Genomic DNA, 57,671 nt, shown 5'->3' on the forward strand with positions numbered 1-57,671 from the left:
ACCTTATTATTCGTGAGATTGTGAAATCGAATCATTATTGATGATTAGGTTATACTTAGAATCTTGATATTCTAAATCATTCCGATGAGGACATGCCCATGAAGATTCACGAGTACCAAGCCAAAGAAATTTTACGCAAATATAATGTGATCACACCAAAGGGTGTTGCTTGTTTCAGTGTTAACGAGGCGGTGCAAGCTGCGCAGCAATTAGGTGGTGATGTGTGGGCAGTGAAGGCACAGATTTATGCCGGTGGGCGGGGTAAGGGTGGTGGAGTAAAAGTAGCCAAGTCATTGGATGAGGTACGTCAGCGCGCGAGTGAAATTCTGAACATGCGCTTGATAACTCATCAGACTAGCCCGGAAGGACAGATAGTCCATCGACTTTTTATTGAGCAGGGGATACAGATAGAAAAAGAATTCTATGTCGGTATGGTGGTGGATCGCGGCCGACAACGCGTTTGTTTGATGGCAAGTTCGGAAGGTGGCATGGAAATTGAAAAAGTCGCAGCTGAAACACCCGAGAAAATTCATAAAGTGTTTATTGATCCCATCGCGGGTTTAAGTCAACAGCAGGCTGAAGAAGTTGCGCAAAAAATTGGCATCCCTAAGCAAAGTTTGTCAGGTGCTGTTACCTTATTGCAAGGCTTATATCAAGCATTTGATGAGACTGATGCATCACTGTTGGAAATCAACCCATTGGCAGTAACTGTAGAGCAGCAGGTAATGGCACTCGATGCCAAAATGAATTTTGATGAAAACGCACTGTTTCGTCATCCCGAGATCGTCGCATTGCGTGATTTGGATGAAGAAGATCCAGTGGAGATTGAAGCATCGAAACACGAATTATCCTATATCCCTTTGGACGGTAATATTGGCTGTCTGGTAAATGGTGCAGGCTTGGCAATGGCGACGATGGATATCATCAAACTGTATGGTGGCAATCCCGCCAACTTTCTCGATGTTGGCGGTGGAGCAACGGCGGAAAAGGTGACTGAAGCATTTAAACTGATGCTGCGCAATTCTAAGCTAAAAGGGATTCTGGTTAATATTTTCGGTGGCATAATGAAATGTGATGTAATTGCGCAAGGCATAGTAGCAGCTGCTCGTGATGTGCAACTTACAGTGCCATTGGTTGTTCGGTTGGAAGGCACCAATGTAGATCTTGGGAAGAAAATTCTGGCGGATTCCGGGTTAAAAATCATTTCTGCAGATAACATGGCTGATGCGGCGCAAAAAGCGGTTAATGCAGCCGGGTAAGCCAACTTATCAATGTCAATGCTAGTCATCATATAAGGAATCCTTTTGCTATGTCCATCCTGATTAATCACAACAGTCGTGTAATGACACAAGGCATTACCGGTAAAACCGGCCAATTTCATACGCGTATGTGCCGCGACTATGCCAACGGCAAAGCATGCTTCGTCGCAGGTGTGAACCCGCGAAAACCTGGCGAGAATTTCGAAGGTATACCGGTTTATGCAACGGTCAAAGAAGCCAAGCAACAAACCGGCGCCAATGTTTCAGTGATTTATGTGCCCCCTCCTTTCGCTGCCGCAGCGATAGATGAAGCAGTTGAAGCTGAACTGGATCTCGTGATTTGCATTACCGAAGGCATTCCGGTGCGCGATATGATCCGTACTCGCTACAAAATGCAAGGCAAGAAAACTCGCTTGATTGGTCCGAATTGTCCGGGAATTATTACACCAGATGAGATAAAAATAGGGATTATGCCGGGATATATTCATAAAAAAGGTCGGATTGGGGTGGTTTCACGCTCGGGTACACTGACATATGAGGCAGTGGCGCAACTGATGTCGCTAGGACTTGGACAATCTACCTGCATCGGCATTGGTGGTGATCCGGTGAATGGTTTAAAACATCTGGATGTAATGCAATTGTTCAATGACGATGACGAAACTGATGCCGTAATGATGGTAGGTGAGATCGGCGGCACGGATGAAGAGGACTGCGCACGTTGGATAAAAGATCATATGCATAAACCCGTAGTCGGATTTATTGCTGGTGTGACAGCACCGCCAGGCAAACGCATGGGACACGCTGGCGCTATCATTTCCGGTGGCAAGGGAACAGCTCAAGAGAAGCTTGAAGTAATGGAATCGTGCGGAGTCAGAGTCACACGCAATCCAGCCGAGATGGGAAAACTATTAAAATCGGTTTTGTAACTTGTTACTTAGAAAATATTGAAGGCAATTTACCATGCGCTATCGTTTACCATTTTTTATCATTTTAACTGTGCTCATTATTTCCGCCTGCAGCGGAATTTCCACCAAACAACCATTTCCAGCCAAAAAACCTGAGCGACCGACAGGTCCTTTACCCGATAGTGCTAAGCCAAAATACAACCTGACGGGTTATCCGATCAGCACTCAGCAAGGTTATATTGATGGTTGCGAAACCGCTAAAAGAACAAGCTGGGCCTTTAAAGACTTGAATCGATATGACACGGATGAACAATATCGCATGGGATGGGATGATGGATTTTCCCTGTGCAAAAACGCAAAATAATCTTTCTGAAAGTGAAGTATTAAAATGACCAAGATTTGTTTATATCTTGGTTTTTTAATTGGACTGACTGCTACATTAGCCGCTCCAATATTTGCCAATGAGTTACCTTTAGTAGTGAAACAAAAACTACAACAGCTAGCCATCCCGGAAGCGATGATTGGTGTATATATCCATGAAATTGGCGCCAGCCAGCCAGTGCTCACAATCAATGCGGATTCAAGCATGAACCCGGCTTCGGTAATGAAGTTGTTGACTACCTATGCTGGGCTGGAATTGTTGGGTCCTGCGCATACCTGGCAAACCAAGCTTTATGCCAATGGAAAAATTACCGATGGCATTTTATATGGCGACTTAATCATAAAAGGTTATGGTGATCCCAAACTGAACCTAGAAAATTTCTGGCTGCTGATCTATCGCTTGCGTCAAACCGGATTACTTGAAATTAAAGGTAACCTGATTCTGGATCATTCATATTATGAGATTCCCCGCGAAGATCCAGGTGAGTTTGACGGACAACCCTATCGCACCTACAACGTGCTACCAGAGGCATTTCTGATCAATTACCGTGCATCCACGTTCTACTTGTTTCCACAACCTGAAAAGAATGTTGTACGTGTCGTGATTGATCCTGTCCCAGAATCTTTGCAAATACAAAATAATTTAAAGCTTACTCAAGAAAAATGCGGAATTTGGCAAAATTCTCTTACTATTGAAGCAATTGTGGATGAAAAAAATAAGAATAATTTTACGGTTGCTATGAATGGTAGTTTTTCCCAGCATTGTGGAAAACAATCGTATATGTTGAGTCTGCATGACAGTACTATTTATACCCGTGATTTGTTCAGACACTTGTGGACGCAGCAAGGTGGCATATTTGATGGTAATGCCATCCTGGGTAAAACACCGCAATACTTGTTACCGCTCAAAATTTATCAATCACCACCGTTGTCAGATATTGTCCGTGGCATCAATAAATTCAGCAATAACATTGCAGCACGTCAATTGTATTTAGCGTTGGGCACAGGTAATTCGGTAATTGATAACTCACCAGCCACTTTGGCTAAATCGGATGCAGCAGTCAGACGATGGTTAGCCAGCAAGCAATTGAGTTTTCCGGAATTAATGATTGAGAATGGCTCTGGATTATCGCGCATAGAACGAATCAGCGCTCGGCATATGGGGCAACTATTGCTTGCCGCTTTCAATAGTCCGGTAATGCCGGAATTCATCGCATCATTGCCGATTGCTGCGGTAGATGGAACACTGAGAAATCGTTTTACTGATACTCCGATTAAGGGATTAGCACATATGAAAACCGGCACATTGAATAACGTGCGTGCGTTGGCAGGGTATTTGATCGACGAGATGGGGCGACGCGTTGTGGTTGTTTTTTTTATTAATCACGATCAAGCTGAACAATCCCGTGCCATCATGGATACGTTGGTGCAATGGGTTTATCGCCGAAAATAGGCATGTCCCAGATAGAATTATTACTATTGATTGAAAATTAATTTCGGCGTAAAGTGCGTGTTCAAGATCGATGATCTATTTTGAAATCAGGTGATTCCCTTCCATTCCAAGAGTGAGGAGTACACAAAGTGATGAATGAATATAAGTCTCTCGCGGTAAAGTATCTAACAGGCACAGTACAAGTTTCCCAACCCATATCCCCTAATCAAGTAACGTTTAAATCTCCCGCAATTGAAGTGATGACTGATTTGCGCACAATACAAGCAGCCGTCATATCTCCTTATATTACAATGCAAATAGCCAACACTTACATGATGCAACGTGGTGTGCGCACGCTTCTGGTCATAAATGACAGCAATTCTCTGGCAGGAATTATCACGGCAACCGATATTCTGGGTGAAAAGCCTATGCGTTTTATTCAAGAAAGAGGTGTAAAACACAGCGAAATTCTGGTGATGGATATGATGACGCCATTGAATAAGTTGGAAGCCATTCCATTGGAAGAAGTAATGCACGCCAGAGTTGGCAATATAGTCGCAAGTTTGCGCGAGAGCGATCGCTTGCATGCGCTAGTAATCGACGATCCTACCATCGGGCTACCCAGGATATGCGGGATTTTCTCCTGGACGCAAATTGAGAAACAGCTTGGTACAGTTATTCCACAGAATAATGTAGCGAAGAGTTTTGCGGAAATTGAATCATCATTAATTGCACATTAGAAAAAAACAAGCCAGCCAGTAAGTTTCGATTCTGCTGGTTTGTTTTACTAGGTGGATCAAATATTCCAAGGTATATTTTTTGTTCTAATAAGCGTCTGTAGTGCCACAATACTCGGCAAGTAATATTGTTTTAAACGATCACGACTTTCATCGGAAATTTCGTTATATCCTTCTCTTGCTTGGTTAATTTTCTTATATAAGCTCACTATAAACTGCTTTAATTCAGGTCGTTGCCGCAGGAATCGTTCAGACTTCGCATTAAAGTAGACCGCGATCTTATGCAACCATTTTAACTTGCTTTCATAAGTAACATTAATTCGTCTAAAATCATATCCATTGAAATAGTCTGGAGAAATCTCTAAGAACTGACACAGTTCCCGCATGAAACCGTCAATATCCTGAGTCATATCTTCAAAAAACATAATCTTGATCTGATTTTCCGGAAATAGCTGGTAATAGTATTTCAAGTAGTCAACATACCGACCAAAACTGATGATCTTTAAATACCATTCTTTAATGCTCAATTCAGCGGGTGTTTCTTGACCAGAGTCATACGCAATACACTTATCAATATACTCCTCAAAGCTTAAATCAGGATCAAGATTCAGTTTTCCAACATGAAAATTGAATGAGGAGTATATCCGATCAATGGGATTTCGCAATATGAACAGAAGCTTGGTTTCCGGCACTAGTGCATGGATACGAGCTGCTACTTCTGCACCACTACCCAGATATCCCGGTGAAGCTTCCATCAGAATCGGAATTTCAGGAGAGCAACGCTCAAAATAACTGGCATAATTAGTAGTATCTTTTTTGGGATCACCTGTATATAAATTACGAAAAAAATCTGTTTCCTTGACAGCTGAACCGCAAACTGATGGATGCGTACTTAGATACGTAAATATCGACGTTGTACCAGCCTTCTCTGTACCCGCGATAATAAAGTTAGCCAAATTAATACTAGAAATCGCTTTCATAAATTTAAAATCAACATTATTTTCTCAAGAATATTCTTAATCAGATCGAATTCCATTCCTCTTACTTCATACCATCAAGCAGAACAGCTTCTTGTAGATTTTTCTGACCCTTTAAACGCCGCCATAATGTTCGAATGATAAATACCGGATTGCCTACAATATATCGCATAAACATCCTTCTTGGTTCCATCATATACCGGAATAACCATTCCAGACCAAGACGACGCATCCACTGCGGCGCACGTGGCATCGTACCTGAATAAAAATCAAACAAAGCGCCCACACCAAGGACTACAGCCACATTAAGTTTGTTTACATGGCGTGCGATCCATAACTCCTGAATAGGCACCCCCATCGCCACAAACAAAATTTCCGCTCCGCTACGATTGATAGCATCGATAATATCGTCTTCACTTTCTTGCTTAAAGTAGCCATCATGAATCCAAGCAACATCTAATTTAGGAGATTGAATTTTCATATTTTCTGCGCAACGTTCTGCGATTCCTGGACGAGCGCCCAATAAAGCCAGTTTGACACCAGCTGCCGCAGCATCATGACAGATCACCGGAAACAAGTCGGTGCCATTGACATTGTCTTTTAGGGAGAAGCCGGCTAATCCGGCAGCGAAACGCATACCACTGCCATCCGCAAATAGCGTTGCCCCATCTTGCAATACAGAGAGGTAGTCAATATCTACCGCAGCAATATTTATGCAGTGTGCATTGACGAAATATATTATTCTACGCTGCACACCTGAACTAGCATCATTAACTATGTTTGCGCTGGCGTCAGCTAATGTCGTATCTTCTATTTTCAGTCCGAACAGAGGAATTTGATTCATGTGTTATCTTATTCCTTATGAATTGCAGTGTTTTGTACCCCATGCTTTAATGGTGTGCCGGATCCAAGATCAAATCATAAACACGCGCTACACCTTTAGCCATGCTGTAATCAGAAAAGCTGGCTGTCTGTAACTGATAAGCATCTTCTCGCATGGCACGCCAGTCATATTTATTATCTATTAACTCAGCTATAACAGCGGCCAGTTGCTTTACATCACCAGCGGGCACTACCAAGCCGGATTTACCATGTTCTAATACTTCAGGAATACCTTCCACATCGGATGCTACTACCGGCACCCCTGTTGCCATTGCTTCTAGAATTACCATAGGCATACCTTCCCCAAAAAGACTCGGCAAAACAAGAATATCCATTTTAGTAAATTCGGCATTGACATTCTGAGCGAATCCAATCCAATCAATCATATCCCCTACTCCGAGTCTATCAGCCATCTCTTTAATAGTTTTCTCATATTCCACAGTCTCAAATGGACCTACTGCCCGCAATCTTATAGGACGACCTGCCTGACGCAAGCTTGCTAACGCCTGTATTAGAACTTCCGTACCTTTGCGCGGCCGAAACAATGCCACGCTACCAATTACCCATTCTGGTCCAGGCGCGTCTCGCACAGGCAGCGCATCAGGTGTGACTACTCCATTAGCGACCATCGCAATCCGTTTCTCTGGCCAACCTTGTTTTTTCAAATAAAATTCCAGGCTTTTCGATACGGGAATTAATCGCGAGACCCCCACCAGACTCAGTTGTTCTATCAATGAATTCATGCGATTACGCCATACACTTTCGGTATCTCGTGTCGTGGGGCTATGTACATGATGGACCAATGGCACGCCAGATAGCCACGCTGCTACGCGGCCAATCAGTGCAGCACGAGGAGTGTGTGTATGCAACAAGGAATAATTACCTTGCTTTACGATCTTTGCAACCTCCCACGCCGGCGCCAAGTCAAATTTCGATTTCATAAATGTTTCAAAGATTGGTACAGTGGAATTCCGGCAAGCAGAAAATTTTCCCGGCTTTATGCACGCAAAGCCCATCTCATAACCATAATCCGGTAGACACATTGCCAAGATATCCTGCACTCGTTCAGCACCAGAGAAAAACTCGCCGTTGATGACATGCATAATCTTTGTATTCTCGTAGTTTTTAGACATATCCGAAGCAATTAAAAGGATTAGAGAAAATGATCAATTGTTATATGTTTTCGAAGTAAAATGCAAAAATAACCGAGCACGGCGACGTAATCCTCGGCTAAGTAACGCCATATCTAATTGGTTTAATGGTTTTACCAACATTAAGCCAGGTACATAAGCCACTAAAACAAATGTAAGCGCCCACCACACTCCCAATTTATCTTCAATAACCCAACCGATAGCAGCCAGAAATATAGCAATGCTAAGACCGCGTATAGTACCAAACCAGTCAAATTGGATGCGACCAGCTTGATAATTTAACCAAAGTAAAGTCAGACTATTCATTAGCCACGCACCTAGCACGATTCCGCATACCACGCCCATCAATCCCCAACTTGAGCCAATTATTACCGCCACTGGTGTTACTGCAGACAATATGCTGAGATTTTTTAATTGGCGCGTATACGGAAAAATCTGCATAATCATAACAACCAATTGACCTTGACTTGTTGCTCCCAAACCAAGCAACATAATCACCATAATCATGCCAGCATCCATGAAACGTCCACTACTTGCCAAAGCGATTAGTTCATTGCCAGCAACACTTAATGCTGCCATGCAAATAGCAATTATTAAAAAATTACTCTTCCACAATAAGGCCATTCCTTGCTTAACCACGTCAACCTCTCCCGCTACATAGCGAGATATCAGCATAGGTCGAATAATGTTTGCCAATAACTTGGCAGGAAGATAGCGCCCGGCAATTAGCAACAATTGCTGCAAAAAAGCAAACATCCCAGCGATCTCAAGCCCTAAGGTTCTGGCTACAAGAATACGTAGCGCACCAGGGTTAGCAACAGCCCGAAGAAGATTAACACCTGCCATGTGCCATGCAAAATCAAATATCTCACGCGCACTTACATGGAAATCCCCAGTACTTTGTATGTTGCGTAGTTTTCGTACTAAGAGAAATTCGGCTAATATCAAACAAACCAGTGAAACGATTAAATCCATCCACAGCAACTGTTCGAGCGACAAATTCTCATTAAATACTAGGATTGCAACACCGGCCAAACGTCCAATTGACATTAATGAATGAATCAATTGAGCCCATCTTTGCTCTAAAAGGGATTCCAACATTTCAGTGGCATAGCGAAAACCAATGACGGTAATGATCAACCCCACCGCCACCAAAGTTGCATCTTGCTGAGGCACACTAAAACCTAGCCATGCAGAAATATCTGGCCAGAAAGCAGTTATTAGCGCGGCCCAAATTACCATGATGGCAAAACGAATTAAAGTCATCCAACGCACAAACCATTTTAATGCACTGGGTGCTCCTCGTAATGCTAATTCTGGCAAAAATCGTCGCACTGCCTCAAGCATGCCTAAAGAGCTTAGCGGCGCCATCATTTCCACCATGCCCCACAAAACCATGTACGCCCCGTAATCAACAGGGGATAATAAGCGAACCAACCAGATTATAAAAATGAAAGAGGCAATGGCTTGCGCAGTTCGCCCTAGTAGATAATGCAGTATAGCTTGACGAAAACGGTTACCGGAATAAAGACCGGAACTATTCATGCTGTCGATCCAAGCAATTTCTTGTATTGTGACTCTACTAAATCGGCAATAACATTATATGTACGATACTCTCGCACCCAATCTGGTCCTTTTGATGCCAGCATCCGCGCACGTTCAGGGTCATCCAGCAACTTACAAACCTCATCGACAAAGGACTGCTCACCCCACTGTACACAACTACCAATTCCACTTGACTCCATCACTTGACATTGCTCAGGATGCTCATTAGCAACTATGCATTTAGCCATGGCCATATATTCGATAAGCTTTGTGGGCGAAGTGGAAAGTAACACAGGAACAGGATAGAAAGGCGAAAAGCAGATATCAGCTTGTGCAACCAGTTCCCAGGCTTTCTCCATAGGCATAAAACCAGTCACTGTTACAGCTTCTGACAATTTCAGTCGAGATACCTCCCTCTCTACTGCTTGACGATCGCTTGGCAACTGACCGTCGCCCACATATAGCAAACGGGCGTCAGGATAACGCAAACGTACTCGCTGCAGCACACGCACTAGCATCTCTGATTGACGCAGCTGCATAATGATTCCGAGGTGCAATAACAAGGGTGAATGCACATTTGGGGCTTTAGCATCTTCCGCTTTACCTACTTGATCGGCGCGAATACCCATAGGAACGGCAGTCATCTTGGCAGGAGAAACACCCTCTTGTGCAACATCATCTTTCATTCTATCGCTTTGCACAAAAATATGATCTGCCGATGGCAGGATTACCTTATAAAGTAAATTACGGATAATCTGCCCTTTGAGCCAAACAAGTCGATGATGTGGCACAAGCTTGTTATGGGCTTGATACAATTTAGATTCGGCGAACGGATAAGACATCCAGTAAATAAAGTGAGCACCCGTCAAACGGGCCGCCAACCAAGCAATCAAGCTAGCAAAAAACTTATCGCGCACTTGAATTACATCATACCGATTCTTGAAGGCGAGGAACAAAATCATTAAATCACCCTGCATACCCAGCAAGTTGTTCAGTATCCGGCCGAACAATCCCTGCCGTTTGCTCCGCGGAGTGAGATAGACAGTATTTCCCAACCAATCTGTAGGTGATGACAGATTGAGTGCATCTGCCCCTCTTTGCATCAGCCAATCAATTTGATGCCCGCGGCTTGGCATCTGTTTAGCGAACAATTCCACCACATCTGCACGGAATGGAGGAAAGCGATCCTCTACAATGTAAAGCATCTTCATAACATCTTTTCGATTAACAGATTACAAGAATTCAGCATACTAATTTCCAATCCTTAATTCTTCATTTTTATTCTATAAGCAAAGAATTACCATGCTTTTCCGATTAATCAATTTACCGAGTACGCAAGTTTTCTGACTTAATTTATTGCTCAAAATCCACTCTTCACTAGACTTATTAAAACATTAGAGCATTCGGCCAAATATATTTGAATTTAAATAAATTCTATACGCCAGATTAAGTTGATACACACAATGCCAATGGTATAAAATATTCAATCATATCAATACAGTAACTTCAGATTACCATATTACACCAACCTACTATTCTTCTAAATGAAAGTCTGAGGCAGAAAAGTCAGGTATTTGTTAGCTTACTTCGATCTAATTTTACACAAATAACCTAGTTACACTAATTCTCAACAACCAAATTAATTTTCTAACTCAGTTTGAACAGAACCACTAATTCATGTATAGGCACAAATAATACTCTTTGGGAAACACAAAATAAATATCTTGCCAAACAGCTATATTGCTTGATTTCTAGGCGCTTTAACTTTTAACCAGGACGATAGATCTAGTTGCAAAATATCTTGTACACGTAAAATATCGTCCTGATAATATCTCAGCCATTGTTGTTGCACATCCACCGCTAATACTTCTGCAGGCGCAAGATTCTTATCTCTAATTCGTGCAAGATGGTTTCTAATAAAAGGGGGAGTATATCGACGTAACCCAGGTATACGCTTCAATGCACTCAAACCATCATGTAACCATGGGAACTTAGGAGTGCCACCGGGATTGAATCTATATTCAGTATTTACCTGAAAAGTTGAGTCGACGCCGATAAAATCAAACAACTCAGACATCAATGTTTGTGGGTCATCGATAAGATCATCAAATAACACAAATTTAAGTTGATCATGACTAAACATCTGCTGATAGCTTTGAATTGCATCGGCATACATGCTAGCTTTTACCCAAAAAGCATCTTCAGTAAAAGCTTCTGAAGGTGATTTTGTTTCCTTCCCTGAACGAAGTCGCATTAGATAATGCGAATAAGCTCGCCCAATCGGATTTCGTAAACACGCAATCATTTTAATAGTCGGTACTACTTCTTTCATTCTTTGCAAAGCAATAGAGCTGTATAAATAATAAGGAGATACTTCTCCTTTAATTTGATCAACCCGAGCATCTTCAAAAAGTGACTCATATCCGGCAAGATTGGATACCATAAACTGCTGGCGATTCATTTCAGAATGTGCTTTATTATTTGGATCAAAAGCAAAAAAATTGGGTTCTTTTACTTTTGTCATAAAAACATTAGGGTGCTGGCCAAAGTAATGATGCAATGAAGTTGATCCCGCTTTAAATGCGCCAATTACTACAAAGTCAGGTAACATATTAATAACTCTCACCTAGTTAATTTATAAGTTATGTCAAAGAATTATTCTAATCAGAGTACTCCGCTATAGACAATAAAACTGTCCTATTTTTAATCAACACAAGAAGTATAGACCTTGGGGCAAATCGAGTTCAAACCACCAAAAGGGTCTCTCGCTATATCAGGCCCATTTAGTAGTTCAAGCACCTTGGAATAGTATTTCGGATTGCGTGTCCAGAAAATATAATTGGATTTCAGATTATCTCGTGCGAAAGCAAATATTTCTGGAACAGTTGGCACACTACCTGCACCATCATTACGAGTATTCATATAATTTTTGTGCATCACCTGAGGAGCTAAGGGTATGATTCCTGAAAGTTCGGGATAAAAATGATAAATACCTCTTGGTGCATTTCGCACAGCATTACGATTCAACCCCGGCTCATCTTTAAAAACATCCGGGCCACTTAATGCCGTTCCCATTTCTTTTAGTCTCCTCACAAATGACTCTAGGATTGGGTGGGGGTAATTCACTTCCTGGATCGTCATAGTATTCGGAAAATAAGCTCGCATTTTCTGGTGAACGCTAAGCAAATTTTCATAGAATTTGGACAGCTGATGAGCGGGCTGGGAAACGATCGGTTCTCCATACGCAGTTTCTATCATGCCGATACCCTCAAAGTATGGATGAGAATTGTAACGCTCCCCCATCACCCTAAATAATTCAACCAAACGATCATGCACCTGCGAATTCCATAATGCAATATTGTATCCTCTTGGTGCCGTGCTGCCGTGGCTACTATAAGCAAACTCACCACCCTCATATTCACTTGTCTTCAAGTAATCTGGCACAAGCTTCCCTGTTGGCTTCCCTATTGGAACAAATGACTTTGTTTGCACCTGAATGACAAGACGTTTTCCTATTGCAGCAAGTTCAGCAAGTCGCTGATCAATCGATGTGAAGTCATACACATCTTTTGCTGTTTCAAGTTCTGCCCAGAAATAGCGAATTTGTATCCCACGCAATGCTGGCGTTGCTTTGAGCTCCTTATATACTTGAGTCATATATTTCGGGTCATTTTTACCTAGACCTAAAATTGTATAGTAATGTCCTGGATGCCATTTCACTGGATTAGCTATTGTGCTATGACTAAATAAGAAAGCGCTTATGGTGAAAAACAATACAAGTCCGGCGGAATGCTGCTTTTGTCTAACCGCAATTAGAAAGCTAGGTTTTATTAATGTGATTATGACACTCATAGCTTTCATAAGTATTTTAAAGTTTTTATATACAGATCTCATCTCAATTTAATTAAAAGTTGAACCAATTTAGCGACGTTACTCTACCGTGGAGTGCGAATAACAATTTGTGAGGAGGTATACAACAAGAACTAATTGATACGCTAACATATTTTCTCAGCAACATTCATAATAGTAACGTTGCCATGGCAGCTGCTAATTTAACCAGAATCTTTTGATCTCGATAAATTATTTAGCATAAAACCAGCTTATCCGTTAAAAAACCCCTCCAATGAATAATATAGTTGATCCTTATCTTGATCAATCTCGCAACGTTATCCAGCTTTGCCAAGGTAATTTTTTTAGATTAAGCTGACGCAATAATTCGTTCATATCATTAGCCAATTCTTCTTGCAAATGTTTTCGTGTATCTTCACGCATCGGTGGAACAACTTGTCGCAATTCAATTTGATTATGATTTCGACGTAAATTGCGGACTAAATCATTATTCTTAACTGCTTCGACAATTCTCTTTCCACCCACATATCGGCCAATTTTCCCAAATTGTTTAAGCAACTGATCCAATTTGGCATTTTTAACAACAATACTTTCATTCACTTTTTTCTCTAGAAACCAGGATTGATGATCCTCATTAATCCCTAAGAAACGATATAAATTACGTGCTTGTATCTTAGGATTATCACGAATATCTTCTTGAAAAATGACCGATACTTGTTTTTCTGGGAAGATTTCCAGCCAACGAGCGAGGTGCTTAGCATAGCGAGACTGTTCTACATACATTGGATTATTGGCTAGCCCATCTTCGAAACTTAACTTCTGCCCGGAAAAATATCCTTGTCTTACAACGTGTAAATGGTTGGAGTAGGCACGCTCGATTGGGTCTCGCAGCAATAGTACGATCCGCATTCCTGAATTGTATAGAAAAACACGACTAGGTGTATCGCTATCAGCAAAATACGAAGGTGAAATCTCTCCTTTGGCACTTACCGCACTGGCATCCCCTACTTGTTTTTCGTACCACTGATAACCACGACCATAATAAGTTGAGAAAAAATCGCTTTCCTTGCCTTGATATATCGCCACTTCCGGATGATCTGACAAAACACGATGCACCCATGTAGATGCACATTTCTGTGCACCAACACCTATAAAATTGATTTTCATATTTAATTTATTTTAAGAAATAAAACGACATCGATATGCCAATCAATGATCAAATGAATAACCAAACAACTCAATATCGCGCGAATATAACTTAGCCACGATCTCCGCGCTAGCATCATTGTAATAGCTGCGATAATCTCCTTTCAGGCTATGATTTATTTTTACTAAATTAGTCGCTACTCCCAGTCTTTCGGCTAATACTTCAAAATCGCTCTCCAAGGCTTCGAATCTACCAATAAAATCTACATCGACTTGGCCATTCTTTCCGACTACATATTCCCACTGTGGAATAAAATGCAAAACGCGGTAAATGTCAGAAGATGTCAATCCATGCATAATAAAGTTCTGGAAACTATCAAACTTATCCAGATATTCACGTGCCCATTCTTTATCCTGCTCAGTTAAGCCTCCCTTCTTTAAAAAAACGTAAGCAGATACTAATCGATCCCAAGGATTGCGCACAAAAGCAAACTTAAAATAATTTTTATAACATTCTGCTCCAAATATCACTTGATAAGTTCGTGCTGTAAGGTGCCCCCCACCTAAACAGCCAAAGAATGCTTGACAAACTGATATGCCGGCAGTTTTGGGAATATGTATAAAAATACATTGCAAGTCATCATACGGTTTTAAGGAATAACCATCACTATTTACCTGCTGCCTTAGCGCTTTGTATTGTCTCCGTCGAGTATATCCTTTAATATCTTGGCGCACCCCGAAAGGAATTATTTCTCCATAAACCTCTTTGAGCCATCCTTGCATCAGATTTCCTTGAAAATTATTATAAAAAATATTTTTTATAAAACATAACTCTAATCATAATATTTTTTCAGCATATGGCACTTATAATCTCTTGCCCTATGCACGCTCTGGTAATCTCTCATTCGATTCATTAATAGCTTATGATTAAGTTGAATGAATCAGGGTAATCACATCTCGCGCGCAGACCTTTATCAGTCCCCTGGCAATAACTCAAGAATCACCTCATTTATTTAAGAATCTCGACCAGTAAGCCGCCTGACCTAACATCAGCATCATAAGAAACTGAATCGGGTTCGAGTACAAATGAAAGTTCTTATAGGGCATTGTTAGAATCAATAAGAATAGTCCTACAGCGCCTATCCTCAAAAAAATACGATGAATTTCTGGAATAACATCATGGCTAGCGGCACGTTCCGAAGCTTTGGCTCCTAATAGTAATATGAAGAAGAAAGCCAAATGTCCCAAAATACCTATCTCCCATAATAATATGAGGGATGAAGATGTATTTATCTTATAGGGGAAACGACCCACTAATTCTCCTGTTCCGATTCTACTTTCATAAGTTGCTCCCATACCGTAACCAAATAAACTGTGTTGCAAATCACCACTACCGACGTTAATATTCCACCAATTTAGTAAAAGATTTACACGCCCCAATTCACGACCATCATATGTCTCCGTCTCAGGATCTAAGGCTCTCATCACTCGATCATAAGTTGAAGTAACTTGATTTTTTTTGAATGTATGCGTTGAGACGTCTCCATAGTGAAGTTTCTCATAAAATGCAAATAGCGCCCCGACTAACAGAACAGCGCCTATCATAACAACAATAAACTCAACAGGTCGCTTCAGCAGCTCTTTACGATAATACAGGCCTATAACAACTGGAAGTAGTATGACGGCTGCTTTAACTTCTGCCAAACCAAGCGTAAAAAGCCCGAACAATACAACTAAAGCCACCTTTAAACCAGTAAGTTTTCCTTCACGCCATAATGCAATCGCGGTTAACATCGCAATCAACAACATAATGGCCATTGCAGCGCTATCCCCTCCGCCCTCTATAACACCATGAAATGTGCCTATCACAGCATCCCACGGTGACGTCCGCGCACTACTTGGAACTACAAAAAAATATTGATAAATCGCCATCGGGAACTGTAAAATCGCCACAATCATGAGAGCTTTCCACAATTGCATTATCATTTTCTCAGATATTAAGCCAAACATGATAACCAGCATTAATGGCCACATGAGAAGATAATACCGTGATGCATTTATAATTTCAGAAAAATAAGGTCGATCAATCACAGTAGAAAAAAGCACCAGTACAATTAAGATCATGGGGCCCCAAAGATCACCAGAGAATGAAACTGATTTTATACCTGTTCTAGCACGTAACAAATGAAGCAACACTGGTAATAACAATGCTGCACTCACCAAAACTGTAAACCATTGAAGCTGTGAAAAACGGAGAAAATAGGCACTTGGTCCAGTGACCAGAAATGCCCCCAAAAATAATATCCAAACTGTCCAAGCCACCGGTGCAGCAAGAATAAAAAAAACACCAAATAAAGCCAACAGAGGAACCAGAAGAATTAAGTTTCCAGATGCGGCAAGTATGCCACTAAGAATTGATAAAATCAGTACACTAAATAGCAACAAGACAAAAGTTAGCGTCTTGGAATTTAGATTATTATTAAAAAGTCTGGATGATATTTCTGCTTTCATAATAAAACAAGGTCTACTTAAATCTCACTTAATTTTGTTGTATACATGAAAGCTTGACCAAACTCATGTGCTCACTATTATTGCTCGCTGGATTTGTATTTCCTATTTTAAAGATTATGGATCCATAGACCAATACCGACCATGCCTCCAGTATCCCTACCAGCATACATAGATATACTACTATGCCTGGAAAGTACCTATTAACCTTACTCGTTCATTAACATTAACAGCTAAAAGTAGATCTTGAATAAAGATAGCTTGAAGTTGATAAGCCACGTCATTATCATTATCTATAGAAGAAATTCTCACCAAAATACCGTCTGGAATATTTCCTGTCAAACCATAACGCAATTGTTGCAACTTTTGATCAAATCCTGGTAAAACAGCTTTATTGCCAACTGTAACCCAATATGTAATTGGCTCATTTCGATTACCTTTGATAGCCAGTAAACGCTTAATCGGTAATTTTCCATATTGAGTAAGTAACTCTCCAGGAAAAATCTTCTTTATCTCGAAACCCTGAGCGTAGTAACATACTTCAGGCTTATGTACCGACAGATTGTCACTCTGATCTCCCCCGTAAGCCACTGAAAGCATAATGCGCTCACCTTGGGAATTAACATAAGTTCTGGCTAGTGTTTGGTTATAAATTTTGTCCAGATTAGCTTGAGTTTCAGCGTCTACTTGTAATGGAACAATTGTTCTGTCGATTTGCCAATCTCCAAACTTGTCAGGAATCATCGTTTCAAGATTGATCTTTTCCTGTTGATCAGCAATTTTCTCGGTGGGGGTAAAGGCCATTGTTAAAGCACCTGATGACACCATCAACACTCCAATTAATATATTAATTATTAGAGATTTATTCATTAACATTCTCCTTTTTTACTGATAGTACTAAAGAAATGTTGATTTATAAAGTTATTCTTGAACATTTTAATTCACATCTCTACAAGATACTAGAAAAAATATAATCAATTAATAATTAGATATTATTTATTGGTTTAACAATATTGACATGCTGTGCTCGCGTAAAATACTGCAACAATCCGTCTACTCCAAGAATCAGTACTAATGCACTAATAAATAAAACCATGCCAGCAAACCCATGAAGGAACCCTTGTCCCGCAGCGTCACCATAGTGGTAAGTAATCAAAGTAAGCACCATAACGCGAATAACGTTAGCAGTAAAAGAAATTGGTATTATAAGAATAGCCAATGCTACGTTCCGAAAAACTGAAGTATGATTGACAAGATTCAAATAAAACAAACCTAATGCCTCCAAAGTTAGCAATGTCTGTAGTCCCGCACATGCATCAGCCACAAGAAGTTGATATTGACCAATTTGCAAAATCACACCATTCCTCGCGATAGGATAATTTGCCCAAAACAAAATATTCTCCGCCACATACGAAACTGCCATCTTCATTGGCATAGTAAAAAAGCTAACTATTGCACCTGGCAACGGAATCATAAATAACAAAAAAAACAACGGAAACCACATAATTTTTAGCGCAATATATCCACGCTTAATAAGTAATATCGCTGCTAGAACCAGAATAAAAGAACCAATCTCTAATATTAATATCTGTTGAGAACCTCCAATAATGTAAAAAGTTAGAGCGATAATAAGAATGACCCACCCGAAGGCTGAAGTTGATTGGGCGTCACTTTCTTTAATCATTATTTTCCATTTTCGGAATATAAGCCACATTGAAAGTATCAAAATAATTGGCCCGTGAGCCTGCTCTTCATTTGTCCATATCCCATTTGCCAAACCATAAAAAGTAGGGATATACAAGGCCAATACGCCTAAAATGATAGGCCACCAGTTTAGTATCTCTGGTTTAGAACTACTTAATTGATATGAAGGCATGATTAAATTTATCTACTAAAAATCAATTAGCACTGAGCCTACAATCTCAGCACCACTATATTTTAGTTGTTCACTCATAGCGTTGATATCAGTTAAGCGAGTATTGTTCTTGTGTGCAACTATGAGTGCTCCATCGGTGCGAGCAGCAATAGCAAGTGCATCAACTCCATTAGAAAATGCTAAGGTATCATAAAGAATAACATCGTACTGACTCGCAAGTTGATCATTCATTTCGTCGAATGAAGAACGATTAAGGAGTTCCAAAGGATTTGGTGGCAGCGTGCCCGCAGGCAACACCGAGAGATCAACAAATGAATCTATTTTAGCAATGACCTCAGACACATTAGCGCGAGTAACAAGCACATCAGACAAGCCTTGTTTATTTTTCAAATTAAAAATCTCATGCTGCTGCGGGCAACGTAAGTTGGCATCGATTAACAATGTTCGCTCACCAAGTTGAGAAAACACTACTGCAAGATTCGCAGTAAAAAGACTTGCCCCTTCATTCGGGTTACAACTAATTATTGCTAGTGCTTTACGTTCAGAAGTAAACCAACGTAGCATTAATTGGCTTCTTACTGCGCGAAAAACCTCAACCTGAGTGCCAAATGGTTGATATGCAACCACCAATTCCGGCGGATGATTTCCTTGTCCAGGTAATAAATACGGATAATCGAATTGTTGTGCCAATACTAACTGAATATCTGCTTCAGTAATTAGGCCTAACTTTATTGCCGCATCACCAAAGCGCAAACCACTTTCTTTCTGCAATCGTAATATACGCTCAGCCTCAACAGGCGTAATTTTCCCCATATCCAACAAAATGTGCCCGATACTAAACTTACGTACAGCAGACGCGTTTGTAGTGATAGAGCCGGAACCGCTCAGCTTCTCTGTTTCTAAAGAATCTGGAATGTTCATTTTCTTTCCTTTAAAACTTTCTGAGTCTTTCATCGTAGCAATCGAGGCAATGCTAATTGTAAGCGTCTTTGTTTTGGAATGCCCCGTTTTATAATGCCAAGCACAGGAGCATGGAGCACATCTATCAAATCCTCTGCTGAGCGCACACGACGATCAATCATCTCTGCAAGTAATCCAGCCCCTACCCCCAACAAAGTTCCCAAAAATGCTGAAAGAACTAAATTGAGTAGTAACTTAGGGCTATCTGGCTTATCCGGAATTTTTGCTGTATCAAGTATAGAAACACTTGATAAGTTAGATTGTCCCTCAAGAGTCGTTTGATTTAAACGTTGCATTGCACTGTTATATGCTTGTTGCGCACCTTCCACGTCTCTTTCAAGAATTTGAAGCTCATCTCTCGAACGATTCAATGTTAGTATTTTTGTTTTCTGCTCTTCAAGAGCCTTGCTAATCTCGGCCTCCTGATTAACAGCGCTTCTATCAGTAAAACTTATGTGCCTACTAAGCTCAGATCTAAGTTTGTCAACTTCTGCTTTTGCTCCAATGTAACTGGGATGATTCTTTCCCAATTTTTGAGAAATATCAGAGAACCTTGATTCGGCTTGCGATAAATTTATTTTAAGATTGTTAATGACCGCATTTCTAGTAATACTAAGTCCTCCGCTTTCCCGGTTAGTGCCGTCTAACTTTGAATCCGCGCCAATCAAATCCGCTTGCGCTGCCACCAATTGACTGGCAAGATCATTCAAGCGCTTTGTTTCAATATCAAGTCGATAATCCGCATCAACAATTCCTTCTGAATGTTGATATTGAGATAGTTTCTTTTGTGCAATTTCTAATCTGTCACGTAATACATTCAAATGATCAGTAAAAAAAGATGCTGCCTTTTGCGAAGGTTCAACGGTAAGGCGTATGCTTATTTCTTGATATGCATTTGCAAAAGCATTAGCAATAACGGAAGTAAAAGCAGGGTCTGTACCTTTAAAACTGATACGAATCACACTACTATCACGCGAAGTTTCGATTTCCAGATTTTTAAGTAGCAAAGCAGCCAACCATTCACGTATCCCCAAGGAAGAATTACTTTGTTTATGCTGGCTTACAACAGCTTCATTTTGATCAAGTCGCAGTTGATCAACCACCATCAATGCAGTTCTTGAACTTTTTATAATGTCCAATTGTGTAGCCATGTAACCTGTAATTTGCTGGGATGACATTATCAATCCTGTCACAGGATCTGCCCCTTTATCGGTAAGCACCATTACAGCTGTTGACTTGTAGCTCTTTGACATTAACAAGCTAACCAATAAAGTAGTTGACATCGTCACAACAAGTGTCAAGAGTATCAGTTTATGGCGCGCTAATATAATAAGAAAAAATCGAGAAAAATCCATACGCACAATCCTATTTTGAACCTTATTAAGTTACACTATTTACTTCATAGGTTAAATCGAGAAACTCTAGATCAGATATCAGAACAGACTTTCTTTGATATAAATTACGTCGTCAGGCTCCACTAAATCACTAGATTTAATAGGTAATATCTGTAGATTTCCCGCTCCGTCGCGGCGCTGAATCCGTAAACCACGCTCAGTACCTCGTGTAGTTAATCCACCGCCCACCGACAACGCCTGCATGACCGTCATGTTGCGCTCAAGCTTATATACTCCAGCACGTTGTACTTCACCATAGATATAAAAACGAGACGCTCTTTCAACATAGATTAGATCATCGCTTCTTATGTTCAAATCACGAGTTAAATTACCAGAACGAATCATCTCCAAAACATCAATTACTTCTTTAACATATTGGTTACCATTCGAACGAATCAGGGTAATCTGATCGGCCCCATCAGGAACAATCCCTCCCGCCATAGCCAGAATTTCGGTCAATCTGCGCTTACCTTCGATTGGATATCGCCCTTGGTTACGCACATAACCAAGCACAGATACCATTTGACTTTGTAACGAAGCGGTAATGATATTTACTTGTGGTTTACGTAAAATATCTTTACTCTCCAGCAGATTAACTATCTTCCTTTCCGCTTCAGAAGGTGTTAGTCCATCAATAAATATTTCGCCCAGCAATGGAAAAGTTATGTTTCCAGCCTCACTTACTTTTGCCTCAGTTGTCATGTCCGGCTGACCAAATACAAATATTTTTAATGTGTCCCCTGGCCCCAAAGCACTTTCTTTTCTCTCTCCGGCTGCTGCATTAGCGACACCAATCATCGAAAGTAGTGCCAAAACCATAATCAATAACTGCCCTTTCTTCATAATATTTTCCATTTACCTATATCCTTAATTTATCCTATGTCAAATAGATTAAATATATCTTCAGCATAAATATGCTTATTTTAACCCTGAAATACCACGTTCAATTGCTCCTTCAGAAACTGCTGCAGATGGATTGTCGTTGCTATCCAAAGTTTCAAGAGAAATTATGGGTAACTGATCACCTGATTTCTCTATATTAGGTTCTGGTGCTTCTTTCGCATTTAGATATTCGATTTTTGCCGAAGCGCGTAAACGCGCAATTTCAGCGTCTGTTTCTTCTTTATATTTTTGATTGATCAAGAATCTTTCAATCTGTGGTGCCGCAGCAGTTTCTGAAACTGAATTATCTTTAATCGCATTGACTGAAATCAACACACTTTTTTCTTGCTCATTAATAATAAAAATAGTGTCTTTGCTTTTCTCACGTAACATTGATACTAACTGCAGCGGAAGATCAGCACTACTTCGTGTTGCCAGGCTACGAAAATATTGGATTTTATTTTTATCAAGCCAACTTACAACCTCGTCTACAGACTTTGCTGCATCTATTATTTTCTTCAGTTCTTCACTAACATTCTTAGTTGCTACTCGCACAGTAGTTAAATCAAACTGTTTTCGCTGTGCAAACAGCTCTGGGTTTTTCTGATAATAATCTTCAATCTCAGCTTTAGTTGGTTTTGCAATCTTGCTAATAATTCCTTGTAAATATGCTTGTGCAATCACTTGAGCATTTGCACGCTCACGTGCCTGCATCACGTCAGGTGTGCGATCAAGTTTATTTCTTATGGCTTCATCTACGACCAACTGACGAGCAATCAGTGATTCCAATAATTTCTCGCTAGCGGCCTCATACTGATCAGCGCGGATACTACTTCGCCTAATTTCATCGTTAAGTTGAAGCATTGTAATCTCGGAACCATTAACACTAACTATTGATTGCCCAGATTTTTTTGCTTTAGGCTCTTTATCGCAAGCAGTAAGAGCGAAAACGTTAATAAGCGCCAACCCTATTATCGAAATCATCCTTATATGTGCTACTGCCATAGTATTTTCCCCTTTATTATTTATGACGACAATTTCAATCAAACTGCTCCATATATGCTTAACATGACAAACATTCCATAGCAGAAATACAAAAAGTCTCAAATAAAATTAAATACTTACACACATCAAGAGAACCAAGAATTATTTCACGCTAGCTACGACAATTCAATTTAAAACTTTAATACTTATTACGAATCAGATATATATTAATATATTCAAAGAAAAATCAAAAATCGTAAATTTAAATAATCTATACAACTGTAAGTGGCGTAACATTAACTGCGTTTTTATTTCTAATCACTCACATCAAGAAATGTAAGTTTGAATCCACAAAGATTAATCCTGATTTACTAACATCATCTTACATCAAATTTCATCTCGAGTTAGTGCATACCTCTATTCTGAGACTTCTAAGAAATATTAAAGTAATAAATACCCTAACTATTACACCTTATTTTATTCTCCATAATTTGAGATGTGAAGTAATGGCCAGAGGATCGATGAATTAAAAAGTACGCGAATTATGTTTTTCTCTGGGATGTGAGAAAGCAATCTTTTAAAGAAACGTGTGCTAGCAAGCATTCAACTAAATTGACTTGCAATAAACTCACACGATACTGTAAGGTAGCCTACGCTACAAACGAAAGGACCCTTAACACTGACCATTGTGATTTATTGAGCAGCCTTACTTATCAAACGAAAATGAAATTGCATAATATTTTCTCAGAAATTCCTAAAAATTTGAAACGTGAAATTTTCGATATTTTAATCAAAAATGATACGCTAACAATTGAAAGAATTATTTCGAAAGGCCAACAATCATCTTCTTGGCATGATCAAAAAGAAAATGAATGGGTGATGGTTCTAAAAGGAGAAGCTGTACTTACTTTTGAGGATCAGACTTCTGTGCCACTTAAAGAAGGAGATTTCATTAATATTCCTTCGCATAAAAAGCACAGAGTCTCATGGACAGACCCAGGAAACGAAACTATCTGGCTTGCTATTCATTACTGATAACATATTCACATCGAATCTGGTTATCATAAAGCCTTCAGTCATATACCTGAAGTTGATAGTTAATCGATAGCAAAGTACTAAAAATTATTTGGATGGCTGTTTATTGTATTTTTGACGGAATTTCTCAACTCTACCCGCAGTATCGACAATTTTCTGCTTACCCGTATAAAACGGATGACAAAGTGAACACACCTCAATATTTAAAGGTTTATTCATAGTCGATCCCGTATTAAACACACTACCACAGCTACAAGTTACAGTTATTTCATGATAATCTGGATGAATCTCTGCTTTCATTGCCAATATCCTTAATTATTCAATCCCAAAGGGAAACTAAAAGTCGTGTATTATCCTTTAATGTTTGTATCGGCGCAACTATCAGTCTTTTCCTGTGATAGAATAAATGCCTTAACATGATGCACAGCACGATTACAAAACACAAAACTGATCCCGCGCAGTATTCCCCCATACAACTCAATCGGCTCTGAACATTCACGATGATAGGATACATCTATTGCCAAAAGCAGCATAATGCTCACATCGCACAACCCATTGTTGTCTCACTTTTTAGCGAAAAAACGACCACAGGGGACTAATATTAAAATATTTTTTCATAATTAGAGAATTGAATTTGCACTCTCTTACTCAAGTAGTTTGTGCTGAATCGCATATCGAATCAGTTGCGCATTATTTTTCATACACATTTTCTCCAAAATGCGTGAGCGATAAGTACTAACGGTTTTGACACTGAGGGACAGTCTCTTGCCTATGGAAGTTAAAGGCTCTCCAGAGACGATAAGTTTAAAAACATGGAATTCCCGGTCTGAAAATGTGGTATGTGTCAATTTCTCTGAATCCACAATCGGATTAAATAGGAGTTTCTCTGCGAGCTCGGGATTAACATATTTTCCTCCCTTGGAGAGACGACGCACCACATTAATGAGATGATCTGTTGGACTATCTTTTGTCATATATCCAGATGCTCCAGAACGAATCGCCCGGATCGCGTATTCATCTTCAGGATACATGCTTAACACCAGCACACATGAAGATGGATTTGCAGATAAAATTCGTTTCAGAACTTCTAACCCATTCATGTCGGGAAGGTTAATGTCTAGCAAGATAATATCCCAATCGCATTCCTTCGTCTTTTTTATAATATCTTTCCCATCAATCGCTTCTGCAACAACTTCAATGTCATCTGTTTCACTGAAAATTCGTTTAAGCCCATCACGAAATAATGTGTGATCATCTGCAATCAGTACCCTAATCATCTGTTAATTCTCCTGCAAATGCGGTCAAAGTTAGTGGTATTCTAAGTACTACAACACTGCCCTGTAACGGTGTGCCTGATATTTCAATTTTACCGCCAAGTTGTTGTGTTCTTTCATTCATGCCGATAATTCCAAATGACTGAGGATTTAAAATTTGCGATTCTGTAATACCAACACCATTATCTCTAATCGTAATAACAACATCATCTTCGTCTTCTAGAAGCTCTACATCAACTTTGTTTGCATGTGAATGCCGAGCAATGTTGATAAATACTTCCTGGATAATTCTAAAAATATTGGTTTCGTAGTTTTTATTATGAAAAGATAAATCTGATATTGCAGATTCCAGTGTACACAGAATATTTGTCCGCTGTTCCAATTCACGCACCAGCCATTCGATGGCACCCAATAACCCTAAATTATCCAGTACATTAGGGCGTAAATTTACCGAAACCCGACGCGCAGTATCGATGGCTTCACCCGTTAATTGATATAACAATTTGATTCGTTCTTGTATGGGTTCTGCAATTATTTTTTTAGAAAGCCAATCCAGATCCATTCTCAGAACTGCCAAGGTTCCGCCAAGAACATCATGTATTTCGCGGCCAATCCTAGTTCTTTCCTCTTCTCGCACATCTTGCATATGCACGGCCAATCGACGTAGATTTTCAACCATCTGTTTATGTTCAGTAATATCTTCTATCGCACATAAATAACATATTTCATCACTCGCCATGACTTCGAACTGCACAATAGAAATTTCAATCCAGATAACTGACGCATCCTGACGAAGAACTCTTTTTTTTATCTTACAACTAGCTAGATCATTGACTAGAAATAGTTCAATATCATAATAATAAGACTGCAAATCATCTGGATGAATAATATCCGCATGACTAATATTAATAAGCTCCTCCACATGCCTACCAACAATGAATGCATATTTCGGATTCACATCGTAGTATTTTCCGGTTTTCAAATTAACTAGTGCAATACCTAAAGGGGCTTTTTCAAAAATTGTCTGAAACCGATTCTGTGCTTTCCTATTACTTTCCTCAATACGCTGTCTTTCAATTGAATAGCGAATCACCCGTGCAAGCACACCTTCAGTAAGACTGCCTTTCACGAGATAGTCTTGTGCGCCGGCTTTTATCGCTTTGATTGCAAGCTTTTCATCATCCCTAAAAGATAAAACGGCAATCGGTATACTTGCCGCATGTTTTCGCAATTCATTTATGGTTGTAATTCCATCGCTATCGGGCAAAGTGAGGTCTGATAATATTAAATCAAAAGATTCTTTGTGAATTAGCTCTAATGCAGAACTTAACCGCTCTACATGAGTCACCGTCACCTGATCACCCATTGCATACTGTAGATCACTCTGCACCAGTATCGCATCAGTCTCATTATCTTCAATTAATAAAATATGAATCTTAGGTACGATCATCACACATTAAGGCTCATAGAGCGTTGAAGTAGAGAACCAATAATCATTTATCGAATTTGCTATTTTTATACAATCATCAAAATCAATCGATTTCTTAATATAACCATTTGCATGGCTCCGATATGCAGATCTTACATCTGCTTTAGTTTTAGATGAAGTATAAATAATGACAGGTATGCTTTTCAAATCAGGATCATCTTTCAGCTCTTTTAATACTTCCAATCCGCTTTTTCTCGGCATATTTAAATCCAGCAAGATAATATCTGGACGAGGCACATGACAATATTTATCTTGTTGGCTTAGAAACTCTAATGCATACGCACCATCTTCAGCTACATACACCTCATAATTCTCACTACATAAAGCAAAAGCTTCTTTAATCAACAAAACATCGGTAGGATTGTCATCAATCATCAAAATGACATTGGGCTCAGTATTATTTTTAAGATGCATTGTATTTATTTTATTTTGGGGATTGTGAAATAAAATGATGAGCCTACATTAAGTTCTGAATTGACCCATATCCTTCCTCCATGGTGTTCCACTACTTTCTTACATATTGCCAAACCAATCCCCGTACCTGCATAGTCTTTGCGGCTATGTAATCGCTGGAATACTCGAAAAATCCGCTCTTGATATTGTTTCTCTATGCCAATTCCATTATCCGATACTAAAAAAATCCATTCATCTGATTTTTCTTTTACACCAATATGTATTTTGAGTTCATGAGCTCTTCGAAATTTAAGCGCATTATTGATTAGATTAGAAATTAACTGTATAAACTGAAAACGGATTCCTCTAATAACTGGAAGCTGATCATGCGTAATGATCGCATTACATTCGCTAATGGTAACTAATAAATCTGCTTCTACTTCTTTTAGCAGTTGCTCACAGTCTATTTTCACAAGTTCTTGACTAGCGTCCACCTGTGCATAGGTTAACAAGTCATCAATAAGTTGTTGCATACGATGGGTACCGGCCACCGCATGTGAAATCAAATTATTCGCACGTTGATCCAATTGCGTATGGCAGTATTTATTGAGCAATTGAACAAAGCTGTTAATAGCCCTGAGCGGTTCTTGCAGATCATGAGTAACAACATACGCAAATTGTTCCAACTCATCGTTTGACCGTGCCAATTCTGCAACTTGTTTTTCCATTCTTTGCTCCAGCAGCTTGTATCCCGTCACTTCGTTCAGTATCGCAACGTATTGGTACGGCAAGCCGACATCATCAAGAAAAGGCACAATTGTCATAGCAACCCAATAAAATGTTCCATCCTTAGCACGATTCTTAATTTCCCCTTTCCACGCTTTTCCATTCGTAATAGCGCTCCATAAGTCAAGAAAGAAATCTTTGGAGTGATAACCGGAATTAACAATTCGATGATCTCGCCCAATTAATTCATCGAAAGAATACCCAGAAACAATGCAAAATCTTTCATTGACATAACTAATTTTTCCTAAATTGTCTGTGATTGCCATGATCGCATGCTCATCAAATGCGCTCTCAATAGCGCTAGCTGAATCTAGCAATACTGTTTTTCTATCCAAAAGCCGATTTCGCTCCAACCATAAACCCAGATCATCGGCTATGTTCTGCAGAAAGATTTTATTCTCATTTTCAAACACAGATATAACATCAATATCTTTAGAATATATTCCTATCTGCCCACGAATTCTGCCATTCGTCATTATCGAAATAGAAAATTTATGATCCAGCGTGTGTATGAAACTGCTCTCTCCATAGCTTTTATCATCAATGTCGATAAAAGGAAAAATTTGAATGGGTGAATACCCTATCATTTTTATATTTTCTATCAACTTCTGGCACAATTCGTCAATAAAGTGAATTCTCAACATGTCATGTGAATTTTCATATAAGCAAGCCAATTTAGTCCTTTCCAATTGATATTTTGTTTCAGCCATATCTTTTCCAAATCTAATCTAAAATAACGTGCTATGAACTAATTGATCGTTACAAATCACGATTGTTGGAGTCAATTTAATTTCAAAGTCGCGCAACCTATTATTTATCGGATCAACTAAATTCATTAGGGATATTTTTTAATCATGCCAGGCTCTTTATGCAATTTGTAAGATTTTGAATATTATATGACATTTGATATCTTTTCAGAACTATAGAGGACTGTTAGAAATGAATCAAGCCAAGATGTGAGCTGACATTGACAGCCAAATACTTGCTAACATCCCATGAACGCGTTTTAGCGATATCATGATTACTTATTACAATGACTTTTTAATAATCCAGTAAGATATGGCATGCATGAACTTTCGCTCGCTGAAAATTTATTACAAATTATCGAGGAAATCGCGACCGAGCATCAACTTACAAAGGTTAAAACTGTATGGTTAGAGATTGGTAAATTGGCTTGCGTTGAGCAAGGGTCATTACGATTTTATTTCGATGTGATAACACAAGACAGCATCGCTCGGCAAGCCAAGTTAGAAATCATAGAAATTGCTGGGCAGGCAGTATGCGCACAATGCAATCGCAACAGCTTGATTACGAGCTATTATGAGGCCTGTTCACATTGTGGCAGTTATAATACATTGAAAGTCACTCAAGGGCGCGAAATGAAAATCAAAGAATTAGAAGCTGAATAAAGAGGATCAAATGTGTACGACTTGTGGATGCAGCACCGGACAAACACGCATTAATGGAAAAACGATTCAATCACTTCATCTTGAGAAGCCAATTCAGTTTCGTCCACTGAAACATTCTAATACTAGCGATCATACTCCATCATTGCCGATTAAAAACAACTGCGCCTCAGAAACGCTTGCTTTCGGAACGGATGTCGCCACTGCACACGCACCCGGCATGAGTCAGGCCAGAATGATCAAAATAGAACGCGACATTCTGGAAAGAAACAACCAATACGCCAATGAGAATCGCCGTTTTCTATCCGAGCGGAACATTCTCGCACTTAACTTACTCTCCAGTCCCGGTTCAGGTAAAACTACCCTATTAGTCAATACTATTCAAATACTTCGTAATAAATTACCAATCACTGTAATCGAAGGTGACCAACAAACCGATCATGATGCCGCGCGTATTCGTGAAACGGGTATTTCAGCAACACAAATTAATACGGGTAAAGGTTGTCACCTGGATGCATTTATGGTGCAACAAGCGATGCAGCAAATATCGCCGCAACAAAATAGTGTTTTGTTTATTGAAAATGTAGGTAATCTAGTGTGTCCATCCAATTTTGATCTAGGTGAGGCATATAAAGTAGTTATATTGTCGGTTACCGAAGGTGAAGACAAACCACTTAAGTATCCTGATATGTTTCATGCCGCTGATCTAATGCTGTTGAATAAATGCGATTTATTACCATACTTATCTTTTGATGTCGATTTGGCAATTGAATATGCGCACCGCATTCATCCCGGTTTACCGGTGATTCAAATCTCAGCTATGCAGGGCAATGGCATGCAAGTCTGGATTGATTGGATTGAAGCTAACCGTCTTGCTCTTCCCTCCACAGTCCAATACCAAACATAAACCAATTCGACACTTGTTTAACCAAACAGACATTATTATTCCGTTAGCAATCAGTGGGCCCGCTATTCTGGCTTGTGGAGCCTGGTTAAAGAATACCGTTTGTCTGACGCAAGAAAACATCGCATATATCTCACCGCTTATCGGAGATTTAGCCACAGCGAATACCCGACAGCTATTAGATCAAACCGTGTACCGCATGTGTAAAAATTATTCGATTCAACCTGAACTGGTTGCCCACGATTTACACCCGGATTTTTATAGCACTCATTTTGCTCAAGCTTTTGCTGAGCAACAGCAACTACCACTACTTGCTGTACAACATCATCACGCTCACATTGGCGCTATCTGTGCTGAGCATCGACTAACTCAATCGGTAATGGCTCTAGCGCTGGATGGTGTAGGATTAGGATCTAACAATACTCTTTGGGGTGGCGAGTTATTAATGGTGGATGGCGCCCGATCCGAACGGCTGGGCCATCTAACAACATTGGCCCTGCCAGGTGGAGATCTTGCTGCACAAGAGCCCTGGCGTATGGCTGCTGCTGCTCTGGCTCGCTTAAATCGTAGTGAAGAGATTACGCAACGTTTTGCTGATCAACCCGCTGCCACAATTGTAACCAACATGCTGACCAAAAGCTTGAATTGCCCACAGACTTCTAGCATGGGAAGACTATTCGACGCTGCAGCAGGCCTTCTCGGTGTCTCTCTCACTCAATCCTATGAGGCACAAGCAGCGCTTCAATTAGAACGATTGGCCGTACAACATGGATCGGCACTTGCCATGACTAATGGTTTCCGAATCACAGAAAAAAATAACTTGGATTTCTCTCCGTTATTATGGACTTTAATCGACAACCATGATTTAAAACAAAACCTTCCATACGCTGCCGCCCTATTTCACGCTACATTAATTGAAGGGCTAGCAACTTGGATTAAAATAACCGCAGAAAAACATCAAGTTTTCAATCTGGCATTCGGTGGCGGTTGTTTTCACAATACGGTGCTGCGACATGGCTTAGTCAAGCAATTGACCACACCTGACTTTAATTTATTTTTTTCACAACAATTACCACCTGACGATAGCGCTATTGCTCTCGGTCAAGCTTGGGTAGCATTGCAAAATATCCGTTGATAATATCGATCAACTCTTACAATTAAAGGTTTAATAATGAGCAATTATGTACAACGCTTCCTGTTGGAAAATTTGGATATACGCGGCGCAGTCGTGCATCTCGACTCCGTCTGGCAGGAAATATTATCCGGACGCGACTATCCTCAACCGGTCACACAGCTGTTAGGTGAAATGAGTGCAGTTACTTTGTTGCTGGGTGAAAACCTTAAACAAACTGGGCGTTTGACCATTCAATTGACAGGTAGCGGACCCGTCTCAATGCTGATTCTCGATTGCACTGAAAGCCTACACCTGCGTGGCATGGCAAAATGCGAACGAACCACTGAAGTACAATCAGTTCCCGACTTGCTTGGCCATGGTCACTTACTCCTTACGCTCGACATGCCATCAATGCGCGAATCTTATCAAAGCATCGTTCCGCTTGATGGTAAAACTGTTGCTGAAATTTTTGAACATTACTTCAGGCAATCCGATCAATTGCCATCGCGCTTATTTCTAGTCACTGCTAACAATGCTATTTTTGGCTTGTTGCTGCAAAAACTGCCGAATTCTGACTTGCAAGACCCTGATGGCTGGATGCGTGCCGAAGCTTTAGCAAATACAATCCATGATCACGAGTTATTTAATCTAACCGCAGAAGAAATCTTGACACGTTTATTTTATGAAGAAACCATCCGCATTTTTGATGCTCAATCCGTCCAAAACGGTTGCCAAGAAGACCCCATAAAAATTTATGCCATGCTTCGTTCACTAGGGCGCGAAGAAGTTGATTCGATTCTGAAAGAATTCGGCGAGGTCATTGTTAGCGACGATATCTGCAATCGCGAATATCGCTTAGATGCACTGACTATTGATGCGATATTTCGAGAAGCAGGATCAACAATTCACTGAGACTCAATACACAACATTTCCATGCTGTTAATACCATAACACGGGGCATTCACATTAAATATTCACTGCTGTATTCATTCGTATAATAAGTGCAATTGCTCGGCTAAAAAGAATTTATTCAGCGCTTTCGTAAGCATATTATTTCAAAGGATTATATTTTTACAATATATCGCCGATATTCACATTTCACACATTATTCACATGTGCTACGATATGATCCACCAAATAATAACCTCGATAAACAAACGGTTTTTTTTAACTGCTTCTAAGTCGCGGTTCCCAAGAAAGAATGATCAAGCAAGGAGAATCAATTATTATGCCACCAAGAATTGCCCACGTTGACGACGATTCAGATATTCGTGAATCAGTTCAGCGTATATTATTTAAAAATGGATATGAAGTAGATAGCTATTTATCAATGCAGGAGTTTATCGATTCATTACAAGATGAAACAAAAAAACCAGATTTGGCTATTCTGGATGTTATGGTTGAATCCATGGATGCCGGGTTGACAACTTATGCAAAAATTCATAAGCAATACCCGCAAATTCAGACTATTTTTCTGACATCATTAGGTGATATGATTCGGCCATATTTTGAAGATGGTTCACATGAATGGGTTTGCATTATGGAGAAACCAGTTGAACCGGTCAGTCTCATGGCAACGATTAATGAACGCTTGAAGAAAGCAGGAGAAGCTGCATAATTTTGTGCAACACTCAATAATAATAGTATGGCAAGCACTGAATTCTCCTGGGACAAGCCGAATACTCAAAGCGTATTGCTTGAAATAAAGGGAGATAAGTTAAAACTTAGTGACGATGTTTTAATCAGCAATATCCGTTGGTTCATAACTTTCCGCTGGATATTGGTTGCTATACTGGTTTTCTTTGAAATTCTTATGCTATCGGCATCAGATGCGTTGATGCAATTAGGCATCAGCGAACAGCAAAAATGGCCGATCGCCATCATTATCGTACTAATTGTAGCCAATATTGCATACATCTTCGCGCTAGATCATTGCAAACCAAGCAAATATAACTCGCCTTCGATTAATTTATGGATTCAGATTATTGTTGACCTGATCTGCTTGTCAGTAGTCGTGCATTATATTGGCAGTACTTCCACGCCAATTTCTTTTTTCTACGTACTGCATATTGCTCTTGCCTGTATCTTTTTTTCTACCCGTGAAAGCCTGTATGTAACAATCTTGGTCTGCTTCATGGATTCGATCGTAATCATAATTGATAACTTTCTAATCACTCAAGCACCGCTTTCCACACTAATAAACAGTCAATTTCTATCTGAAAGTGCTCGCAAAGATGGTGCTTTGATATGGATGTTTTTCCTTGATATACTTTTTTTTGTCGTTTGGTATGTTGTTTCAAGACTTTCTCTAATCGTTCGCGCACATGAGCGCCACCTTCTCGATGCATACAGGCAAATCAACCAAGCACAAGTCGAGAAAGATCAATATGCGTTATTGATCACGCATCAACTTAAATCCCCACTTGATGCTATTCGCAGCAAAATAAACTTAATCAAAGAAGGTTACTTGGGTGAAACAACACTGGAGATAAGTACTGCACTAGCGCAAATTGATCACCGGGCAAAAAATATGTCTGGCCTAATACTTGATCTACTCCGGTTGGAACGTTTGAAAGATACTTGTCTTGACACTGCAGTTTTCGAGTATGTTGAAATTCAATCCGCCTTACAAAAATGTATTGAAAAACTAACCCCGGTCGCCAGCTCTAAAAACGTTGGACTCAATTTATCCATTGAGAATTTTTTTTGCAAAGTAATCCCTGATCAATTAGAAATACTCATAGAAAATATCATCACCAATGCGATCACCTATTCGCACGAAAATACTAGCGTTGAGATCTCATCTAAAGTAGATCGCAATAATTTGCGTGCTAACATTACCATCACCGACCATGGCATTGGTATCGAAGAGAAAGATTTGCCCAATATATTCAACGAATATTTTTATTCTCCTAGAGCAGCACTTCATAACAAAGCAACTAGCGGGATTGGTTTATCCATCGTCAAGATCGCGGCAGAAAATAATCAATTAAAAATTAAGGTTACCAGTGAGCCAGGAGTAGGAACTACATTTACTGTGGCTTTCGGCACAATCGAGTTTCCAGCAACAACTGGAAGTGCCATACCAATAACTTTAATCAACACCCGCTTATCTTAGCTGGATAACTCAGTGTAATATGCAGGAAGTTGCTCCATGTTCCGAAAGAGCTTTGCAAGTTTAATTCAATTCAGAACTACCGTGCCAATAGCGCCGATTTAATTTTCTCCAGCTATTGACAGACCAATCATTATTTTCAAAACGTATCAGAATAGCACCATCTTTATCGCTACGCATCAACTGGCTACTCGAATTATGATAACGTAAGGTTACAGTTTCGCGCGGATGACTGTATCGATTAAGATAACCAACCGTGAAAATTGTCAGTGCAGGATTTACTTCTTGTACAAAAGCATCGGTTGATGAAGTATGGCTACCATGATGCGGTGCAATCAATACTGTTGCAGGAAGCTTATCACTGGATCGAGCTAGCAATGCCAACTCGTCTTTCCTTTCAATATCAGCCGGCAATAATACGCTGCCATGAGCTGATGTAATTTTTAATACACAACTTTTTGCGTTGGTACTACGTTTTGAGTTCAAATAATCCTGCTCTAATGGATGCAGCAATTCAAAATGCACTTCGTCCCATTGCCAGATCTGTCCCGCGCGGCACTGGTTCTTTAAGATTGCAGCCTGCGCTATGGGATGTCGATCGTCTAGCGATGACCACAACTGCATAACCGGTATCTCATTCAACACTGATAGTGCACCGCCACTATGATCCGAATCAGCATGCGACACGACCATAGCATCAAGTCTGCTAATTCCTTCTCCGCGTAGAAAAGGCGCAATAATGCGACTACCACTGTCAGTTCCACCGAATCCAGGACCCGTGTCAAATAATAATGCATGATGTTCAGTACGTACCACGACTGCAAGTCCTTGACCAACATCAAGCACAGTCAGCCACAAATCCCCGGTTTTTGGTTGATCCAACTTAACCAAGAACATGGGCAAAACTGCAACCATGCCCAACCAACGTGCGGGGAAACCAGAAAAAAATCCCACCCCCAAGCTTCCCGGCAACAGCATCCACAGAATCCCAATAGTAGCTACACTTATTGTCCATATTGGTGGAAAGTGCTGCTGCCATACAGCATGCGGCAAATTGCTCAGTGACTTCAGCATTACCATGATGATATTTAACACATCATGAATGAACGGTAACATAAAATCGAATACAGGTATGGTTGCTAACAATGTTAGCGGAACTACTATAAGACTTATCAGGGGAATGGCGATGGCATTAGCGATCGGAGACACTAAGGATATCTGTTGAAATAGCGCCAGTAATAAAGGAATTAAAGCCAGCGTAATAGCCCACTGAATTCGCAACCAACCACTGAGCCAATGTATTTTTCCGATCCGACCAACAGTTAATAGCATTATGACAGCAACTGCGCCAAAAGATAGCCAGAATCCAGGAGCTAGAATTGCCCATGGATCTAATAATATCACTCCAAACAACGCCCATGCCAACACTGTAGTTGCCGGTGTCTGACGCCCCATCCATAACACAATCGCCACCACCGCCAGCATATAAAATGCCCGCTGTGCCGGAATTGCAAAACCTGAAAGCACAGCATAGCTAAAAGCCACAATTAATCCAGCCATCACAGCAGCACGCCGTGCCGGCACGCGTAATGCCAGATAAGCACTACAGCGCCACAGCCAATATATCACTGCAAATACCACGCTCGAAATCATCGTGATATGCAAACCGGAAATCGCCATGAGATGATTAGTTCCAGTACGTGTAAAAACTTGCCATTGATCACGGGGAATTGCATTCTGATCACCTGTTGCCAACGTTTGCAATATTCCCACATAAGTTTGATTTGCTAAGCTTGCAGCAAAACGATGTTGAATTCCTTCGCGAATATGCGCTATCCAATATACAGGACGTTGAACCATCGGTTGCAGGCGTTGATTTTCAGGCGATACACGCACATATCCAGTTGCACGGATATTGCGCTCCAATGCCCATCTTTCAAAATCAAAACTATGCGGATTTTGATTGCCATGCGGCCGTTTCAAATGTACCGTTAGTTGCCAACGTTCACCCGCTCTGACCATAGGTAATACTACCTGATTAGTTCCCGTCTGCCGCACTTTATACCAAGACAATGCAATCCGCTTGGGCACGATCGCACCCTCAGTATTCACATGCTCGACGTCAAGCTGAAAACGCACACTTCGATCATTTTCTTGCGGTACATTAGCTATCACACCGACTATTTGTATGGCCTTGCGCTCCCAGATACGAGGCAGAGAATCGCTCAAACGCCAGTGCGCTAAAATCGCCGCCCAACAAAACCCAAACACAAGAAAAAAAATTCCAAACAAGATTCTGCTTATTACAATATGAGTTGCTGCTCGGAAAAATCCAAACAGCCCAGCTGCAATTGCCATTGACAACAACAACCAAATCCACTCTACTTCTGGCAGTATGGTTCGGTACTGCAGCCAGCCAACGCCCAAAATAAACGCTAGGATATTTAATCTCACGCAAGCATTCTTCAAATTTAGTTCATCTGCGATAACACAATTTATTTACTTTATCTGCAACTTCATTGGACATTTAATAAATTTTATATCATTGAATTAGCATGTTACAATCATTAATAATTTGTTCCATATGCATAGCAGTGGCGTTTCCTCTGAATGTAATGCAAAATCCATCCAATATTCGAAAATTAATTCTAGCTATAGGTAATCTCCAAAACTTAATAACAACAAGCATAGAGGAAAAGACGATGATATTAGATGCAGCAAATTCAAGCCACTCAATGGAATACAGATCTTCGAGCAGAAATTATCAGCTTATTATCAGTATCTCAGAGTTACTCAACAACGACTCGAAGAATCACTTAATCGTTATGTAAATTTTATGATTATGCAACACGGAACAAAGAAAATACTTATTTCTCAAAAATGATGCCTACATTAGAAAATATCAGATTGAATTAAAAACTTAACACCATAACCCCCGAAGGAGTATGAATGACAAATATTACTGCAATTCTGGGCAACGAAAGCGAATTACTTCTCAACCATGTTTGCAATACGATACCAAAAGATAATTTGCATCTGCCAGGTTCCGATTTTGTCGATCGCGTGATGTTATTGAGCAATCGCAAGCCGAATGTTTTGCGCAATCTTCAGGCACTTTATCATCACGGACGTTTATCCGGCACAGGCTATTTATCGTTATTGCCCGTAGATCAAGGGGTCGAACATTCAGCGGGTGCATCATTTGCGCCTAATCCAATGTTCTTTGATCCCAAAAATATCGTTGAGCTTGCAATTGAAGGCGGTTGCAATGGCGTTGCTTCCACCCTGGGAGTATTGGCAATTGTGTCACGCCAGTATGCACACAAAATCCCTATGATTCTAAAAATCAACCATAATGAATTACTGACTTATCCTAATAAATTTGACCAAACAATGTTTGCGAGTGTTAACCAGGCCTTCAACATGGGAGCTTGTGCTGTAGGTGCGACTGTTTTTTACGGTTCGGATGAATCGCGTCGCCAAATTCAAGAGGTTTCTGCAGCATTTGAACATGCACATGATCTGGGCATGGCCACTATACTATGGGCATACACACGTAATAGCGCATTTAAAGTTGCGGACAAAGATTACCATGTGAGCGCCGATTTAACAGGTCAAGCGAATCATTTGGCAGTCACCATTGGCGCAGACATCGTTAAACAGAAAATGGCTACCAATAATGGGGGTTATAACGCAATAAAATTCGGAAAAACTCACTCTAAAGTATATAGCGAACTAACAACAGACCATCCGATCGATCTTGTACGATTCCAAGTTGCAAATTGTTACATGGGACGGATCGGCATGATCAATTCAGGTGGCGAATCGGGTAGTGATGACTTGCATCAAGCCGTTCGAACTGCTGTAATTAATAAACGTGCCGGGGGCATGGGACTCATATCCGGACGTAAGGCATTCCAGAAACCTATCGCTGAAGGCGTCAAGTTGCTCCACGCAATCCAAGATGTATATTTATCACATGAAGTAACGATAGCTTGAGCGGTATAGTAGTTCAGACCTCTGCCTGAACTACTATAGCAACAACTAATCACTTGGCAGATGATTTTATAGCATCCAAGTTGATTCGCGCATCTTCATTTCCCTGAGCGGCTGCTTTCTCAAACCACTCGATAGCTACCTTTTCATCCCTCGCCACGCCTTCACCGGTAAAGTACATGGCACCTAAATTATTTTGTGCATCTACATGTCCTTGTTCGGCAGCTTTCTTAAATAACTCAACGGCTTGCTCCATGTCTTGAGGCACACCTTCTCCATTTGCATACATGAGCCCTAAATTGAATTGCGCATCGGCATAGCCCTGCTCTGCTGCGCGGTAAAACCATCCGGCTGCAAGCTCCGGGTCGGTATTCAACACTTGACCGGAAGCTGTCTTGGAAACAGCATCACCGGTATAATACATCACACCTAAACCATTCTGAGCAACCGGATCTCCAGCTCTCGCATCTTCCATGAGCGCCTTAAATTTTTCCTCGGCAAAATTTTCATCGTCTATACCTGCCGGCATAATTTGTTCCTTCAGCGCAGCTTTTTCTTCTTCCGTCAAGCCTTCACTCATAAACGACGGGATCTCACCCATCCTGGTGATTTCACCCATGGGGTTTGGTATTGAGCTACTTTCTGATTTATCATTTTTTGTTTCTTCACCGCAACCTTGAAGTAATAAAACTGCTATGGCAAATAATAAAACAGCAAAAACTTTCATTTATAATTTCCTTTATTTCTCAAATTAAACGATATAAATAAATGCACTATAGCAAACTCGATTAGAAGTTGTGATTGATATTTGCTAATTAGCACCAGACTTTCTTAACAATTCAACTATCTCCCGATAACGATAGTGACTAGCAAGCATCAATGCAGTCATTCCATTGCTAGCTTTAAGATCCAGATTGGCATTTGCTGCAATCAATGAATAAACTGCTCTCAAATTACCATGTTGGGCCGCAAGCATTAGCGCGGTAGCTCCATTTTCCAACTGATAATTTACTTCGGCTTTTGCATTAACCAAGTTTTCAATGGTCTGTTGATGCCCCTCTCGTGCAGCCAGCATGAGAGCTGTCATACCATCGCCTCGTTTAGCATTTACATCAGCATGGGCATCTAACAACAAAGTAATTACCTTCCTTCTATCTTTCTCAGCAGCCAAGATTAGAGCTGTGCCATCTCCTTCAGAAGCAGCATTTACATCAGCACCGGCTCTCAGTAAAATTTCAACAACCTGTTCACGACCATCCCGGGAAGCTCTCATCAAAGCCGACAAACCATCCTCAGCTCTTAAATTCACATCCACACCGGCTTGCAGGAATCGTTCAACGATAGCAGAATTTCCTTTATTAACTGCAACTAGAAAAGCCGCACTCAATTCTTGCGAATTTATCTGTTGATTATCAAGAATATTCTTAACCAAAGAAAAATTTCCTCTCTCTGCAGCAGCGATCAATTCACTATCAATATCCACTGACCAAGCATTGAAAGCTTGAGAGGCAAATAAAAACACTATTCCTGGTACAAATTCTTTGATAAAAAATCTTGGCATGAAAAATTCCCCCTGATAATTCAATGACGCTTACACAGATAATTCTAATAATTCCACTTAAATCCTAATCAACTTATCGGTTTCGTATTTATTAATCGAATGACAGAATTATACAATTTAAATAATTCTTTTACCGCTGTCTCGCCTTGAATTCTCATACCGATTACATTTCAAGACCATGTGCAGTATGCTATTCTTGCAAAGACTGTTATTAAGTACTGCTCTCAATACAAAAAGAATCTCAGTCAAGCCGCTATATCAATTGGAATGTTTTAACGTTGGCATCTTGGCAGGTTATGTGATTATAGTTAATAAGCTAAAGTTCTTACTCCAGAAAACATTCAAGAAATTAATTTTATGATCACTGATCATTATGACATCGTTATTGTGGGTGGTGGCCCGGTAGGCATGGCATTAGCTCTTGGTCTACGCGATAGTGGAGTATCGAGTCTACTTCTTGAAGCACGCGGGTTACCAGAAAAAGACGAAGACCCGCGCCCACTGGCATTATCACATGGCAGTTATCTGATATTGCAACGCCTAGAAGTATGGGATAGGTTAATAAATAATACTCCGATTCAAAAGATTCATATTTCTAATCGCGGCAGCTTTGGGCGCACTATTTTGGAATCTCAGGATGCGGGTGTTCCTGCATTAGGTTATGTAGTGAATTATCATGAACTTTTTAGTGCCATGCATGCGCAATTGACTACCTCACAATCCAATTATATTACTGGTGCTTTAGTTACCCGAATCGATACTACTGAAAGCTCAGGTAATGTATTTTTTGACCATCACGGAAAACCAAAGCAAATAACCGCTAAGCTTCTTGTCTTAGCTGATGGCGGTCAACTGATCAAGCAAATACCCGACATCAATTATCGATCATATGATTATCAACAGTGGGCTGTAGTGGCAAATATTAGAGCTAAAAAAAAACAAACAGGTATCGCTTATGAACGCTTTACTCCAGATGGGCCTGTTGCACTACTTCCAAATGATCAGGATTTTTCTCTGGTATGGACCGTAGCTCCAAATATTGTAAAAGAAATCACTGAACTGAGTGACAAGTCTTTTCTATTCCGATTGCACCAACATTTTGGCGACAGGCTCGGAAAATTTATTGGCGCGGGAAAAAGATCAGCATTTCCATTAGCACTTAAGTATGCCACATCCACCGTATCTCAAAGAATCGCGCTCATCGGCAATGCAGCACAAACTCTACATCCGGTTGCAGGACAGGGGTTTAATCTGGGTCTGAGAGATGCCTATGAATTGGCATGTGAAATCATTCACGCGAAAAATGTATCCCAAGAACTCGGCACACCCACCATGTTATCCAAATACCTTCAACGAAGACGAAAGGACAGTAACGCTGTTAGAACCTTTACGGACACTTTGGTCAAGTTATTTTCTAATGATAGTAAAATACTCAGTCAAGCTTGTGGATTCGGTTTAAGTACTTTAGATTGTGTACCGCCAATTAAACGTTTTATTGCCCGTCGCATGATATTTGGTGCAAAAGAATAATTCTCGATCTTTATTCCACGGTCAATTTGACAAAGGTTATAATAAAGCTTGCGTAGGATATACAATATTATCTCCTACGCAAGCTTTAAGCTACTTTCAAATAACAGCAATACTCAACATTAGATTTAACTACTTACTATTTATAATCTCTCCCAAAAATGTTTCCATGCAAATTGGCTCTCACATTCTAAAAAATAAATTGATTGTTGCTCCAATGGCTGGTGTTACCGATCGACCATTTAGGCAGCTATGCAAATCAATGGGGGCTGGCATGGCTGTCTCCGAAATGGTGTCGTGCAACTCACTGCTATGGGGTTCTATAAAAACGCAGCGGCGAGCGAACCATGAAGGGGAAGTTTCTCCAATTTCTGTTCAGATTGCTGGCGCTGATCCTCAGATGCTTGCGGCAGCAGCTCAGTACAATGCAGAAAATGGTGCCCAGATTATCGATATCAATATGGGATGTCCGGCAAAAAAAATATGTAATGTCATGGCCGGTTCGGCGCTATTACAAGATGAAAAATTAGTAGAAAAAATCTTAATCGCAGTAGTAAGATCCGTGAACATTCCAGTCACACTTAAAATTCGCACTGGATGGGATAAACAACATAAAAATGCCTTATCTATTGCAAATATTGCGGAAAGCTCGGGTATTCAAGCACTCGCAGTTCATGGACGGACACGGGCATGTGCATACACTGGCACCGCGGAATACGACACCATAGCAGCTGTAAAGGCAGCAGTTAAAATTCCTGTCATTGCAAATGGTGATATCACTACCCCAGAAAAAGCAAAACAAGTACTCGCTTACACTAATGCGGATGCGATTATGATAGGTCGTGCCGCACAAGGAAGACCCTGGATTTTCCGTGAAATAGATCATTTTCTTACAACAGGCCAACACCTCCAATCACCTGAAGTATCTGATATACATCAAGTTTTAACCAATCACCTTCATGATTTATATCATTTCTATGGTGAATACTCGGGTGTTCGCATCGCACGTAAACATATATCTTGGTATACCAAGGGACTCATAGGATCAGCTGGGTTTCGTCAGGCAATGAACCAATTACAAACCAGTGATCAGCAAATTTCTGAAACCAATAAATTTTTTACCCAATTAGCTAGGCAAGGCCAAAGATTAAGTTACATCAAAGAGGGGAGTAATTAGTTTATGAGCGCAGTAAAGGAGAATGAAATTGCATCATGTATACGTAATGCCATAAGTGGATATCTCAATGATCTAGATGGAGAAAAACCGGGTAATATCTATAGCATGGTGATTCAAAGTGTAGAAAAACCTTTAATAGAAGTTGCCATCCAGCATACCCATGGCAACCAAACGCAAGCGTCTGAATTACTTGGTATAAATCGCAATACACTACGTCAAAAAATGAAACAATATCGAATTAAATGACTATTAAACAAGCACTCATCAGTGTTTCTGACAAAACCGGAATTATTGATCTGGCTCAAAAATTGATCTATTGCGGTATCAAAATTATCTCGACGGGTGGTACTGCAAAATTATTAAACGAAGCTGGAATATCCGTTCTTGAAGCAAGTGATTACACTGGTTTTCCAGAAATGTTGGACGGTCGAATTAAAACGCTTCATCCTAAAATTCATGCTGGCATTCTCGCACGTAACGACTTACCAGATCATCAGAAAGCACTTGATCAAGCATCGATACTGAATATTGAACTGGTAATTGTTAATTTATATCCGTTCAAGCAAACGATCGAAAAACAAAACTCTACGCTCATCGATGCGATTGAAAATATTGACATTGGAGGTCCCACGATGATTCGGGCGGCTGCCAAAAATTATCAGAAGGTTACTGTAATCACCGATCCACTAGACTATTCTTCACTCTGCGCCGAACTAGAAGCTAATAATAAATCGATCAGTTTGGCTACTCGTTTTAAATTGGCTCAGAAAGCTTTTGCACACACGGCTTCTTATGACAGTGCTATCAGTAATTATTTAACTGCTTTGGATGAAAATTTTCTTCACAAGGATTTCCCAGACTCACTGAATCTGAATTTCAATATCGTACAGAATTTACGCTATGGAGAAAACCCGCATCAAAAAGCGGCATTCTATCGGGATTCGACCATAACCTCTGGCAGCTTAGCAAATTATCAACAGCTGCAGGGTAAGGAATTATCCTATAATAATATTGCAGATACTGACGCAGCTTGGGAGTGTGTCAAAACGTTTGACAAACCGGCCTGCGTAATCGTGAAACACGCTAATCCTTGCGGGATAGCCATTTCAGAATCGATATTAAATGCCTACCACCTAGCATTAGCAACCGATCCTGTATCTGCTTTTGGTGGCATCATCGCTTTTAACCAAATTATCGGCAAGGACACTGCAGAAGCAATCCTTAAACAATTTGTTGAAGTAATTATTGCACCGCAAATTTCTCCTGAAGCGCAGCAACTCTTGTCGCAAAAAAATAATATCCGGGTGTTGGTTGTACCGTTGCAAATGGAAAACTCTATCTATGACTTGAAAAGAGTTAATGGCGGACTACTTGTTCAAACACCGGATACTTCCAATATTACAGTGTCCGATCTGGCTATAGTCACCAAAGTAAAACCCACCCCACAGCAATTAGATGATTTATTGTTTGCATGGCGAGCGGCAAAGTTTGTTAAATCTAATGCTATTGTATTTTGTCGTAATGGCCAAACAATCGGCATTGGCGCCGGTCAAATGAGCCGAATTGACAGTGCACGGATCGCATCCATAAAAGCCCAGCAGGCAGGTTATGCACTAACAGACTCTGTTGTCGCATCGGATGCATTCTTCCCTTTTCGCGATGGTTTAGACGTTGTTGTACAAGCAGGAGCAACAGCGATAATTCAACCTGGCGGCAGTATTCGTGACGACGAAGTTATTGCTGCTGCGGACGAGCAAGGAATCTCGATGATATTCACGAACATTCGTCATTTTCGACATTAAACAACCTCTATATCATGAAGCTATTAGTTATTGGTGGAGGGGGTAGAGAACACGCGCTAGCGTGGAAATTAAGTCTCTCACCGCGCGTACATAAAGTGTTTGTAGCACCTGGTAATGCAGGCACAGCACTTGAACACGGTTTAGAGAATGTTCCAATTACATCAATCCCTGATCTAATCGAATTTGCACGGAAAGAACATATTGCAATTACGGTTGTCGGGCCAGAAATACCACTTGCTGCAGGTATTGTTGATGCGTTTCAGGCCAGCGACTTAAAAATCTTTGGGCCAAACCAACAAGCAGCCCAGCTTGAGACTTCAAAGATTTTTGCCAAGAGATTCATGCAGCGACACCAAATTCCCACCGCATCTTATGAGAGTTTTACTGACCCTGAACTGGCACATCAACATATAGACCAACAGCATGCCCCTTTAGTAATTAAAGCGGATGGACTCGCCGCAGGAAAAGGAGTCATTGTCGCGCAAACCCACGATGAAGCTCACTCGGCTGTTAATGCGATACTAGTTGAGAAAAATCTTGGCGCTGCAGGCTGCGAAATTATTATTGAAGAATTTCTTCAAGGTATAGAAGTCAGCTTTATCGTCATGACTGATAGCCTCCATATTCTCCCATTAGCGACCAGCCAAGATCATAAACGCCTTTACGATGGAGAATTGGGCCCTAATACTGGTGGAATGGGTGCATACTCGCCTGCTCCTTTTATTTCGCCCAATCTACATGGACAAATCATGCGCAATATCATTGATCCCGTCATTAGCGGATTAAAACAAGAAGGCATCTACTATACCGGATTTCTTTATGCCGGTTTAATGATTACAGCGGATGGCCATGCAAACGTACTGGAATTTAACTGCCGCCTAGGAGATCCAGAAACGCAACCTATTATGCTACGCTTAAAAAGCGATCTCTTGACACTCATTGAGCATGCCATCAATGAAACGCTCAATAAAGTTGATGTCGAATGGGACAATCGTGCTGCACTTGGAGTTGTAATGGCTTCGCATGGTTATCCGGAAAATCCGAGAAAAAACGATGTAATTCATGGCCTGTATGAACTCATCAAAGAACAAGAAAATAATGATAATTTTCATATTTTTCATGCCGGAACGATCATGGGCGGAAAAGATGAAAAGGAAATTATGACTGCGAGTGGGCGAGTTTTATGCGTAACAGCACTTGGAGAAAACGTAAAATTAGCGCAGCAGAATACTTATAAGCTCATTAAAAGAATTTACTTTGATGGTTATCAGATTCGTCACGATATCGGCTATCAAAGCATAAATTATCAGAAAAAAAGCTAAACAAAGCACAATTGATTGTTTTCAAATATAATTGAATAAGGACAGCCCAGAAATTTTAACATAGGATTGCTGTGCAGCCTGAAGGTATAGCTGCTGTCTTTGGAAATTAGAAATCACTTCCGACAAATCAGCGTCTTGTAAATTAGAAAGTAATTTCTCAAATTGAATGTTTTGATCATCACCAACACTTTCTAAGCTATCGATTTCATTCATCCGAGCCCCAATGGCAGACTGTTTTGTAAGCACATGTTCTAGACTATTGTTAATGTTTTGTAGCGCTGTATCTAAACTATTTGACAACCGCGCACCTCCAGGTTGACCGCTGGAAGGTGTTTCGAGCGCCGTAATTAAGTCGCTCATGGTTTTAAAAATACTTTGATTGCCGCTTGGAGAAACCGTAAATTTATCTCCATTTTCTGGATCTCCTTTGATACTTAACTGTATTCCATCAAAACTAATCGCACTGTCACTTGTATAAGGATTGCCTGATGAAACCGCCAATCCAGTAGTTATATTTACGATGTTATAAGTTGTCACGCCAGCAGCAACTGTGAAATCAATCTCATAATTCGCACCTGTAAGACTAGCTGGTATAATTACTGATCCTTTATCAATGATGCCAGTACCATTATTTAGTGAGTCAGCTGCCGTTGAAAAAACACCATTTCCGTTCTTTATACGTTCAAAAACATCAGTACCCGAATCGTTGACAGCAAGTTGACGCGTCGGCCCAACTTGATTCATTCTCTGTCCTTGGTCCCCTGCATACTGCACATTAAGCCCCGTTTTCACAAAAGGTTTTGTATTGGCCTGATATCCTGAAAACAAGAATTGTCCATTCTCGTCCGTGGTATTGGCTAAGCCAACTAATGAGTCAAACTTACCACGCAATTCAGTAGCAAGAATTTTTTTATCCGCATCGTTTAGTGATGGATTTCCAGCGTAAACTGTTGAGCTGTGCACGCTTTGAAGAATCGAGGTCAATTCCTTTAATACATTCTCTTCTAGCCCCAATGAGGAGCTTGCACTGGCACGATTAACTGAGAATTGCTTATTCAATGATGCTGCTTGAGCGATATTCAATGCTTGTGCTGCAGCAATTGGATCATCCGAAGGTGTTAGGATTCGCTTACCAGTAGATAGCTGCTGTTGAGTCTTAACTAAAGTGCTCTGGTTCTGAAGCATCAAATTTGTTCCGGTTTCATAAATTGTATTTGTACTAACGCGCATGATATTGTCTCCAGGTTAGAAATACATCTAACGAATGCGAAGAATTGAATCAAATAATGTATTGCTCATTTCAATGATCTTACTTGCAGCTTGATAAGCCTGCTGGAAGCGCATTAAATTAGCAGCTTCTTCATCGAGATTAACACCTGATGTAGACTGTATAGTATTTTCAATTTGTGCAAGAAAATTAGCTTGCGACTTACTGGTCACTTCTAACTCCCGCGTCTTATTACCAATTTGACTAACCAGCTGTCCGTATGCAGATTGATATGACGCCGTCCCATTTCCTACGGTATTTTTAGTTTGCAAAGCACCCAGCAACAATGCATTACGATTATCAGCAGATCCGTTAAGGTTAGGCGCTATTGTAAAGATGTCTCCTGCAGCGGGACTCCCACTAATTTGGAAAGTATAACCATTGAAACTAATATCAGCTCCTTCGGCATATGCTTGATTAGTAGCCGGCAACCCAGTGCCAGTCCCAGTCACATCATATTGACCATCGTATGGTGTATGAAATGTTATAGTTAGCGGTTGCTGTAGATCAGGATCTAGGGGCAATGGATTTACAGTTCCGGCACTGATTTTGCCAGTGCCAGTATTCGTTATTGCTGCATTAGTACGATTAGGTCCCGCCGCAGCAATTTTGGATGTGTCATTAATATTTACTGCGATATCCTTCGCACCATTTACAGTAGGCTGTATCCGAAATCTTTCGTTAGTAAGAATAGTCGCACCCGTAACTGAAATACCATCAAGCATTAATGGAGCACCCCCTGACGGAGCAACTAAAGTGCTTATCGAAGTATTATCCGATAATCTTGTCAATGTATAGTTAGTACCATCATACGAAAACTGATAGTCGCTCGTTGTTAAGGCACCATAATCACTTATACTTGCAGTAATACTAGAAGTCGGATTATTGGTTAAGGCCGATGTTACTTTGGGTGAAGGCACAGTGAAGAAATTCACTCCCATATCTCCATTCAGATCCACACCCAATTGATGTTGCGCATTAAAACTATGCGCTAACGTAATGGCCACTCTTCCTAATGCATTTTGTGCGCTATCCAGCGTATCACTTCGAAAAAGCAAAAGCCCTCCTAAAGCTCCGCCTGTGATCTGACTCTCAGGAATTTGAATAGTACTATTTCTAGAAACGAGACCTAAGGTTAAATCTCTTGGATTATCAGATGATTGAATCGCTTGTAACGTTAACGTTTTACTTCCCACGACTAATGCCTGGCCATTACCAACGAAAACATTTATAGCGCCACCACTCTCCCGAACGGTATCCGTATTGACTAGTTTACTTAATCGATTTATGAGTTCATCGCGCTGATCCAGCATATCATTAGCGGGTTGCCCGCCGGCCGCACCTTCCGCCAACGTGATCTGTTGATTTATATCGGCCAATTGGCTTGCTAGTGAATTTACCTCAACAACAATACTGGTAACTTGAGCGTTAATACCTTCTCTAATTTGTGACATACGCTGATCCATGTCTTTGAAACGCGCCGCAAGTGCTTCACCATTACTTATCATAGCCTGGCGTGATGGAACTACCGATGGATTTGATGCCACATCTTGTAGCGCACTAAAAAAATTTTGAAGTGCCGGGGAAAGTCCGGAGGCAGTGTCTCCCAACATATCGTCTAATTGTTTTATTTGTGCATAATGACTATCGAGCGACTGGCTTTGTGTTTGAATCTGTAACGATTGGTTAGCAAGAAATTGATTGTATACTCGTTGAACTGTGGTCGAATGAACTCCGCGCCCAACAAATCCGGATCCCGATGATTGTGGCATATTGGTATTAAGCATAACCTGTTGGCGATTATACCCAGGGGTAGCCACATTACTAATATTATGGCTGGTTGTTAATAACTGGTTTTGCGCAGCTAATAAACCAGAAATCCCAATGTCAAGAATACCATTTCCCATCGCTTATATCCGACCTTTAATTTTTAAAAATTTCTAATAGTTATATCGGTAAGTTAATAAAAGAATTGAAAAAATTTTCTTCATCAAATGAACTCACGATTCTGTAATGCTTCACTATTATTTATTTGAATCAACTTCTCGGCATATTTTGGATCGGTAGCATAACCGGCTCGCTGCAGACCCGTTGCAAACGCCGAGAAATCAGAAGATTCCAAGACTTTTGCATATCGTGGATTATCCAATAACAATCTAGCATAATCATTAAATCCTTCCGCATAGGAGCTATAAGCACGAAATTTATCGACTATCTTTTGCGGTGTACCATTAATATATTCAGTAGTTACCTTCTCCACAGTGTCACCTTTCCAGCTTGCACCGGCTTTAATACCAAACAGATTGTAACTTGGACTATTATCAGCACGACGAATCTCATGTTTACCCCATCCACTCTCCAGCGCCGCTTGAGCCAGCATAAAATGAGGAGGAATACCCGTCGATTGTGAGGCAATCTTTGCATGTGGCAAAAGCGTATTGATAAAATCCATTGATCGATTAAATGAGTTCTTCAGTTGTGATTCGACTTGGACAGGTGCAACAAAAGGCTCATCCGACGAATTCATTTTTTCTACTGGGATCATCGTTTGCTTTGAATTATATGCACTAGGCCACAATTGTTCTGATCTATCATTGGGATGCCCATTTTTTATCACTGATGGTTGATTAATTGCATTGATAGAAGACAAAATGGCATCGGCCTGGCTTATCGAAGTCTGTGGTTCAATCGAACCATCAGCTCTACTTAATTGTTTTACTAATATGTTAGCAATGCCAATCCCTTTGGTTGACAGGTGCTGGGCAAGCTGCTGGTCATACATTTGCGTAAAGAACTGTGTTTGTTGACTATCAAACATTCCATCCTTAGGAGTTGCTTCCCGCATGCTTTTAAGTAACATGTTCATAAACAACGCTTCGAATTGCTGTGCTGCCTTTTGCAAAGCCTGCTCCGGATTGCGCTTAGCCATCAAGTGCAAATCATCAATGCTTTTGGCATCAATCGCAAGCTTGCTCGAAATATCCGGTGATATCATCATGGGTATACTCTCGGGATTAAATGATTTCCAAGTCTGCGCGCAGCGAACCTGCCGCTTTTAGTGCTTGCAAAATTGACAATAAATCTTGTGTTGTTGCGCCAATTGCTGTTAAAGCTTTAACAACTTCACCAAGGTCAGCACCATTTGGCAACAGCATTAAATTTCCTTCGTCGGTACGTATTTCGACTTGAGATCGTTGTGTGACAACAGTCTCACCACGTTGTGCGAATGGGCCTGGTTGACTAATGACAGGTTCAGTATTGATAATGATCGATAAATTGCCATGCGCGATCGCACTTGTCTCAAGCGTGACTGATTGATTCATTACAATGGATCCGGTGCGGGAATTGACAATAACTTTTGCTGTTGCTTTAGCCGGAACGACATCCATGCTTTCAATCTGAGAAATAAACATAATTCTCTGACTGGTATCTATAGGCGCTTTTACTTGCACAACACGTCCATCAACCGCAACAGCAGAAGATGGATAAAGTGAATTGATGGCATCCACAATTCGATTCACCGTTGTAAAGTCGGTTGAATTTAACTCAAGATTAATATAATCCCCCTGCCCGACTACTGTTGGAATTTCACGCTCAACTATACCTCCCCCACTGATTCTCCCAACGCTAAGATGATTAACCTGCACACTACTTCCTCCAGCCGCCGCTCCAATACCGCCCACCAGAATACTTCCTTGCGCCATCGCATAAACTTGATTATCTGCCCCTTTTAGCGGAGTCATTAACAATGTTCCTCCACGCAAGCTTTTTGCATTACCCATGGATGACACCGTAACATCAATATGTTGCCCGGTTTTAGTAAATGCAGGTAATGTTGCTGTTACCATCACAGCGGCAACATTTCGTAACTGCAAATTGGTGCCGGGCGGCAAATTAACACCTAATTGACCCAACATACTAATAATGCTTTGTACCGTAAATGGCGTCTGAGTAGTCATATCACCACTGCCATCTAAGCCGACAACTAACCCATAACCTATCAATTGATTATTACGCACCCCCTGAATCGATGCCAAATCCTTAATTCGATCTGCCAGACTTATGCCCGGTAACAACAAACATATCATCAGTAGGCTATGAATAATTAGGTGCGGAATTTTCATAATGGCATTTGTTTTATTTAGGAAATCAGATAAATGTATTAAAACTATCAAAAAGGTGTCGCATTTAGAAAAAAGCGTGATAGCCATCCCATTGTCTGTGCTTCATCAATATAACCGTTGGCGCGATATTCAACGCGTGCATCGGCTATCTGTGTTGATGATATGGTGTTTGCCATAACATGTATTGGATTGATCACTCCCGAAAGCCTTATAAACTCTTGTCCTTGGTTTATTCCAATTTGTTTCTCTCCGCTGACAACTAGGTTTCCATTTGGTAGTGCCTCAATCACTGTTACCGTAATCGTTCCTATAAAATTATTCTTACTAGAGCTTTCTCCGCTGCCATCAAAACTATTATTGGATTTAGCTTCAACAGTGGCATGCTTTTTCAACAAACTTAGGGGTATCCCCAGAAGGCTTGGAATCGAGAAATCAATACTTCCAGAACGGCCCACATTACTTCCTGAGCTCTTACTTGCATTTGTTCGCTCATTCAAGGTAACAATGATCGTGTCGCCAACACTTCTTGCACGTCGATCCTCAAACAATGGTGTATAGCGCACTCCATTCGTCGTGCTATTAAGCGCTTGCAAAATGGAGCCATTAGGCTGAATGACCGCCAAGCTTTGATGAGCTGGACGCAAAGAATTAGGTTGATGGGTAACTGTCGCTGGAATGGTTGTGCAACCCGATACAAGCATGAAGAGTATCAATACATACAAAGAGCTATATTTATTGTCTATCAACAGTTGGCAATTAACCATTCTATTGCTCCCGGTAATTAACCAATTATAGTTGCGCCAGTTTTTGCAGCATTTGATCAGATGTCTCAATAGCCTTGGAATTCATTTCATAGGCGCGCTGGGTTTGAATCATATTAACCAGCTCCTCCACTACACTTACATTTGAAGTTTCAACAAACCCCTGATCCAGAATTCCCAGACCATTGGTGCCAGGCGCATTCTGATTGGGTGTTCCGCTGGATGCAGTTTCCATGTACAGATTCTCACCCATTTTCTGTAATCCAGACGGGTTAATAAAGCTTGCCAATTGGATATTGCCAAGTTGTATTGGTACCTGAGATCCTGGTACCGTTGCAGATACCGTACCATCCCGTCCTACAGTAACAGTCTGTGTATTCGGTGGAACAACAATTGCCGGCTGCACCATATATCCACTGGACGTTACAACTTGACCATTGAGGTCTAATTGAAATGCTCCATCACGTGTATAAGCTGTTGTTCCGTCAGGCATTAGGACCTGAAAGAAACCCAATCCACGGATTGCCACATCGCGTGGATTATCAGTTGGTTGTATTATTCCCTGAGTGAATATGCTCTCAGTTGCAACTGGTTTAACGCCTGTGCCAAGCTGTAAGCCGGAAGGTAATTGAGTTTGTTGCGAGGACTGAGCACCTGGCTGTCGCAATGTTTGATACATCAAATCTTCAAATACTGCTCGAGACCGCTTAAAGCCATTGGTATTGACATTCGCCAAATTATTAGCAATAACATCTAACTTGGTTTGCTGTGCTTCTAAACCCGTTTTGGAAATCCATAATGAACGTATCATTTGATCAATCCCTATATTTAATTGTTGCTAAGCTCTAACCAGCATAATCTGACTTGCCTGTTGCGCATTGCGCTCCGCGTTTTCCAGCATCTTCATTTGCATATCGAACTGACGAGCCAGAGCGATCATACTGACCATTTCATGCACAACATTCACGTTACTTCCTTCTAGGGTTCCATCAATCAATCGAACTCTGGCATCAACGATCGCCTCTTTGCCATCTTTTTGACGAAACAAGCCATCGGCACCTTTTACAAGATTTCCCTCCGGGGGATTAACCAATTTAATTCGCCCAACTATAGCCACCGTATTTGGCAGCGCATTAAGCGGAACTGTCGATACAGTTCCATCTACACCGATAGTAATGCGTGTTTCCGGCGGAACAGAAATAACCCCCACATCACCTTTAACCTTCAATCCATTCTGGGTTGACAGCAAGCCATTGGCACCAACTTGCAAGCTGCCATTCCGGGTATACGCCTCTTCACCATTATCAAGTTGTACGGCAATCCAGCCAGGACCCCGAATAGCAACATCAAGATCTCGTCCAGTCGTCTCTAATGGGCCCGTAGTGAAATCGGAGCCTGTCGTTGAATCCACCACAAAAGCGCGTGTTGGCAATCCATCCCCAAATAATGGAACAGCACGAAATGCATTGGCCTCAGCCCGGTAACCCGTTGTCGATGCATTAGCGAGATTGTGTGCAACGGTCGCTTGTTGATTCAACGTATGGTTTGCACCAGTCATCGATGTATAAATCAGTCGGTCCATGAATGCTTACTCAGCTCGGGTAAAAAAGTTAAAGATTAACCAATGTTTGCAAAACAGCATCCTGAGTCTCAATGGTCTTGGCATTCGCTTGATACATCCGCTGCGCGGTAATCATTTTTACCAATTCAGAGGTTAAATCCACATTGGCAGCTTCAACTGAAGAAGCTTGGAGCACACCTAATGTTCCCGAGTTTGGCGGCCCAACCAGGGATTGGCCTGAACTGGGAGTTTCTATCCAACGACCGTCCCCAATAGGATTTAAACCCTGTGGGTTAACAAAATTAGCCAAAACAATTTGTCCCAATGGTCTGTTCTGTCCATTGCTATAATTTCCTTGAATCACGCCATCGGCAGCTGTTGTAAAACCAGCTAATCGACCTGATCCATATCCATCACCCTGTTGTAAATTAACGCCGAATTTAGATCCAAATTGTGTCGCTGTGGTTAGATCCAAAGCAAAAACCAAAGGGGAACCTGCTCCCAGTGTCGGATCAATAGTCGACAAATCAACCGACACGTTAAAAGGTGCAGCAGGCGCAGTCAAAGCTCCATTACTATCAAACGTCAATGTTACTGAAGCAGCGCCGTCTAGAGTAACTCCAATAGGAACCCCCGAGATTGCATCAACTGCACCATCTACGCTCGCATACATATTCCATGTATTGGCGGTAGTGCCTGATTTTTGAAAATAATAGGAAAACAAATGCTCACTACCCAGGCTATCGAAAAACGATCCAGATCTTGTCTCATTAAAGCTCCCGAGATTATTCGCATCAAAAGTAGCCACTACAGGTGCTGTTGCATCTGATGGCAAATTGAAACCCAAATTGAAAGTTGATGTAATTTTTGGAGGAATATCAGAGGTAATAAATTTCAGATTAGTTGGTTGACTGGAGTTTATGTTTCCATCTATATCTGCCGCATATCCGGTTACATTCGTCCCACTAGCATCCGTTAGAAACCCATTTCCATCAAGTCGAAATTGACCGTTCCGAGTATAACTAATTGCTCCGCTATCACTCATGCGGAAAAAACCTTGTCCATTTATCGCTATATCTAGCGGATTATTGGTTGCCGCAATATCTCCCTGGTTAAATGATTGTGCAACTGTGGCTACTCGTGCGCCGATACCTATCTGCGTACGGGAAGAGCCTGCTCCATCCAACGAGTTTGCAAATATATCGGTGAATTGAGCTTGAGCTTGTTTATACCCAACAGTATTCGCATTGGCAATGTTGTTACCAACAACATCAAGATTTGTCGATGCCACACTTAAACCACTTAAACCTTGTTGAAAACTCATCTTGTTCTCCTAATCAAAAAACCTGTTTAATGTCAGATAAACTGACTAATCCCAACTTATTACCCATATCCAGATGCGTTCCCAGCTCTCCATGAGAAACGCTGTTTACTGTGCCAAATGAAAGTGTGTTGACTTTAACTTCCTTATCACCCTGTTTTGCCGTGACTGTAAAGGTATAGTCTCCATCTGCAGCTTTGGAGCCACTATCTGTCGCACCATCCCAACCAATAGTACTAACACCGGCCGGTTGCACACCAAGTGTCTTAGTGTGAATTGCAATCCCCGAGCTATCGAATATCGTTACAATAGCTTGATCGACCGATTGTTCTAATTCGATCCCGGCTATGGCACCCTCTCCTTCAAGAGATATTGACTTGCCGGGAACAAAAGCACTATGTCCGATCATGTCCAATGCTTCCAATGCTCGACTATCATCTGTGCTGGAAACCAATTGCTGCAGCGTTGAATTTAATTTATCGATACCTGCCACTGTGCTAATTTGCGCCAACTGACTGGTCACTTCTGCGTTATCCAGCGGTTTCAATGGGTCCTGATTTTTCATTTGGGTAACCAGAAGCTTCAGAAAGCGATCTTGAGGATCCTCAGCTTGTTTCTTAGTTGTAATACCTGTCGTGGTCCCCGATGAAACTGATGACAAATCGGGTTGTTGAATTGAAGTCATGGAATGCTCCTTTATTGACCTATAGTCAGGGTTTTTTGTAGCAGTGATTTAGTCGTGTTCATCATATCGACACTATTTTGATACGAACGTGAAGCCGACATCATATTGACCATTTCATCGACGACACTAACATTCGGCATCGTTACATAACCGCTTGGGCTCGCAAATGGATGATTGGGATCAAATACTTGTCGCATCGGCGAAGGATCATGAACAACACCTGCAACCTTAACGCCAGCTGCACCATTAGCATCCGCACGTAATGTACTGAAAACAACTTGACGTCCACGGTAAGGCTCTCCAGTCGAGCTGGTTACACTATCCGCATTCGAAAGATTACTCGCCACCACATTCAAACGTTGTGACTGTGCAGACATGGCCGAGCTTGCTATACCAAATACATTAAACAATGACATTTTTTATCTCTCCTGCAATGCTAATGATAAAAATCTAAATTCATAATTTAAAAAAGCGATGCTCGCATCGTACTTAATTGCGTTATCAGCAAAGCGGGTACGTTCCATATCCATATCCACCGTATTCCCATCTGCACTAGGTTGCAGGGGAACGCGGTATAGAATATTGTCTCCGAATAATCCAGGTGTAGAGGAATTAATGTGCATTGTCGATGTCGTATTAAGGTTTACATTTTTCAGGCTTGGGGTTGAAGAAATCTTTTCTTGAAGCATGCTGGCAAAGTCGATATCTTTCGCTTTAAAATTAGGGGTATCAGCATTAGCCACATTGCTTGAAAGCAATTCCTGCCTTGCGACCCTTAAACTTAAAGCGTTATGGTGATAATTTAATTCTTTATCAAGTTTGTTTATCATCTTCTTTGTCGCCTAAATCAAATATTTTCTATTCATTTATTAGCAGTTAGCATGCCAACTATGTTAAATGTTCAGATTGATAAACGAATCAACAATAAAGATAAGAAACAGACGCTATCTTTGAGCATCAATCCATTTGCAATTGTTTAATATGTGGATATTGCGGCAATATTTGCCGAAACCGGCAAGAACGAATGGCTCAGTGGATAAAAAAATTATGATACGTTACTCAATATTAATTCTTTGCCTATTCATGTTGGCACTTGTTTTTTTTACTCCTGCACTTGCATCTCGGCACAAAACTGTTCTCCCTAATCAAGAAATACCTCTGATAAATAATGCGATTGAGAATTTCCTTTACAACAATACAGCTAATCTACCTGGACAAGTCATCGTGAATGTCGGTCAAATTGATAAACATCTGGTGTTACCAAAATGTCCGCAATTAGAACCCTTTATTCCTGCAGGCAATCGCCTGTGGGGAAAAACTTCGATTGGTGTTCGTTGTAATAGCGAACTTGCAATTTGGACCATCTACGTGCAAGCAGAAATAAATGTAATGTCGGACGTATTACATACCACGCGGCCTATCGCTACTGGACAAATTATTACATATGAGGATATAGCACCTCAGAATACTAATTTGACACAATTACCCGAAGGCATACTCACCGATGTCGCGCTAATAGTTGGCAAAGTCGCTGCAACCAATTTACCTGCCGGCCAACCACTACGCCCGCAAATGCTACGAGCTCCTCATGTAATCTTGCGTGGACAAACCGTCAATCTAGTCGTGCAAGGCCGTGGATTTAATATCCAATCAGAAGGACAAGCATTAGCTGATGCAGCTGATGGTCAGGTTATTCAAGTTCGTAATAAATCAGGACGAATCATCAGCGGATTGGCACGCCCCAATTCAATCGTTGAAATAAGGCCATAATTCGTCGCCAGCAAAATAATTCCCCTGTAATAACCAAGCGCTAAAAATTATCACTGTGTAAATCTGTGATAATGACCTAAATCAGATTTATAATCATGCAATACCGAATAACAAATAATTTTTTACTGTGATTAATACAAACCATACTTTGGAAATCAAAAAAATTCTGACTGATACCCTGGGATTAGGCAAACGACTTGATGCAATGGGGCCGGATGCAAGATTACTTGGCGGTATTCCTGAGCTTGATTCAGTGGCAGTCGTCACGGTTATCTTGGCTTTAGAGAAAAAATTTTCCATCTCAATAGAAGATGACGAGATTAGTGCCAAGACTTTTGAGAAACTTAGCTCATTAGTTAACTTTGTAGAAATAAAGCTAGCTGAGAAAAATGAGCAATTAGCTTGAGTCTGTC

55 protein-coding genes are annotated in these 57,671 nt (G+C 40.7%); 20 read left to right on the forward strand and 35 right to left on the reverse strand.

Annotated elements, in window-relative coordinates:
• Window positions 1-98 precede the first annotated feature (98 nt).
• From sucC to K2Q13_RS08045, 5 genes are all read left to right on the forward strand, one after another.
• Complete coding sequence (sucC, locus tag K2Q13_RS08025) at window positions 99-1,259, forward strand: ADP-forming succinate--CoA ligase subunit beta (RefSeq protein WP_292920543.1); 1,161 nt, start codon at window positions 99-101, stop codon at window positions 1,257-1,259.
• 50 nt (window positions 1,260-1,309) lie between these two features.
• Window positions 1,310-2,185, forward strand: coding sequence for a succinate--CoA ligase subunit alpha (gene sucD / locus K2Q13_RS08030; protein ID WP_292920544.1), 876 nt, complete (start codon window positions 1,310-1,312; stop codon window positions 2,183-2,185).
• A gap of 34 nt (window positions 2,186-2,219) precedes the next feature.
• Window positions 2,220-2,528: a hypothetical protein gene (locus tag K2Q13_RS08035; protein ID WP_292920545.1), complete on the forward strand. Its 309-nt coding sequence runs from the start codon at window positions 2,220-2,222 to the stop codon at window positions 2,526-2,528.
• Window positions 2,529-2,552: 24 nt separating this feature from the next.
• Window positions 2,553-3,998 carry a D-alanyl-D-alanine carboxypeptidase/D-alanyl-D-alanine-endopeptidase gene (gene dacB, locus K2Q13_RS08040; protein ID WP_292920546.1) on the forward strand — a complete coding sequence of 482 codons (1,446 nt, stop codon included), beginning with the start codon at window positions 2,553-2,555 and terminating at the stop codon, window positions 3,996-3,998.
• Between the two features lie 131 nt (window positions 3,999-4,129).
• Window positions 4,130-4,717 carry a CBS domain-containing protein gene (locus K2Q13_RS08045; protein WP_292920547.1) on the forward strand — a complete coding sequence of 196 codons (588 nt, stop codon included), beginning with the start codon at window positions 4,130-4,132 and terminating at the stop codon, window positions 4,715-4,717.
• A 56-nt stretch (window positions 4,718-4,773) separates the two neighbouring features.
• Here the strand turns inward: K2Q13_RS08045 and K2Q13_RS08050 are convergent, their stop codons facing one another.
• From K2Q13_RS08050 to K2Q13_RS08125, 16 genes are all read right to left on the reverse strand, one after another.
• A complete protein-coding gene (locus tag K2Q13_RS08050; protein ID WP_292920548.1) occupies window positions 4,774-5,694 on the reverse strand; it encodes a sulfotransferase domain-containing protein in 921 nt (306 codons plus the stop codon).
• Window positions 5,695-5,755: 61 nt separating this feature from the next.
• Window positions 5,756-6,535, reverse strand: a complete 780-nt coding sequence (locus K2Q13_RS08055) for a WecB/TagA/CpsF family glycosyltransferase (RefSeq protein WP_292920549.1) — start codon at window positions 6,533-6,535, stop codon at window positions 5,756-5,758.
• Between the two features lie 46 nt (window positions 6,536-6,581).
• Window positions 6,582-7,706, reverse strand: a complete 1,125-nt coding sequence (locus tag K2Q13_RS08060) for a glycosyltransferase (protein ID WP_292920550.1) — start codon at window positions 7,704-7,706, stop codon at window positions 6,582-6,584.
• Window positions 7,707-7,739: 33 nt separating this feature from the next.
• Window positions 7,740-9,269, reverse strand: coding sequence for an oligosaccharide flippase family protein (locus K2Q13_RS08065; protein ID WP_292920551.1), 1,530 nt, complete (start codon window positions 9,267-9,269; stop codon window positions 7,740-7,742).
• On the reverse strand, window positions 9,266-10,480 hold the full coding sequence (locus tag K2Q13_RS08070; protein WP_292920552.1) for a glycosyltransferase: 1,215 nt from the start codon (window positions 10,478-10,480) through the stop codon (window positions 9,266-9,268). The genes K2Q13_RS08065 and K2Q13_RS08070 overlap by 4 nt, the downstream gene beginning before the upstream one ends.
• A 524-nt stretch (window positions 10,481-11,004) precedes the next feature.
• Complete coding sequence (locus K2Q13_RS08075) at window positions 11,005-11,880, reverse strand: sulfotransferase domain-containing protein (RefSeq protein ID WP_292920553.1); 876 nt, start codon at window positions 11,878-11,880, stop codon at window positions 11,005-11,007.
• Between the two features lie 92 nt (window positions 11,881-11,972).
• Window positions 11,973-13,121 carry a glycoside hydrolase gene (locus K2Q13_RS08080; RefSeq protein ID WP_365725570.1) on the reverse strand — a complete coding sequence of 383 codons (1,149 nt, stop codon included), beginning with the start codon at window positions 13,119-13,121 and terminating at the stop codon, window positions 11,973-11,975.
• Between the two features lie 300 nt (window positions 13,122-13,421).
• The gene (locus tag K2Q13_RS08085; RefSeq protein WP_292920555.1) at window positions 13,422-14,285 is read right to left on the reverse strand and encodes a sulfotransferase; all 864 of its coding nucleotides are present in this window, start codon (window positions 14,283-14,285) and stop codon (window positions 13,422-13,424) included.
• Window positions 14,286-14,327: 42 nt separating this feature from the next.
• Window positions 14,328-15,047, reverse strand: a complete 720-nt coding sequence (locus K2Q13_RS08090) for a sulfotransferase family 2 domain-containing protein (RefSeq protein WP_292920556.1) — start codon at window positions 15,045-15,047, stop codon at window positions 14,328-14,330.
• A 222-nt stretch (window positions 15,048-15,269) separates the two neighbouring features.
• A complete protein-coding gene (locus K2Q13_RS08095; RefSeq protein ID WP_292920557.1) occupies window positions 15,270-16,775 on the reverse strand; it encodes a hypothetical protein in 1,506 nt (501 codons plus the stop codon).
• A 180-nt stretch (window positions 16,776-16,955) separates the two neighbouring features.
• Window positions 16,956-17,642 (reverse strand): exosortase-associated protein EpsI, B-type, encoded by a 687-nt coding sequence (gene epsI, locus K2Q13_RS08100; protein WP_292920558.1) that lies wholly within the window; start codon window positions 17,640-17,642, stop codon window positions 16,956-16,958.
• Window positions 17,643-17,757: 115 nt separating this feature from the next.
• Window positions 17,758-18,648: an exosortase B gene (gene xrtB, locus K2Q13_RS08105; RefSeq protein ID WP_292920559.1), complete on the reverse strand. Its 891-nt coding sequence runs from the start codon at window positions 18,646-18,648 to the stop codon at window positions 17,758-17,760.
• Between the two features lie 15 nt (window positions 18,649-18,663).
• Entirely contained in the window at window positions 18,664-19,569 is a 906-nt protein-coding gene (gene epsG, locus K2Q13_RS08110; protein WP_292920560.1) for a chain length determinant protein tyrosine kinase EpsG, read from the reverse strand.
• 29 nt (window positions 19,570-19,598) lie between these two features.
• A complete protein-coding gene (gene epsF, locus K2Q13_RS08115) occupies window positions 19,599-20,963 on the reverse strand; it encodes a chain length determinant protein EpsF (RefSeq protein ID WP_292920561.1) in 1,365 nt (454 codons plus the stop codon).
• Between the two features lie 78 nt (window positions 20,964-21,041).
• Window positions 21,042-21,857, reverse strand: a complete 816-nt coding sequence (epsE, locus tag K2Q13_RS08120; protein WP_292920562.1) for a polysaccharide export protein EpsE — start codon at window positions 21,855-21,857, stop codon at window positions 21,042-21,044.
• Window positions 21,858-21,920: 63 nt separating this feature from the next.
• Entirely contained in the window at window positions 21,921-22,889 is a 969-nt protein-coding gene (locus K2Q13_RS08125; protein WP_292920563.1) for an EpsD family peptidyl-prolyl cis-trans isomerase, read from the reverse strand.
• Window positions 22,890-23,591: 702 nt separating this feature from the next.
• On the opposite strand from K2Q13_RS08125, the gene K2Q13_RS08130 reads away from it, so the two are divergent.
• Window positions 23,592-23,903 (forward strand): cupin domain-containing protein, encoded by a 312-nt coding sequence (locus K2Q13_RS08130; RefSeq protein WP_292920564.1) that lies wholly within the window; start codon window positions 23,592-23,594, stop codon window positions 23,901-23,903.
• 87 nt (window positions 23,904-23,990) lie between these two features.
• Here the strand turns inward: K2Q13_RS08130 and rpmE are convergent, their stop codons facing one another.
• The 5 genes from rpmE to K2Q13_RS08155 all read right to left on the reverse strand — a co-directional run bounded on the left by rpmE (window position 23,991) and on the right by K2Q13_RS08155 (window position 28,555).
• Complete coding sequence (gene rpmE, locus K2Q13_RS08135; protein ID WP_292920565.1) at window positions 23,991-24,203, reverse strand: 50S ribosomal protein L31; 213 nt, start codon at window positions 24,201-24,203, stop codon at window positions 23,991-23,993.
• A 344-nt stretch (window positions 24,204-24,547) separates the two neighbouring features.
• Window positions 24,548-25,180, reverse strand: a complete 633-nt coding sequence (locus K2Q13_RS08140) for a response regulator transcription factor (protein ID WP_292920566.1) — start codon at window positions 25,178-25,180, stop codon at window positions 24,548-24,550.
• Entirely contained in the window at window positions 25,173-26,627 is a 1,455-nt protein-coding gene (locus K2Q13_RS08145; RefSeq protein WP_292920567.1) for a response regulator, read from the reverse strand. Before K2Q13_RS08145 ends, K2Q13_RS08140 begins: the two co-directional genes overlap by 8 nt.
• A 6-nt stretch (window positions 26,628-26,633) precedes the next feature.
• On the reverse strand, window positions 26,634-27,041 hold the full coding sequence (locus K2Q13_RS08150) for a response regulator (protein ID WP_292920568.1): 408 nt from the start codon (window positions 27,039-27,041) through the stop codon (window positions 26,634-26,636).
• Window positions 27,042-27,085: 44 nt separating this feature from the next.
• On the reverse strand, window positions 27,086-28,555 hold the full coding sequence (locus K2Q13_RS08155; RefSeq protein WP_292920569.1) for an ATP-binding protein: 1,470 nt from the start codon (window positions 28,553-28,555) through the stop codon (window positions 27,086-27,088).
• A gap of 354 nt (window positions 28,556-28,909) precedes the next feature.
• On the opposite strand from K2Q13_RS08155, the gene hypA reads away from it, so the two are divergent.
• From hypA to K2Q13_RS08185, 6 genes are all read left to right on the forward strand, one after another.
• A complete protein-coding gene (gene hypA / locus K2Q13_RS08160; protein WP_292920570.1) occupies window positions 28,910-29,254 on the forward strand; it encodes a hydrogenase maturation nickel metallochaperone HypA in 345 nt (114 codons plus the stop codon).
• 10 nt (window positions 29,255-29,264) lie between these two features.
• Window positions 29,265-30,158 (forward strand): hydrogenase nickel incorporation protein HypB, encoded by an 894-nt coding sequence (gene hypB, locus K2Q13_RS08165; RefSeq protein ID WP_292920571.1) that lies wholly within the window; start codon window positions 29,265-29,267, stop codon window positions 30,156-30,158.
• A gap of 13 nt (window positions 30,159-30,171) precedes the next feature.
• Window positions 30,172-31,290 (forward strand): carbamoyltransferase HypF, encoded by a 1,119-nt coding sequence (locus K2Q13_RS08170; protein WP_292920572.1) that lies wholly within the window; start codon window positions 30,172-30,174, stop codon window positions 31,288-31,290.
• 36 nt (window positions 31,291-31,326) lie between these two features.
• Window positions 31,327-32,181, forward strand: coding sequence for an Hsp33 family molecular chaperone HslO (locus K2Q13_RS08175; protein WP_292920573.1), 855 nt, complete (start codon window positions 31,327-31,329; stop codon window positions 32,179-32,181).
• Window positions 32,182-32,470: 289 nt separating this feature from the next.
• Window positions 32,471-32,887 (forward strand): response regulator, encoded by a 417-nt coding sequence (locus K2Q13_RS08180; protein WP_292920574.1) that lies wholly within the window; start codon window positions 32,471-32,473, stop codon window positions 32,885-32,887.
• A 27-nt stretch (window positions 32,888-32,914) separates the two neighbouring features.
• Window positions 32,915-34,387, forward strand: coding sequence for a HAMP domain-containing sensor histidine kinase (locus K2Q13_RS08185; protein ID WP_292920575.1), 1,473 nt, complete (start codon window positions 32,915-32,917; stop codon window positions 34,385-34,387).
• A 60-nt stretch (window positions 34,388-34,447) separates the two neighbouring features.
• Here K2Q13_RS08185 and K2Q13_RS08190 read toward each other — a convergent pair whose 3' ends face one another.
• Window positions 34,448-36,838: a DNA internalization-related competence protein ComEC/Rec2 gene (locus tag K2Q13_RS08190; RefSeq protein ID WP_292920576.1), complete on the reverse strand. Its 2,391-nt coding sequence runs from the start codon at window positions 36,836-36,838 to the stop codon at window positions 34,448-34,450.
• Between the two features lie 495 nt (window positions 36,839-37,333).
• On the opposite strand from K2Q13_RS08190, the gene K2Q13_RS08195 reads away from it, so the two are divergent.
• Window positions 37,334-38,383, forward strand: coding sequence for a class I fructose-bisphosphate aldolase (locus K2Q13_RS08195; RefSeq protein ID WP_292920577.1), 1,050 nt, complete (start codon window positions 37,334-37,336; stop codon window positions 38,381-38,383).
• 49 nt (window positions 38,384-38,432) lie between these two features.
• Here K2Q13_RS08195 and K2Q13_RS08200 read toward each other — a convergent pair whose 3' ends face one another.
• On the reverse strand, window positions 38,433-39,107 hold the full coding sequence (locus tag K2Q13_RS08200) for a tetratricopeptide repeat protein (protein WP_292920578.1): 675 nt from the start codon (window positions 39,105-39,107) through the stop codon (window positions 38,433-38,435).
• A gap of 84 nt (window positions 39,108-39,191) precedes the next feature.
• Complete coding sequence (locus tag K2Q13_RS08205) at window positions 39,192-39,941, reverse strand: ankyrin repeat domain-containing protein (RefSeq protein ID WP_292920579.1); 750 nt, start codon at window positions 39,939-39,941, stop codon at window positions 39,192-39,194.
• 357 nt (window positions 39,942-40,298) lie between these two features.
• Here K2Q13_RS08205 and K2Q13_RS08210 point away from each other — a divergent pair, with 357 nt between their 5' ends.
• From K2Q13_RS08210 to purD, 5 genes are all read left to right on the forward strand, one after another.
• Window positions 40,299-41,471, forward strand: coding sequence for an FAD-dependent monooxygenase (locus tag K2Q13_RS08210; RefSeq protein ID WP_292920580.1), 1,173 nt, complete (start codon window positions 40,299-40,301; stop codon window positions 41,469-41,471).
• 166 nt (window positions 41,472-41,637) lie between these two features.
• A complete protein-coding gene (dusB, locus tag K2Q13_RS08215) occupies window positions 41,638-42,645 on the forward strand; it encodes a tRNA dihydrouridine synthase DusB (protein WP_292920622.1) in 1,008 nt (335 codons plus the stop codon).
• 3 nt (window positions 42,646-42,648) lie between these two features.
• A complete protein-coding gene (locus K2Q13_RS08220; RefSeq protein ID WP_292920581.1) occupies window positions 42,649-42,891 on the forward strand; it encodes a helix-turn-helix domain-containing protein in 243 nt (80 codons plus the stop codon).
• The gene (gene purH / locus K2Q13_RS08225) at window positions 42,888-44,447 is read left to right on the forward strand and encodes a bifunctional phosphoribosylaminoimidazolecarboxamide formyltransferase/IMP cyclohydrolase (protein WP_292920582.1); all 1,560 of its coding nucleotides are present in this window, start codon (window positions 42,888-42,890) and stop codon (window positions 44,445-44,447) included. Before K2Q13_RS08220 ends, purH begins: the two co-directional genes overlap by 4 nt.
• Window positions 44,448-44,461: 14 nt before the next feature.
• Window positions 44,462-45,769: a phosphoribosylamine--glycine ligase gene (purD, locus tag K2Q13_RS08230; protein WP_292920583.1), complete on the forward strand. Its 1,308-nt coding sequence runs from the start codon at window positions 44,462-44,464 to the stop codon at window positions 45,767-45,769.
• A 21-nt stretch (window positions 45,770-45,790) separates the two neighbouring features.
• On the opposite strand, the gene flgL is transcribed toward purD, so the two are convergent.
• The 11 genes from flgL to flgB all read right to left on the reverse strand — a co-directional run bounded on the left by flgL (window position 45,791) and on the right by flgB (window position 56,318).
• Window positions 45,791-46,999, reverse strand: a complete 1,209-nt coding sequence (gene flgL / locus K2Q13_RS08235; protein WP_292920584.1) for a flagellar hook-associated protein FlgL — start codon at window positions 46,997-46,999, stop codon at window positions 45,791-45,793.
• 27 nt (window positions 47,000-47,026) lie between these two features.
• Window positions 47,027-48,943, reverse strand: coding sequence for a flagellar hook-associated protein FlgK (flgK, locus tag K2Q13_RS08240; RefSeq protein WP_292920585.1), 1,917 nt, complete (start codon window positions 48,941-48,943; stop codon window positions 47,027-47,029).
• Window positions 48,944-49,026: 83 nt separating this feature from the next.
• Window positions 49,027-50,034, reverse strand: coding sequence for a flagellar assembly peptidoglycan hydrolase FlgJ (flgJ, locus tag K2Q13_RS08245; protein WP_292920586.1), 1,008 nt, complete (start codon window positions 50,032-50,034; stop codon window positions 49,027-49,029).
• 16 nt (window positions 50,035-50,050) lie between these two features.
• Window positions 50,051-51,160 carry a flagellar basal body P-ring protein FlgI gene (locus tag K2Q13_RS08250; RefSeq protein WP_292920587.1) on the reverse strand — a complete coding sequence of 370 codons (1,110 nt, stop codon included), beginning with the start codon at window positions 51,158-51,160 and terminating at the stop codon, window positions 50,051-50,053.
• Window positions 51,161-51,207: 47 nt separating this feature from the next.
• Entirely contained in the window at window positions 51,208-51,924 is a 717-nt protein-coding gene (locus K2Q13_RS08255) for a flagellar basal body L-ring protein FlgH (RefSeq protein ID WP_292920588.1), read from the reverse strand.
• Window positions 51,925-51,949: 25 nt separating this feature from the next.
• Window positions 51,950-52,732 carry a flagellar basal-body rod protein FlgG gene (gene flgG / locus K2Q13_RS08260; RefSeq protein WP_292920589.1) on the reverse strand — a complete coding sequence of 261 codons (783 nt, stop codon included), beginning with the start codon at window positions 52,730-52,732 and terminating at the stop codon, window positions 51,950-51,952.
• Between the two features lie 27 nt (window positions 52,733-52,759).
• Window positions 52,760-53,503, reverse strand: coding sequence for a flagellar basal-body rod protein FlgF (gene flgF / locus K2Q13_RS08265; RefSeq protein WP_292920590.1), 744 nt, complete (start codon window positions 53,501-53,503; stop codon window positions 52,760-52,762).
• 28 nt (window positions 53,504-53,531) lie between these two features.
• On the reverse strand, window positions 53,532-54,806 hold the full coding sequence (gene flgE / locus K2Q13_RS08270) for a flagellar hook protein FlgE (RefSeq protein ID WP_292920591.1): 1,275 nt from the start codon (window positions 54,804-54,806) through the stop codon (window positions 53,532-53,534).
• 13 nt (window positions 54,807-54,819) lie between these two features.
• Window positions 54,820-55,488, reverse strand: a complete 669-nt coding sequence (locus K2Q13_RS08275) for a flagellar hook assembly protein FlgD (protein WP_292920592.1) — start codon at window positions 55,486-55,488, stop codon at window positions 54,820-54,822.
• A gap of 11 nt (window positions 55,489-55,499) precedes the next feature.
• Window positions 55,500-55,904: a flagellar basal body rod protein FlgC gene (gene flgC, locus K2Q13_RS08280; protein WP_292920593.1), complete on the reverse strand. Its 405-nt coding sequence runs from the start codon at window positions 55,902-55,904 to the stop codon at window positions 55,500-55,502.
• A 3-nt stretch (window positions 55,905-55,907) separates the two neighbouring features.
• Entirely contained in the window at window positions 55,908-56,318 is a 411-nt protein-coding gene (gene flgB, locus K2Q13_RS08285; protein WP_292920594.1) for a flagellar basal body rod protein FlgB, read from the reverse strand.
• Between the two features lie 217 nt (window positions 56,319-56,535).
• Between flgB and flgA the strand changes: the two genes are divergently transcribed.
• Both flgA and K2Q13_RS08295 read left to right on the forward strand, forming a co-directional pair.
• Window positions 56,536-57,258, forward strand: coding sequence for a flagellar basal body P-ring formation chaperone FlgA (flgA, locus tag K2Q13_RS08290; RefSeq protein WP_292920595.1), 723 nt, complete (start codon window positions 56,536-56,538; stop codon window positions 57,256-57,258).
• A 148-nt stretch (window positions 57,259-57,406) separates the two neighbouring features.
• The gene (locus K2Q13_RS08295) at window positions 57,407-57,664 is read left to right on the forward strand and encodes a phosphopantetheine-binding protein (protein ID WP_292920596.1); all 258 of its coding nucleotides are present in this window, start codon (window positions 57,407-57,409) and stop codon (window positions 57,662-57,664) included.
• Window positions 57,665-57,671 lie beyond the last annotated feature (7 nt).

The organism is Nitrosomonas sp., assembly GCF_019752095.1.
Lineage (GTDB): Bacteria > Pseudomonadota > Gammaproteobacteria > Burkholderiales > Nitrosomonadaceae > Nitrosomonas.

What these genes read in the sequence shown, in the direction of transcription:
- purD (WP_292920583.1), top strand. Translation starts at nt 44,462, where the DNA reads ATGAAGCTATTAGTTATTGGTGGAGGGGGTAGAGAACACGCGCTAGCG.
- flgJ (WP_292920586.1), bottom strand. Translation starts at nt 50,034, where the DNA reads ATGATGATATCACCGGATATTTCGAGCAAGCTTGCGATTGATGCCAAA.
- K2Q13_RS08155 (WP_292920569.1), bottom strand. Translation starts at nt 28,555, where the DNA reads ATGGCTGAAACAAAATATCAATTGGAAAGGACTAAATTGGCTTGCTTA.
- K2Q13_RS08220 (WP_292920581.1), top strand. Translation starts at nt 42,649, where the DNA reads ATGAGCGCAGTAAAGGAGAATGAAATTGCATCATGTATACGTAATGCC.
- flgL (WP_292920584.1), bottom strand. Translation starts at nt 46,999, where the DNA reads ATGCGCGTTAGTACAAATACAATTTATGAAACCGGAACAAATTTGATG.
- dusB (WP_292920622.1), top strand. Translation starts at nt 41,638, where the DNA reads ATGCAAATTGGCTCTCACATTCTAAAAAATAAATTGATTGTTGCTCCA.
- K2Q13_RS08255 (WP_292920588.1), bottom strand. Translation starts at nt 51,924, where the DNA reads ATGGTTAATTGCCAACTGTTGATAGACAATAAATATAGCTCTTTGTAT.
- K2Q13_RS08070 (WP_292920552.1), bottom strand. Translation starts at nt 10,480, where the DNA reads ATGAAGATGCTTTACATTGTAGAGGATCGCTTTCCTCCATTCCGTGCA.
- hypB (WP_292920571.1), top strand. Translation starts at nt 29,265, where the DNA reads ATGTGTACGACTTGTGGATGCAGCACCGGACAAACACGCATTAATGGA.
- K2Q13_RS08055 (WP_292920549.1), bottom strand. Translation starts at nt 6,535, where the DNA reads ATGAATCAAATTCCTCTGTTCGGACTGAAAATAGAAGATACGACATTA.
- K2Q13_RS08125 (WP_292920563.1), bottom strand. Translation starts at nt 22,889, where the DNA reads ATGGCAGTAGCACATATAAGGATGATTTCGATAATAGGGTTGGCGCTT.
- K2Q13_RS08080 (WP_365725570.1), bottom strand. Translation starts at nt 13,121, where the DNA reads ATGAGTGTCATAATCACATTAATAAAACCTAGCTTTCTAATTGCGGTT.
- hypA (WP_292920570.1), top strand. Translation starts at nt 28,910, where the DNA reads ATGCATGAACTTTCGCTCGCTGAAAATTTATTACAAATTATCGAGGAA.
- K2Q13_RS08200 (WP_292920578.1), bottom strand. Translation starts at nt 39,107, where the DNA reads ATGAAAGTTTTTGCTGTTTTATTATTTGCCATAGCAGTTTTATTACTT.
- epsI (WP_292920558.1), bottom strand. Translation starts at nt 17,642, where the DNA reads ATGAATAAATCTCTAATAATTAATATATTAATTGGAGTGTTGATGGTG.
- epsG (WP_292920560.1), bottom strand. Translation starts at nt 19,569, where the DNA reads ATGAACATTCCAGATTCTTTAGAAACAGAGAAGCTGAGCGGTTCCGGC.
- K2Q13_RS08065 (WP_292920551.1), bottom strand. Translation starts at nt 9,269, where the DNA reads ATGAATAGTTCCGGTCTTTATTCCGGTAACCGTTTTCGTCAAGCTATA.
- K2Q13_RS08050 (WP_292920548.1), bottom strand. Translation starts at nt 5,694, where the DNA reads ATGAAAGCGATTTCTAGTATTAATTTGGCTAACTTTATTATCGCGGGT.
- flgB (WP_292920594.1), bottom strand. Translation starts at nt 56,318, where the DNA reads ATGATAAACAAACTTGATAAAGAATTAAATTATCACCATAACGCTTTA.
- K2Q13_RS08045 (WP_292920547.1), top strand. Translation starts at nt 4,130, where the DNA reads ATGAATGAATATAAGTCTCTCGCGGTAAAGTATCTAACAGGCACAGTA.
- K2Q13_RS08210 (WP_292920580.1), top strand. Translation starts at nt 40,299, where the DNA reads ATGATCACTGATCATTATGACATCGTTATTGTGGGTGGTGGCCCGGTA.
- K2Q13_RS08060 (WP_292920550.1), bottom strand. Translation starts at nt 7,706, where the DNA reads ATGTCTAAAAACTACGAGAATACAAAGATTATGCATGTCATCAACGGC.
- flgK (WP_292920585.1), bottom strand. Translation starts at nt 48,943, where the DNA reads ATGGGAAATGGTATTCTTGACATTGGGATTTCTGGTTTATTAGCTGCG.
- flgG (WP_292920589.1), bottom strand. Translation starts at nt 52,732, where the DNA reads ATGATACGTTCATTATGGATTTCCAAAACGGGTTTAGAAGCACAGCAA.
- K2Q13_RS08130 (WP_292920564.1), top strand. Translation starts at nt 23,592, where the DNA reads ATGAAATTGCATAATATTTTCTCAGAAATTCCTAAAAATTTGAAACGT.
- K2Q13_RS08175 (WP_292920573.1), top strand. Translation starts at nt 31,327, where the DNA reads ATGAGCAATTATGTACAACGCTTCCTGTTGGAAAATTTGGATATACGC.
- K2Q13_RS08250 (WP_292920587.1), bottom strand. Translation starts at nt 51,160, where the DNA reads ATGAAAATTCCGCACCTAATTATTCATAGCCTACTGATGATATGTTTG.
- K2Q13_RS08140 (WP_292920566.1), bottom strand. Translation starts at nt 25,180, where the DNA reads ATGATTAGGGTACTGATTGCAGATGATCACACATTATTTCGTGATGGG.
- K2Q13_RS08085 (WP_292920555.1), bottom strand. Translation starts at nt 14,285, where the DNA reads ATGAAAATCAATTTTATAGGTGTTGGTGCACAGAAATGTGCATCTACA.
- K2Q13_RS08185 (WP_292920575.1), top strand. Translation starts at nt 32,915, where the DNA reads ATGGCAAGCACTGAATTCTCCTGGGACAAGCCGAATACTCAAAGCGTA.
- K2Q13_RS08180 (WP_292920574.1), top strand. Translation starts at nt 32,471, where the DNA reads ATGATCAAGCAAGGAGAATCAATTATTATGCCACCAAGAATTGCCCAC.
- epsE (WP_292920562.1), bottom strand. Translation starts at nt 21,857, where the DNA reads ATGGAAAATATTATGAAGAAAGGGCAGTTATTGATTATGGTTTTGGCA.
- sucC (WP_292920543.1), top strand. Translation starts at nt 99, where the DNA reads ATGAAGATTCACGAGTACCAAGCCAAAGAAATTTTACGCAAATATAAT.
- K2Q13_RS08205 (WP_292920579.1), bottom strand. Translation starts at nt 39,941, where the DNA reads ATGCCAAGATTTTTTATCAAAGAATTTGTACCAGGAATAGTGTTTTTA.
- epsF (WP_292920561.1), bottom strand. Translation starts at nt 20,963, where the DNA reads ATGGATTTTTCTCGATTTTTTCTTATTATATTAGCGCGCCATAAACTG.
- K2Q13_RS08195 (WP_292920577.1), top strand. Translation starts at nt 37,334, where the DNA reads ATGACAAATATTACTGCAATTCTGGGCAACGAAAGCGAATTACTTCTC.
- K2Q13_RS08075 (WP_292920553.1), bottom strand. Translation starts at nt 11,880, where the DNA reads ATGTTACCTGACTTTGTAGTAATTGGCGCATTTAAAGCGGGATCAACT.
- rpmE (WP_292920565.1), bottom strand. Translation starts at nt 24,203, where the DNA reads ATGAAAGCAGAGATTCATCCAGATTATCATGAAATAACTGTAACTTGT.
- xrtB (WP_292920559.1), bottom strand. Translation starts at nt 18,648, where the DNA reads ATGCCTTCATATCAATTAAGTAGTTCTAAACCAGAGATACTAAACTGG.
- K2Q13_RS08090 (WP_292920556.1), bottom strand. Translation starts at nt 15,047, where the DNA reads ATGCAAGGATGGCTCAAAGAGGTTTATGGAGAAATAATTCCTTTCGGG.
- dacB (WP_292920546.1), top strand. Translation starts at nt 2,553, where the DNA reads ATGACCAAGATTTGTTTATATCTTGGTTTTTTAATTGGACTGACTGCT.
- flgF (WP_292920590.1), bottom strand. Translation starts at nt 53,503, where the DNA reads ATGGACCGACTGATTTATACATCGATGACTGGTGCAAACCATACGTTG.
- K2Q13_RS08275 (WP_292920592.1), bottom strand. Translation starts at nt 55,488, where the DNA reads ATGACTTCAATTCAACAACCCGATTTGTCATCAGTTTCATCGGGGACC.
- K2Q13_RS08145 (WP_292920567.1), bottom strand. Translation starts at nt 26,627, where the DNA reads ATGATCGTACCTAAGATTCATATTTTATTAATTGAAGATAATGAGACT.
- flgC (WP_292920593.1), bottom strand. Translation starts at nt 55,904, where the DNA reads ATGTCATTGTTTAATGTATTTGGTATAGCAAGCTCGGCCATGTCTGCA.
- K2Q13_RS08150 (WP_292920568.1), bottom strand. Translation starts at nt 27,041, where the DNA reads ATGATTGATGACAATCCTACCGATGTTTTGTTGATTAAAGAAGCTTTT.
- flgA (WP_292920595.1), top strand. Translation starts at nt 56,536, where the DNA reads ATGATACGTTACTCAATATTAATTCTTTGCCTATTCATGTTGGCACTT.
- sucD (WP_292920544.1), top strand. Translation starts at nt 1,310, where the DNA reads ATGTCCATCCTGATTAATCACAACAGTCGTGTAATGACACAAGGCATT.
- purH (WP_292920582.1), top strand. Translation starts at nt 42,888, where the DNA reads ATGACTATTAAACAAGCACTCATCAGTGTTTCTGACAAAACCGGAATT.
- K2Q13_RS08095 (WP_292920557.1), bottom strand. Translation starts at nt 16,775, where the DNA reads ATGAAAGCAGAAATATCATCCAGACTTTTTAATAATAATCTAAATTCC.
- flgE (WP_292920591.1), bottom strand. Translation starts at nt 54,806, where the DNA reads ATGAGTTTTCAACAAGGTTTAAGTGGTTTAAGTGTGGCATCGACAAAT.
- K2Q13_RS08035 (WP_292920545.1), top strand. Translation starts at nt 2,220, where the DNA reads ATGCGCTATCGTTTACCATTTTTTATCATTTTAACTGTGCTCATTATT.